The following is a 57671-nucleotide window of genomic DNA, read 5'->3' as shown; positions in this document are numbered from 1 at the left end:
TGAGGAGATGCACGCCGATTTACTGCGCGCCGACTACTGGCGAGGGTTACAGGAACGCATCCGGCAGGGACATGTGGAAGATGTTTATGCCTACCGTAAGCGTCAACGCTTCAGCATACGTTTCGGCGCTGGCACCTTACGGCAAGCGGGCTGAACGTTAAGTGGGCGTGCAGGTTGAATTGCTACGCGCTATAAGCGGCATAGCGGAAGAATAGCTGGAGATGATCTCCCCTATGAGTTGAGATGATGCCTGTCACAGGGGAGATAAATAAGTTGCAGCGTTTATTCAGTGGATAAAGAGATAATAGTGAAGGTAATTAACGCATTCCTCCGTAGGCCTGCGTCACCTCTTTTGCGCCGCGAATGACCATTGCGCCCAGTTCGGTCACGCGGTCATCTGTCATACGCGATATTGGCCCGGAGATAGAGATCGCCGCGAATGGCTCGCCGTGTTCATCATAAATACAAGCGGCAACGCAGCGTAGACCCAGCGCATGTTCTTCATCGTCAAAAGAGTAGCCGCGCTTACGCGTCTGGGCGAGATCCTCTTTCAGATGCACTGGCGAAACCAGCGTCGCGTGGGTATAGGCGTGCAGCCCCTGGCGGTGCAGCAGATTACCGACCTGCTCATCATCCAGCCGTGCTAAAAAGGCCTTACCTGCGCCGGAGGCGTGCATTGGCAGCTTGCCGCCAATGGGCGCGGACATTCGCATTAACTGGGTACACTGCACCTGATCGATAATAATTGCCTGATGATCGCTTTTATCCAGCACGGCAAGATTAACCGTCTCACCTGACTCTTCCATCAGTTTACGCAGAATGGGATGCACAATCGCCATCAGGTTGCGGCTTTGCAGAAAGCTGCTGCCGACAATAAAAGCATGTGCGCCTACCGCCCAGTGACCCAACTCGCCAACCTGACGGACAAAGCCCAGTTGCTGCATGGTAGTAAGCAGTCGATGGGTGGTGGAATTGGGCAAACCGGCCTGTTGCGCCAGTTCCGTTAGCGCAATGCTGCCGTGGGATTCTGCGATCCATTCCAGCAGTTTCAGGCCACGGGTTAATGACTGGACTTGTCCGCCGGCCGGAGCGGCTGGCGCGGTGGCTTTTCTGCCACGTTTTGCGGGAACGGAAGCGACCATCGGCTGGCTCCTTTTTCTGTATCGTGGAAATCATTTTCGTTTTAACAGAGTATAACGTAACTCCGTGGCATACTGATCGGATGAGTGAAGCTGAACATCTCTCATGTTAACTCACTGCCGCTTTTCCGTTCTGCCACTTTGTGCCAGTATGTTTTGCTGGCCTTTTGGCCTGATTGAGCCTTGTCGGGAGCACGTGTGAGCAGCAAAGTTGAACAACTACAACAGCAATTAAATGAACGCATTCTGGTTCTGGACGGTGGTATGGGTACCATGATCCAGAGCTATCGTCTGAGCGAGCAGGATTTTCGCGGCGAGCGCTTTGCCGACTGGCCATGCGATCTGAAAGGAAACAACGACTTGCTGGTGCTCAGCAAGCCGGATGTAATCACCGCCATTCATGACGCCTATTTTGCTGCGGGCGCGGATATCATCGAAACCAACACTTTTAACTCGACGACCATCGCCATGGCGGATTACCAGATGGAATCCCTGTCGGCGGAAATCAACTTTGCCGCAGCGAAACTGGCCCGCGCCTGCGCCGATAAATGGACAGCACAAACGCCGGAGAAACCACGCTATGTGGCTGGAGTGCTTGGCCCGACTAACCGCACTGCCTCCATTTCCCCGAATGTCAACGATCCGGCGTTTCGTAATATCTCCTTCGATCAACTGGTGGAGGCCTACCGCGAATCAACCAAAGCGCTGGTGGAAGGCGGTGCCGACCTGATCCTAATCGAAACGGTGTTCGATACGCTTAACGCCAAAGCGGCGATCTTTGCTGTTAAAGAAGAATTTGATGCGTTGGGTATTGAACTGCCGATCATGATTTCCGGCACTATTACCGATGCGTCCGGTCGTACGCTCTCCGGCCAGACGACAGAGGCATTTTACAACTCGCTGCGCCATGCCGATGCGCTTACTTTCGGCCTTAACTGCGCGCTGGGGCCAGACGAACTGCGCCAGTACGTGCAGGAATTGTCGCGCATTGCTGAATGTTACGTTACCGCGCACCCGAACGCCGGTCTGCCGAATGCCTTTGGCGAGTACGATCTGGATGCCGCTACCATGGCGACGCAGATCCGCGAGTGGGCGGAGGCCGGGTTCCTGAATATCGTCGGTGGTTGCTGCGGCACCACGCCGGAACATATCGCTGCCATGAGCAACGCTGTTGCCGGGCTGTCACCGCGTAAACTGCCGGAAATCCCGGTGGCTTGCCGCCTTTCCGGGCTTGAGCCGTTGAATATCGGCGACGACAGCCTGTTTGTAAACGTCGGCGAACGAACTAACGTTACCGGCTCGGCCAAATTCAAGCGTCTGATCAAAGAAGAAAAATACAACGAAGCGCTCGACGTGGCGCGCCAGCAGGTGGAAAGCGGCGCGCAGATCATCGATATCAACATGGATGAGGGGATGCTTGATGCCGAAGCGGCGATGGTGCGCTTCCTCAATCTGATCGCTGGTGAACCGGACATCGCCCGTGTGCCGATCATGATCGACTCCTCGAAGTGGGAGGTGATTGAAAAAGGACTGAAATGCATCCAGGGCAAAGGCATTGTTAACTCCATCTCTATGAAAGAAGGGGTTGAGCCGTTTATCCATCACGCGAAACGCGTGCGCCGTTACGGCGCGGCGGTGGTGGTGATGGCCTTTGATGAAGTGGGTCAGGCGGATACCCGCGCGCGCAAAATCGACATTTGCCGCCGCGCCTATAAAATCCTCACCGAAGAGGTAGGATTCCCGCCGGAAGACATTATCTTCGACCCAAATATCTTCGCGGTGGCGACCGGGATTGAAGAGCACAACAACTATGCGCAGGACTTTATCGGCGCCTGTGAAGATATCAAACGCGAGCTGCCGCATGCGCTGATCTCCGGCGGTGTATCGAACGTCTCCTTCTCCTTCCGCGGTAACGATCCGGTGCGTGAAGCGATTCACGCCGTCTTCCTTTATTACGCTATTCGCAACGGTATGGACATGGGGATCGTAAACGCCGGTCAGTTGGCGATTTATGACGATCTACCCGCCGAGCTGCGCGATGGCGTTGAGGATGTGATTCTTAACCGTCGTGACGATGCCACTGAGCGCATGCTTGATCTGGCCGAAAAATATCGCGGCAGTAAAGGTGCGGATAATGGCGCACAGGCGCAACTGGCCGAGTGGCGTAGCTGGGATGTGAAAAAGCGCCTCGAATATTCGTTGGTGAAAGGTATTACCGAATTTATTGAGCAGGATACCGAAGAAGCCCGTCAGCAAGCCGCTCGCCCGATCGAGGTGATCGAAGGGCCGCTGATGGACGGTATGAACGTAGTCGGCGATCTGTTCGGCGAAGGTAAGATGTTCCTGCCGCAGGTAGTTAAATCCGCCCGCGTGATGAAGCAGGCGGTAGCTTACCTGGAGCCGTATATCGAAGCCAGCAAAGAGCAGGGCAAAAGCAACGGCAAGATGGTGATCGCCACAGTGAAAGGCGATGTGCATGATATCGGCAAAAACATCGTCGGCGTGGTGTTGCAGTGCAATAACTACGAAATCGTCGATCTTGGTGTAATGGTGCCGGCCGACAAAATCCTGAAAACCGCCCGCGAAGTGAACGCTGACCTGATTGGCCTTTCCGGGCTGATTACGCCGTCGCTCGATGAGATGGTCAACGTGGCTAAAGAGATGGAACGCCAGGGGTTCACCATTCCGCTGCTGATTGGCGGCGCGACCACCTCGAAAGCGCACACGGCAGTTAAAATCGAGCAAAACTACAGCGGGCCGACGATCTATGTGCAGAACGCCTCACGCACAGTGGGTGTCGTGTCGTCACTGCTGTCGGACACCCAGCGCGATGAGTTTGTCGCCCGCACACGAAAAGAGTATGAAACGGTGCGCATTCAGCACGCGCGCAAAAAACCGCGTACACCGCCGGTAACCTTGCAGGCTGCACGGGAAAACGATCTGGCTTTCGACTGGACGAGTTATACACCGCCGGTGGCGCATCGCCCCGGCGTGCATGAGGTCGCGGCCAGCATCGAGACGCTGCGCAACTATATCGACTGGACGCCGTTCTTTATGACTTGGTCGCTGGCGGGCAAGTATCCGCGCATTCTGGAAGATGAGGTGGTGGGCGAAGAGGCGAAGCGTCTGTTTAAGGATGCGAACGAGATGCTCGATATGCTGAGTGCGGAAAAGCGGCTTAACCCGCGCGGTGTGGTCGGGTTGTTTCCGGCAAACCGCGTCGGTGATGACATAGAAATCTACCGTGATGAAACCCGCACGCAGGTGCTGACGGTCGGTTGCCATCTGCGTCAGCAGACCGAAAAAACCGGTTTCGCCAACTACTGCCTGGCCGATTTTGTTGCGCCGAAACTGAGCGGAAAAGCAGACTACATCGGCGCTTTTGCTGTGACCGGCGGGCTGGAAGAAGACGCGCTGGCAGAGGCTTATGATGCCGCACATGATGATTACAATAAAATTATGGTGAAAGCGGTGGCCGATCGCCTTGCAGAGGCGTTTGCCGAATACCTGCATGAGCGGGTGCGTAAAGTGTACTGGGGTTATGCGCTAAATGAAAACCTCAACAATGAAGAGCTAATCCGCGAGAACTACCAGGGGATTCGCCCCGCACCGGGCTACCCTGCATGCCCGGAACATACCGAAAAAGGCACCATCTGGCAGTTACTGGATGTGGAAAAACATACCGGTATGAAGCTGACAGAATCTTATGCCATGTGGCCGGGCGCCTCGGTTTCCGGCTGGTATTTTAGCCATCCGGAGAGCAAGTATTTCGCCGTCGCGCAAATTCAGCGCGATCAGGTGGAGGATTATGCGCGGCGTAAAGGCATGTCAGTGTCAGAGGTTGAGCGTTGGCTGTCCGCAAATTTAGGCTACGATGCCGACTAACCGCAATACATTGCATAGCGACGGGGCATTATTTAATGCCCCGTTTTTTTTCATCACTTTTCATAAAAACTTCACTAAGCAAACATAATACAAATTGAAACTAAGAACTTTCTTAAAGTTGGATGATTCCTTAGACCACTGTTCTTCTTCATGCGTATGATGAGCGCTGGCCAACAGGCAAGATTACTTCCTTTTTTTGCAGTTCATTCGTTTGTCATAAATTTAACTTAGGTCTTATAAAATGAACGTTTATGATATAAGAAAAAGAAATTTATTGCCGAAAGATTATGAAAATATCCTCGCGCCGGACATTGCGAAAAATATTATCAGAAAGGAATATTTTATCGAAAGTAGTCCTAATAATGTCCTTGGGAGTATCGATGGTTATAGCATTAAAAAACACCATGGTTTTAAATATGGTTTACCGCACGACCCCTTAGGCCATCAAAAAGAGAAATATATTGATAGTCTGGTGGATAGAGGCGTGGTGGTGGTGGTACGGCCAAATGTCAGCGCCCGCAACCGCTTCTACTATCCGTTTTTTATTGCGGAAAACGGCGCGCTGTTTTGCGTACAGGAAGTGTCGTTTAATGCTGTCTATATCAGGGCCATACTGAACGGTTTTAAAGACAGCGTAGCGATTCACGGCACGCCTTCACCAACCCGTAGCAGCTTTGTGCCTGTAACGGCGGAGTACGGCCCCGGATACTGGAAAACCAACGAGACGGACTTTCATGGCGTTAAAAACGCGGCGGTGATGTTACTCAACCGCGCGACCAGTATGGGCGAGCAGGGGCGTGTATTTGGCTCGGATGGCAAAGATTATATGAATACCTCGCGGGATAAAATCCAGTTGTGGACGCCCATTCCGGACAGTGTAGTATCAGATACCCGGGAAATTCTCTATAATCGTTCGGTAATCAGGCGCTATGGCGACAAGCGATCGATAAGTCAAAAATATCTCGAAGGAGATTATGCCTGGACGCAATCGGGTAAATCATGGCAATGGATTCCAGGGGTAAGGGATGAAGATTATGAGTTTAAAAAATAAGATATACCTGTTCTGGGGGGTTATGGATGCACTGGCATTAGCCGGATATTTATTTTTTTCGATACAGGGTGGTGGCGTTCCTTTTTATTCCGACATCCATGGGTTTTATACCAACTACACGCAATTAGGTGTAGGCGGTTTAAGCGGTGGTTTGATCCAGTTGCTGTTCTTTATTAATATTGCGTTGATTGTTTCATTAGCATTTTCTGGCTGGTGGATGATCGCCAAAAAGGATATCAATGGTATATTTTTAATCGTACAGGAAATTGGTCGGGTATTTTCGTTGAAATGCTCCATTGCGTTTATCCCACTGATTATACATTTCTCCGATGTGCGCTCTCCGTGGATCGCCATCCTGTTGTTTGTCTTGTCAGAGGTGGTCAAACTTGGCTCTATTATGTGGATTAAACGAAATGATGAGTCGCAGGCCATGGATGCCGCCAGCCGTTAAGCGCTGAGCCTCTATCATTGTCACAAAACCGTCATTTTTCCTTACAACTCGTAGGATGCTTAAGCAGTGTTCTGCGTTATTCCTGGCTTTAACACCTTATACTTAAACCATAATGTTGTGGCTATTTGCAGATAGTCTGCAACGCATAACAATAAGGGGGATCCCACTCAGTGCTGACTTTGCTTCATCTGTTATCTGCTGTTGCCTTGCTGGTATGGGGCACCCATATTGTCCGTACCGGCGTGATGCGCGTTTTTGGCTCCCGTTTACGGACGGTGCTCAGCCGCAGTGTAGAGAAAAAACCGCTCGCCTTCTGCGCGGGTATCGGCGTGACCGCGCTGGTGCAGAGCAGCAACGCGACAACCATGCTGGTGACATCCTTCGTGGCGCAGGATTTAGTGGCGCTGACCCCGGCACTGGTGATCGTGCTTGGTGCCGATGTCGGGACTGCGCTGATGGCGCGCGTGCTGACTTTCGATCTTTCCTGGCTGTCGCCGCTGCTGATCTTTATAGGCGTGATTTTTTTCCTCGGCCGCAAACAAACCCGTGAAGGACAACTTGGCCGCGTCAGTATTGGTCTTGGGCTGATCCTACTGGCGCTGGAACTCATCGTGCAGGCGGTTACGCCAATCACCCAGGCAAGCGGGGTACAGGTGATTTTTGCCTCGCTAACGGGGGATATCCTGTTGGATGCGCTGATTGGTGCAATCTTTGCGATAATCAGTTATTCAAGCCTGGCCGCCGTACTGCTGACGGCAACGCTGGCCGCCGCCAGTATTATCTCGTTTCCGGTGGCGCTATGCCTGGTGATTGGCGCCAACCTTGGTTCCGGTTTGCTGGCGATGCTGAACAACAGTGCTGCTAATGCTGCTGCCCGCCGGGTGGCGCTCGGTAGCTTGCTGTTTAAGCTGGTAGGCAGCCTGATTATTCTGCCGTTTGTCCATGTGCTCGCCAGTTCGATGCAAAAACTGCCGCTGCCGGAAGCGGAACTGGTGATTTACTTCCACGTTTTCTACAACTTGATCCGCTGTCTGGCGATGGTGCCGTTTGCCGGGCCGATGGCAAAATTTTGCAAACGCATCATTAGTGATGAACAAGAATTGGATGCACGTCTGAAACCCAAACATCTCGACAGTTCTGCGCTGGATACGCCGACGCTGGCGCTGGCGAATGCCGCGCGCGAAACGTTGCGCATAGGCGATGCAATGGAGCTGATGCTGGAAGGGTTGCATAAAGTGATGCACGGCGAACCGCGGCAGGAGAAAGAGCTGCGCAAGCTGGCAGATGACGTCAACGTACTCTATACCGCTATCAAGCTCTATCTGGCGCGTATGCCGAAAGAGGAGCTGGCGGAAGAGGAGTCAAAGCGCTGGGCGGAAATTATCGAGATGTCGCTTAACCTGGAACAGGCTTCCGATATTGTCGAGCGGATGGGCAGTGAAATTGCCGACAAATCGTTAGCCGCACGACGCGCTTTTTCAGGGGAAGGGCTGAAAGAGCTGGATGCGCTGCATGAACGGCTGGTGGGAAATCTGAAACTGGCGATGTCAGTGTTTTTCTCCAGCGATGTCACCAGCGCCCGCCGACTGCGTCGCAGCAAGCACCGCTTCCGTATTATGAACCGGCGCTATGCGCATGCGCATGTTGATCGACTGCATCAGCAAAACGTTCAGAGCATTGAAACCAGTTCGTTGCACCTTGCTCTGTTGGGGGACATGAAACGACTCAACTCCCTGTTTTGCTCGGTGGCCTATGGCGTTCTGGAACAACCCGATGAAGATGATGATCGCGACGATAATTAACCCCGCCGTGCCAGTGGGCACGGCTTTTAAAACCTCTGGTTTTATCGGGTTAGCGCACAAATTAATTTACGCACGATAAAAATCCATTTTTTCTCCTCTTAAAGACAGTTATATTCCGCTTTTACAGGAGAGTTTATGCTGCCAACCCAATCAACACGTTTAAACAAATATATCAGCGAAAGCGGTATCTGCTCGCGTCGTGAGGCCGATCGTTACATTGAGCAGGGCAATGTCTTTATCAACGGCAAGCGCGCCGGGATTGGCGATCAAGTTGCTGCCGGAGACGTTGTCAAAGTGAACGGTCAACTTATCGAGCCGCGAAATGCAGAAGATCTGGTATTTATCGCGCTGAATAAACCGGTTGGCATTGTCAGTACCACCGAAGACGGCGAAAAAGACAATATTGTTGATTTTGTTAATCATAGTAGCCGTATCTTCCCTATTGGTCGTCTGGACAAAGATTCGCAAGGGTTGATTTTTCTCACTAATCACGGCGACTTAGTGAATAAAATCCTGCGCGCAGGTAACGACCACGAAAAAGAGTATCTGGTGACCGTCAACAAACCGGTGACCGATGAGTTTATTCGGGGCATGGGCGCGGGCGTGCCAATCCTCGGCACGGTAACCAAAAAGTGCAAGGTTAAGAAAGAGGCGCCTTTTACCTTCCGCATCACGCTGGTGCAGGGGCTGAACCGCCAGATCCGCCGCATGTGCGAACATTTCGGCTATGAAGTCACAAAACTGGAACGCACGCGTATTATGAATGTCAGCCTCACCGGGCTGCCGCCGGGAGAGTGGCGCGATTTAACCGACGACGAACTGATCGCGCTGTTCAAACTGATCGAAAACTCATCTTCAGAAGCAAAGCCGAAAGCCAAAGCAAAACCGCAGGCTGCGAGAAAACCTGCCGTCAATATTGCGAAGCCCGAAGAGAAAAACCGGGGCAAACCGGCGGGTAAACGCTTTACCCAGCCGGGCAGGAAAAAGAAAGGGCGCTGATTAGCGTCTGCCGCGCGTTGAGGTATTCGCCGACCAGGAAAAGGTCGTGCTCTCATCCGGTTTATAAGCCTGCTGTTTTTTTGCTTTGCGGGCTTTCTTCACTTCCGTTTCACGCTGCTCCATCAGCTTATCGATGTACTCTTTTTTCACATGATTCGCTTCAGAATTGCTGAGCGGGCGTCCGTGCGCGATACGGGCGCGATCGAGCAGGGTTTTTAGCTCCCTCTGTTCGCTCTCCGTCATCTCTTTTTGCGTCAGTCTGGTCAGGGCCATGGATTCTCTCCTCGGGAAGTGCCACGAGTGTACGCGATACGGCCAGGTAAAGCATGCACGATGGGGCATAAACGCGGGAACGCGCTTCTCATATTTGCCAGAGCGTGGGTGACATTCTGATTTCGCAGGGTAGCGTGATTAAACCAAACATAATCCGGGCTCTGGCTGAACGATTTAATGTTTCAACCGATATTTATTGAGCCCGTTAGCCAGACTGCAGGTTAAGTGGAATGGCTGAGGCTCAACTATTCCACCGTTTTAACCCTCTTTTACCGCATTCGCGTTACGCCCGTCGACGGGTTTACCGGACCAGTAACCCGCCAGCAGTGAACCAGAGAGGTTATGCCAGACGGAGAACAATGCGCCAGGGAGTGCGGCGAGCGGGGAGAAATAGATTTTACCCAGCGCGGCGGCCAGACCGGAGTTTTGCATGCCGACTTCAATCGCCAGCGTGCGGCAGGTGGATTCATCAAAACCGAACAGGCGTCCGCCCCAGTAACCGCCCAGCAGACCGATGCTGTTGTGCAGGATCACCGCGAGAATCACCACCAGACCAACCGAGGCGATATACGCCGCAGAACCGGCCACTACCGCGCTGATAATCGCCAGGATACAAACCATCGAAAAGGCGGGCAGATACGGTTCGACCGCTTTCACCACGCGCGGGAACAGGTGATGCACAACCAACCCCAGCGCTATTGGGATCACCACAATTTGCATAATACTGATCAGCATACCCATCATATCCACCTGGATATGCGCATCGACGTACAGGCGCGTTAGCAGCGGCGTGGCGATCACACCGACCAGGGTTGAGACAGAAGAGATGGTGACTGACAGCGCGACGTCGCCTTTTGCCAGATAGATCATCACGTTCGACGCCGTACCGCTGGCGACGCTGCCGACCAGCACCATTCCGGCGGACAAATCCGGCGGCATCTTAAAGATCAACGCCAGTAACCATGCCGCCAGCGGCATCACCAGATAGTGCAGAAAAATTCCTGCGGCGACCGGTGCCGGGCGAGAGAGCACACGTTTAAAATCATCAAGTTTCAGATGCACGCCCATACCGAACATAATCAGCATCAGCAGCGTGGTCACCCACGGACCGATGGCGATGAACGTGGGCGGGAAGTAATAAGCGAGGACGGAAAGCAGCAGCGCCCATAATGGGAACAGCCGCGTCAGTGTTGCGAGCATGTGAGGAATTCCTTGCGATTGTTGTGTTTTTTTATAAAAAGGCCGGGTTCGTGCCCGGCCATCGTTATTGTTTATCGTGCTAAGGAATTTTATTCAAACAAATTATGATGCAACTTCTGTACAACCTGCTCTGCTTCGGCGCCTGGCACCAGGAAACAGAGGTTATGGCTGGATGCGCCGTAGCAGATCATTCGAATGTTGAACGGGTCGAGCACGCCAAACACCTCTTTTCCCACGCCGCAGGCTTTCGACAGTTCATTGCCGATCAGCGCCACCAGCGCAAGGTTCTCTTCCACTTCCACGCGGCACAGCGATGACAGTTCGGTCAGCAGCGACTGGGTCAGCAGCGTATCGCCGGTTGATGTTGAACCGGTGGTATCCAGTGTCAGCGCAACGCTCACTTCGGAGGTAGTGATCAGATCGACAGAGATATTATGTCGTGCGAGGATGCCGAACACTTCGGCCAGGAAGCCACGGGAGTGCAGCATGTTCAGGCTGTGCAGCGTCAGCAGCGTTTGTCTGCGGCGCAGCGCCAGTGCGCGGAACAGCGGCGGATTAGTGGTTTTGTTGCATACCAGCGTACCGCCTGCTTTCGGATCCTTGCTGGAGCCGACAAATACCGGAATGTCGCTGCGCACGGCGGGCAATAGGGTGGCCGGATGCAGTACTTTCGCGCCAAAAGTGGCCATTTCAGCCGCTTCTTCAAAGGCGATTTCATCAATGCGTTTTGCTGCCGGAACGACGCGTGGGTCGGTGGTATAGATGCCCGGAACATCTGTCCAGATATCCACACGCGAGGCGTGTAGCGCTTCACCCAGCAGGGCTGCCGTATAGTCGCTGCCGCCACGGCCCAGCGTGGTGGTACGGCCTTTGGCTTCGCTACCGATAAAGCCCTGGGTAATGATTAACCCTTCGCTGAGGCGCGGTGCGAGCTGCTGGGCGGAAAGCTCAGCCAGCGTGGCGACATCTGGCTCAGCACGGCCAAAGCGATCGCTGGTACGCATGACTTTACGCACGTCAAACCACTGAGCCTGGACATTACGTTCACGTAGTATTTCAACAAACAGCAGGGTCGACATTAATTCGCCATGGCTCACCAGCTCGTCGGTCAGGGCAGTAGAGGTCGCGAGCGATGCGGCTTCCGCCAGGGTGGTGATATTTTCCAGCAGGCGTTCGATCTCTTCACGAATCACGGAAGGATTCGCCATACGTTCCAGGATATCGAACTGAATTTTGCGGATAGCGTCTAGTTTTACGAAGCGCTCGCTGGCTTCAAGCCCTTCAGACAGGGCAACCAGCAGATTGGTCACGCCCGCAGAGGCGGAGAGAACAACCAGGCGGACACTGGCATCGGCAAGCACCACGTCCGCACTGCGGTTCATGGCATCGTAATCGGCAACACTGGTGCCGCCAAATTTGGCGACAACTAAACTCGTCATAACAACCTCGTGTCAGGGGATCCAATATTCAGCCTTGGCACAAGGGAAGAGCGAAAAACAGGGGTGGCGCAGATAACAAAACAACTACGTTCTCCCCAGAAGCGCTCCACCTTGCGAAACGCCCGACTGCGAACGTTTCTGGTGACAACCCAGAGGATTCAGCCTCTGTAGCCGATAACGCACGCTGCCAGGCGCTTTGTTATCTCGGCGTTGCTCCCCCTCAGGTGTTTTCTTTAGTCTGGCACTTCGTACACCGTGTACCTGGGCAACGCGCCTCTTCTGGCTATTACCTTCGCCTTTCGCGCCGTGGCGGTGTTGGCTGCCTTCACTTACCCCGGTCACTTACTGGTGTAAGCTCCCGGCGATGCGTTCAGTTGCCGCCTGGCCACAACGCGAAATGCTTTGGTAATACTTACCTTCGTTTGTCGCGCCGTGGTGGTGTTGGCTGCCTTCACTTACCCCGGTCACTTACTGGTGTAAGCTCCCGGCGATGCGTTCAGTTGCCGCCTGGCCACAACGCGAAATGCTTTGGTAATACTTACCTTCGTTTGTCGCACTGAAGCGGCGTTGACTCAGGTAACTTTAAACTGCTCGCTGGCGATATACGTGTCGGTCCTACAGAGTGTATAGACCGGATAAACGCAATGCCATCCGATAATCTTCTTCTACGTGCACGCGCAAGAAGTGTGGTTATAAATAAAGGGTTAGCGGGGGCGCTGTCAACGCCGGGATTATGCGGATTTTTCATGCGGCTTTTGCAATCAGTAAAATGACTTATGTTATGTGGATAATCGGCCGTTTTCGCCATGTTTGAGCCGCGGAACAGAGGGTCGGGTACAAAAACCATCACAATTTTCCCCGGCAGGCGCTACAATCGACCGCAGTCACAATTCTCAAAATCAGAAGAGTATTGCTATGAAAAACATCAACCCAACGCAGACCTCTGCCTGGCAGGCATTACAGAAACACTACGCTGACATGAAGAACGTCACTATCGCGGATCTGTTCGCGAAAGACGGCGACCGTTTTAGTAAGTTTTCCGCAACCTTCGATGACCTGATGCTGGTGGATTTCTCCAAAAACCGCATCACGCAAGAGACTCTGGATAAGTTGCTGGCGCTCGCCAAAGAGACCGACCTGGCAGCGGCCATTAAGTCCATGTTCTCCGGGGAAAAGATTAACCGCACCGAAGATCGCGCCGTCCTGCACGTTGCGCTGCGTAATCGTAGTAATACCCCGATTCTGGTTGATGGCAAAGACGTGATGCCGGAAGTGAATGCTGTGCTGGAGAAGATGAAAACCTTCTCTGAAGCGATCATTTCAGGCGCATGGAAAGGCTATACCGGCAAACCGATCACTGATGTGGTGAACATCGGTATTGGTGGCTCTGACCTCGGTCCGTTTATGGTCACCGAAGCGCTGCGCCCTTACAAAAATCACCTGAACATGCATTTCGTCTCTAACGTCGATGGCACGCATATTGCCGAAGTGCTGAAAAAAGTGAACCCGGAAACCACGCTATTCCTCGTGGCCTCTAAAACCTTCACAACCCAGGAAACCATGACCAACGCCCACAGCGCGCGCGACTGGTTCCTGAAAACAGCCGGTGACGAAAAACACGTTGCGAAACACTTCGCCGCACTCTCCACCAACGGCAAAGCGGTTGGTGAGTTTGGTATCGACACCGCGAACATGTTTGAGTTCTGGGATTGGGTGGGCGGCCGCTACTCACTGTGGTCAGCCATTGGCCTGTCGATCATCCTCTCCGTGGGTTTCGACAACTTTGTTGAGCTGCTCTCCGGCGCTCACGCGATGGACAAACACTTCTCCACCACTGAGTTGCCGAAAAACCTGCCAGTACTGCTGGCGCTGATCGGCATCTGGTACAACAACTTCTTTGGTGCTGAAACTGAAGCTATCCTGCCATATGACCAGTACATGCACCGCTTTGCTGCCTATTTCCAGCAGGGCAACATGGAATCTAACGGTAAATACGTTGACCGTAACGGCAACGCCGTGGATTACCAGACTGGCCCGATTATCTGGGGTGAACCGGGGACTAACGGTCAGCACGCGTTCTATCAGCTAATTCATCAGGGAACCAAGATGGTGCCGTGCGACTTCATCGCGCCGGCTATTACCCACAACGCGCTTTCTGATCACCACCAGAAATTGCTGTCTAACTTCTTCGCACAGACCGAAGCGCTGGCTTTTGGTAAATCCCGTGAAGTGGTTGAACAGGAATACCGGGACCAGGGTAAAGATCCGGCCACGCTGGAACACGTTGTGCCGTTCAAAGTGTTTGAAGGCAACCGTCCGACCAACTCCATCCTGCTGCGTGAAATCACGCCGTTTAGCCTCGGTGCATTAATTGCGCTCTACGAGCACAAGATCTTCACTCAGGGCGCTATCCTTAATATCTTCACCTTTGACCAGTGGGGCGTGGAGCTGGGTAAACAGTTGGCGAACCGCATTCTGCCTGAACTGGGCGATGATAAAGCCATCTCCAGCCATGACAGTTCAACCAACGGTCTGATTAACCGCTATAAATCCTGGCGCGGATAATCGAGCTACAGATAGAGCGTCGCTTCGGCGGCGCTTTTTTTCGCCTGCTGAATATATTAATCCCCTGTGCATATAGGGCTCTGTTTGGGAAACGGAAGATATTGTATGTTAAGATGATTTTTTGTACTGGCTGATACCAACTGGCAGCAAAGAACGATACTTCCCTTCAACAAGTTTTTTATTGTTTCGCCAGATATAGTCCCCCGTCAGATTAATGTGCTCCCAGCCCAGTGGAGACAAGTGTGACAGCAACTGATTATTGATATGTAGCCCTTTCTTTTTCAGTAAGTTAATGGCGTTTTCTATATACACGGTATTCCACAATGTGATCGCGGCGGTGAACAGCGTAAGCCCACTGGCGCGGTAACTCTGGTTTTCCTGGCCACGATCCCTTATTTCGCCCAGACGATGCATGAAAACGGCTCTGGCAAGGGCATTCCGGGCTTCCCCTTTGTTCAGTCCAGCCTGAACTCTGCGACGTAGTGAAGGATCGCGGAACCAGTCCAGCATAAACAGTGTTCGTTCAATGCGACCGATTTCCCCTCAGTGCCTTAGCAAGCCCATTCTGTTTCGGATAGCTGGCCAGTGTTTTCAGCATCAGAGAAGCAGTCACCGTTCCCTGCTTTATTGATGTCGCCAGCCTCAAAATTTCATTCCAGTGTATTTCTATCTCTTTGATATTCAGTGGAGTTGTGGAAATAATTGACTGTAGCGCAGGATATTTATCAACCTTCCCCTGAATAAACAACCGCTTGTCGTGAAGATCCCGGATCCTTGGTGCAAAAGCGAACCCCAACAGATGCATCAGCGCGAAAACATGTTCCGTGAAGCCTGCCGTATCGGTGTAATGCTCCGTTATTTCAAGATCACTTTCGTGATACAGCATCAGAAAGTCCTGTACTACCGGCAGGTCAAGAAACTGAGTATCAGGGAAACAGCGGATGCAACGGGATACAGCCCTTCCCGGATATGTCGCATCCAGGCGTTGTACCGGCAATCAGAATCGGGAAATTTTTGTTAAGTTACGCCTGGAGTATGATGGGCCGTTATTTAACCCGATAAACAAAAAGGATTTGCTATGTCGAAGCCGGAAAACGGCCAGCAGCTCCCGGCCATCCGCTGGCCGGTGCCGAAAAATAACCGGGGCGGGGAGTTCAGTAACCTGGAGGAGATGCTGGCGCATCTTGAAGGGGAAGCCACCGGGCACTGGCTGATTGGCCGTAATGGTATGTGGCACGGTGGTATTCACATTACCGACACCACCACACCGTGGTGTGCGCTCAGCGGCCAGGCGATGAATGAGGCCGTGGATTTCCCTGTGCCGTTTAAGGGGGAGCAGGCCGTGCGGTGCATGGCAGACGGTGAGGTGGTGGCGTACCGGATTAACCGTGATTATCTCAGCGTGCCGTGGTACTGGGGGGATTTGCGCTACTCCGGCTCTTTTGTGCTTATTCGCCACCGTGTTCAGCCAGGGGAAACGGCAGAGAGCGGGCTGATCTTTTACACCCTGTATATGCATCTCGCGCCATGGCTGGCCTATCCGGAGCAGGACAGTACTGCGTTTAAAGTTGCTGACGACCAGCACCTGAATGCGTATGTGGACGCGTCACGGCAGTGGGTGGCGGCAGAGCTGCCGCCCGGTACACGGGTGACATGGGACAAAGCGGTCAGCGATGACACGATGACCGGGAGCAACGGGCGGCAGTATGCGCACGTCACGCTGGCGGAGCCGGTCACTGGCAGTATGAGCCTGAACGCCGGGGACCGGGTGTGGACGGTGTGCGACAAAGGAAATCTGGTTCCGGCCTGCGACAGCGTCACCCGTCCGGTGTGGTGGTCGCCGCTCCTGCCGCCGTCACGCGAAACCATGCAGTTTGATACGGTGGTGTGTCCGACCCCTTATCCGATTAAGGCCGGTGATCCGGTGGGCCATCTGGGCTGGTTTCAGTTCCCCACGGAGGACGGGCATGAAAAACGCTATCAGGTGCATATCGAATGCCTGACGACGGACGATCTGCCGCGCTTCCTGAGCAATCCGGAAGGTGTGGGGCGCGAGATACCTGTTTTTGCCCGCTGTCCGAAGGGTATACCGGTGTACCTGAAAGTCACCAGCGGGGAAATACAAAAGGATCTGATAACCACACAGACCGAAACGGTGATGGCGCTGTCCGGGCAGGCTGTGACGGACAAAGAGGGTAAGCGCTACTGGCCGGGCGGTTCGTCGCGCGGGCTGCTGGCAGAGTCCGATGTGCAGCTGCTGTCCCGGTACGATCTGGCCAGCCGTGGTTTTGAGGCCACGGAGGACAGCCCGGTGAGTTTTGACCATCTCGACGGGAAGACGCAGCTGAAAGGGCTGGTGAAGACGATTTTTGAGCGGTTTTTCAGCGTGGCGGACAATGGTGGGCAGCCCTGGAGCAAGGGGGATGCGTTCAACTACCGGCAGTTGCTGAACCAGATTGATGACACGAAATCTCCCCGGTATAACCCGGAACAGTACCGGCGTGCGGTGCAGAACCCATCAATGCGCGATCACCTGTACCGCCTGTGCGTGAAGCACCCCAGCGACTGGTACTACTCGTCGGAAACTCCGGTGTGGAAAACGTTCTTTACGCCGCAGCTGAAAAGAGACGTGCCGGAGTGGTACGCCTACAGCATGAAGTTCCTGACGGATATCCGCTGGATGCACCGTGTGGCGGGGATGGTGGAAAATCCGTGGCATCTGCATCCACTAGTTTTTCTGGATGCGATAAATATTAAGCTAAACTCGAAAAAACCAATCGATAAAGAGTTTGTTAAATTCGTCTTTGATGAGGCCAGGAAAGATGAATTAACATCACATGTTCCGGCTGCAATAACTACAGCGCAAGCCATTCTAGAAACAGGATATGGAAAATCTGTTCCTGTCGATATTTATAGTGGCGAGTATAGTAATAATTTATTCGGTATTAAGGCTCACGGCAACCCAAGTTTTGTTTGTGTTAATACACATGAGTTTATAAACGGTGTTAAAAAACCAATGGTTGATAAATTCATGAAATATGATTCGTATGAAGAAAGTGTTTCAGGCAGATCTGCTTTCTTTGCTAAAAACAAAAGATATCATTTTTTATTCGATTATACAGACCCTTGTGATTGGGCCAGAGGACTTCAACGTGCCGGATATGCAACAGATCCTAACTACGCAGATAAGCTAATAAAAATAATGAAGAGAGAGAATTTGCTATGAAAGTTATACCTGGGTTGGTTCTTCTGCTTTCTCCATTTTTATCTTGGGGAGGGTGCGATGAAATTAATTCAGTAGCTGAACGATATCAAGATCTGACTCAGTCATCAGATTCAGGATATGTGGTAACTGATACACATAGGGTATATTTTTATAGTGCACCAGATGAGACATGTAAAATAAAAGATTTATTTATAATTAATAGTGATCAGGTTAATTTATATGCAGAGTATAAGGGGTTTTCATCTGTTATCTTTTTTGACAAGGATGGTGATCCAGTGAGTGGATGGATTCATTCCAAATCAATTAAACCCACAGGTACGGGCATTGGCCCTGAGTCAAAGTAGAGTCTGAGGCCTAACCGTATTGAGATGCATATTGTGTGCGTCTTTTGTCCAAAGACTGGATGACAAAGGATCACTGGATGATCCATAAGTAATGCCTTATAGAAAGCAGTTTCTTCACACCTTAGTGGTTAAAAAACAGCCTTAACGAACAATATTTCCGTTTCCCAAACGGAGCCCATATATATTGATTCCGGGTTTCCACAATATATATAAGCGATTTCGATAATGATATTACCCCCTTTGCTAAATTACGGGCGCGCGTTGATTCTTTGCGGCAGATATCGGGGCTCAGGTTTATCTGAAAAAGCTGCCATCATTTCCAGTCATTGCTATGCATTTTAGGAGTAGCCTTATTGTTTTAATCCCCTGTGATTATTTAATTATTTGAATTAAATGAGATTTTTTTGTAATTGTTTTCTCGTGTGTACCTTATTTTCCAATCCTCCGAAAATATTCTCTGCTATTTCCCGTTACGTAATTGATCTGCTTTAGTTGTGTATACTCGATATCGCCTGAGTTTTTTCAGGCAAATCTCCATTCATTCAATGAAGGGAAATTGATATGAAAAAAGTCCTGTATGGCATTCTTGCCATATCCGCGCTTGCGGCGACGTCTGCTTTTGCTGCACCGGTACAAATCGGTGAAGCGGCAGGGTCGGCAGCGACCTCTGTGTCGGCAGGTAGTTCTGCTGCGACGAGCGTCAGCACCGTAGGGTCTGCGGTGGGTGTCGCGCTGGCGGCAACCGGTGGCGGTGATGGCTCCAACACTGGAACCACGACCACCACGACCACAAGTACTCAGTAATCACGAGTACATTAACTCTAACCACACTTCGGTGTGGTTATTTCCGCCCCTCTCGGAGAAGAGTCGTGAAGCGACCTGGTATTATTTTAATTTGCCTGCTGCTTCAGGCATGTTCTGGCCAAATCAAAGGCCTGGGAAATTCACTGTGGGATAGCGTTTTTGGCGTGCCAGGCGTGCAACTGACAGATGAAGAAATTCTCAACATGCCCTATGCCAGCCAATACATGCAGCTTAACAACGGCCCGCAATTGTTTGTGGTGCTCGCTTTCGACGAAAACGGTCAGCAGAAATGGGTAACGCAGGATCAGGCGACCATCGTGACGCAGAATTATCGCATCGTAAAAACACAGCTCGGCGGCGATAACCTGATTGAAGTGAATAACCTGGCGTCCGATCCACTGGCAAAACCGAATCAAATCATTGATGGTGCAAGCTGGACGCGCACTATAGGTTGGACGGAGCACAAACAGGTGCGCTATGCCACTGCGCGCTCCGTCTTCCACTGGAACGGCACTGACACCGTCAAGCTGGCGAATGATGTCACTGCGGTGCGTATTCTCGACGAGGATGTTACCACGGACAATAAAAGCTGGCGCAACCGCTTCTGGGTGGATAACGCCGGGGTAATCAGGCAGTCGGAGCAGTATCTGGGCGCAGACTGGTTCCCGGTGAAGACCACACTGATTAAGGCGGCTAAACAATGACGATGCGCACTTTTCTTCTGTTATTAGCCAGCCTCGCTTCTCCGCTCGCGCTGGCCGACGGGACAGTGAATATCTACGTAGCTGGCGACGGCAAACCGAAAACGTTATCCCACGCCACGCATTTGAGCGATTTGGTCGGTCAACCTCTGCTTGCACAGAGCTGGTGGCCTGGGGCCGTAGTCAGTGAACGTCACGCTACGCAGGCGGAGCAGGCTCGGCATCAGGTGTTGTTAACGCGCCTGAGCACGCTTGCTGCTGACGAAAGCGGTGACACTGCTGCCGCGATCAATTCACTGCGCCAGCAGTTGCAGGCGGTGAAGGTGACTGGCAGGCAGATAATCAATCTGGATCCGGATTACGTTCGTACGCATCGGCTGGCGAATCGTCCGCTGGAGGGTGAATACTCGCTATGGGTGGGGCCACCACCGGCCACGATTACCGTGGTGGGGCTGGTTAGCAGCCCAGGGAAAAAACCGTTTACACCTGGCAGGGATGTGGTGAGTTACCTGGATGAGATGAGCCTGCTCCGCGGCGCGGAACGCAGCTATGCGTGGGTGATTTATCCCACCGGTCAGACACAAAAAGTGCCGGTTGCTTACTGGAACCGCCGCCACGTAGAGCCGATGCCCGGCAGCGTGATTTTCGTTGGCTTCGCACCGGGATTGTGGAGCAACGAATATGACGAACTGAATGCCGACATCCTTCAGTCCCTGACGCATCGGATACCGGAATAATAATGAAAAAATCGTTTGTAATAAGCCTGTTGGCGCTGGGAATTAGCGCGGCCTGTCACGCAGAATCTTATCCTGATCCGATAGGGCCATCCCAGTCGGACTTTGGCGGCGTGGGATTGCTGCAAACACCGACCGCACGCATGTCGCGTGAAGGCGAACTGAGTTTTAACTACCGCGATAACGATCAGTACCGTTTCTATTCTGGCTCGATACAGCTTTTCCCGTGGCTGGAAACGACGCTACGTTATACCGACGTGCGCACACGCAAATATAGCTCGGTGGAGTCTTTCTCCGGCAATCAGACCTACAAAGATAAAGCCTTCGATGTGAAACTGCGCCTGTGGCAGGAAGGTTACTGGCTACCGGAAGTCTCTCTTGGCGCGCGGGATATTGGCGGTACAGGGTTGTTTGACGGCGAATATCTGGTCGCCAGTAAAGCCTGGGGGCCGTTCGATTTCTCCCTCGGTATTGGTTGGGGGTATTTGGGCACCAGCGGCAATATCAAAAACCCACTTTGCTCTTATGACGAGAAATATTGTACGCGCGATACCAGCTATAAACAGGCGGGCTCTACCGATACCAGCCAGATGTTCCGCGGCCCGACAGCGCTGTTTGGCGGCGTTGAATATCAGACTCCCTGGAACCCGCTGCGTTTAAAACTGGAGTATGAAGGTAACAACTATCAGCAGGATTATGCCGGGAAACTGCCGCAGCGCAGCAAGGTGAACGTTGGCGCGATTTACCGCATTACCGACTGGGCCGACATCAACCTGAGCTATGAGCGCGGCAATACCTGGATGTTTGGTTTTACCCTGCGCAACAATTTCAACGAGTTACGTCCCGCATACAGCGATGCGCCGCGGCCGAAGTATCAACCGCAGCCGCAGGACGCGATCCTGCAACATGCGGTGGTGGCTAATCAGCTTACCCTGTTGAAATATAACGCTGGTTTTGCCGACCCGCAGATCCAGGTGAAAGGCGATACACTCTACGTGACCGGGCAGCAGGTGAAATACCGTAACACCCAGGAAGGGATTGAGCGGGCAAACCGTATCATTATGAATGACTTGCCGGATGGCATTCGTACTATTCGCGTGACGGAAAATAGCCTTAATATGCCAATCGTCACCACCGAAACGGATGTTGCCAGCCTGAAGCGCCATCTAGAAGGGGAACCGCTGGGGCAGGATACAGAGCTGGTGCAGAAACGAGTCACGCCGATTGTGCCGGACAGCACCGAGCAGGGCTGGTATATCGATAAATCGTCATTCGATTTCCATATCGATCCGGTGTTGAACCAGTCTTTCGGCGGCCCGGAAAGCTTCTACATGTATCAGCTTGGTGTGATGGCAACCGCCGACTGGTGGTGGACCGATCATTTACTGACCACCGGCAGCCTGTTCGCCAACGTGGCCAACAACTACGATAAATTCAGCTATACCTCCAGTGATTCAGCATTACCGCGTGTGCGTACCCGCGTGCGTGAATATGTGCAAAATGACTACTACGTCAACAACCTGCAAGCGAACTACCTGCACTACCTGGGGAATAATTTCTATGGTCAGGTGTATGCCGGTTATCTGGAAACCATGTTTGGCGGCGCGGGTGCAGAAGTGCTGTGGCGCCCGGTCGACAGCCACTGGGCGTTCGGTATTGATGGCAACTACGTGAAACAGCGCGACTGGCGTAGCCCGCAGGACATGATGAAGTTCACCAATTACAGCGTGAAAACCGGCCACTTCACCGCATACTGGACGCCGTGGTTCGCCGACGATGTGCTGATTAAAGCGAGCGTCGGGCAGTATCTGGCAGGGGATAAAGGCGTCACGCTGGATATCTCGAAACACTTTGATAGCGGCGTTGTCATTGGCGCGTATGCCACGAAGACCAACGTTTCGGCGGCGCAGTACGGGGAAGGGCAATTCACCAAAGGGGTGTATGTCTCTGTACCGTTGGATCTGTTCACGACCAGCCCGACCCGCAGCCGTGCAGCCGTTGGCTGGACACCGTTGACGCGTGATGGCGGCCAGAAACTGGGCCGTAAGTTTGAGCTTTATGATATGACCAACGATAAGACGATCAACTTCCAGTAATCCTTCGCCCTCTCTCCGCCGGAGAGAGGGCTTCTCACAGCCGCCGCAGCAGCCGCGCCGGATTTCCCGCATAAACCCCTTTCTCGTGCAACGATTTTGTCACCACGCTACCCGCGCCGATAACGCAACCATCGCAAATGGTGACGGCCAGGATTGTGGCACCGCTACCGACAGAAACATCATTGCCAATCACAATGTGTCCCCAACTTTCGCGATCGGGGTTGGGCTTGCCGTCGCGGAACATGTCGTTAGCGAACATCACGCCGTGGCCGATAAAACAACGCTCACCGAGAGTCACATATTCGCAGATGAAACTGTGCGACTCAATTTTGCTGCCCTGGCCAATTCGCGTATGCCCCTGAATTTCCACAAATGGGCCAACAAATACATTGTCACTGAGAATGCAGTCATACAGATTACTGGGTTCATAAATCACCACGTTCTCTCCGCAGGTCACGTTGCGGATGGCGGACTGGCGTACGGTAGCGGTAGACATGCTGACTCCTTTAGAGCGGTTTACAGAGAATATGCAGCGTACTTTGCTGAGAAGGAGTACTAAATAAGGTCTCTTTCAGGTGTGTGAATCCCTGGCGTCGATAAAAGCGATGGGCGTTGGGATTCGCATCAAGTACCTCCAGCCAGAGCACGGTTTCGCCACGGCTTTTCGCTACGCGTGCGATCTCCGTAAGCAGTGTTTCACCGTAGCCAAGGCCAGTCTTGCCCGGCAGAAAATAGAGTTTATGCAGCAGTGTTCCCACCGGACCATGATCATCGACGGCACGATGCCAGGAGACTTTGGCAAAACCAACCGGCGAGGGATCGCTGGCGATGAACCAGCAACTTCTCTCATCCTGTAAACTCTGTTGCAGCGTTGGCACGGCATACTCTTGTCGAAGGAAATCCTGTAATTCGCTCTGCTCGCGCCACAGATGAGCAAAGTGGTGCATATAGCTGGCAAATCCCATTTCGCTGATTAACGCCGCGTCGTCCACAGAGGCTTTACGCATTGTAAGCATGCTCTTTTTTCCTCTTGCATGAAAACAGCTAACCAGACATGTCACCACGCGGTGTCACAAAAGATAAGTAAATAATGTAGATCCAGATCACATTTTTACGTTATATAGGAGTTTCCCCACAGAAAATGAGGTGATGTTATGGCGTCGCTAACTCGTCCACGCGCTGAGTTTGTTGCTACTATTTTGCAGACCGTACTGAACCTGGGTCTGCTGAGCCTGGGGCTGATCCTGATTGTTTTTCTGGGCAAAGAGACACTGCATCTGGCAGATGTGCTGTTTTCGCCGGAACAGACCAGCAAGTATGAGCTGGTGGAAGGGCTGGTTGTCTACTTCCTTTACTTTGAATTTATCGCACTGATTGTGAAGTACTTTCAGTCCGGTTTCCATTTCCCGTTGCGCTACTTTATCTATATCGGCATCACCGCGATCGTGCGGTTGATTATCATCGATCATCAGTCACCGATGGATGTTCTGATCTACTCTGCGGCGATCCTGCTGTTGGTGATCACCCTGTGGTTATGTAACTCCAACCGGCTAAAGCGTGAATAAAAAAAGGCGGCCTTTTGGGCCGCCAACGACTTCACAAGTAAAGTTGAGGGTGCAGTGGCAACGCCCGTCATCTTGCGGGTGATAGCTGTGTTGGCTTCCTTTACTCACCCCAGTCACTTACTTCAGTAAGCTCCTGGGGATTCGTGCAGTCGCCGCCTTGCTCTAACCCGAAATACTTAGGGCACAATAACAACGATGAAAGTTAACCTTTTACTCCGCCTGCGGTCAGGCCGTTTACCAGCCAGCGCTGCGCCAGCAGGAACACCAGTGTAATAGGAATGGCGGAGAGCACCGCCGCAGCGGCAAAATCGCCCCACAGATAGTTTTGTGGGTTGAGGTATTGCTGCATGCCGACCGCCAGTGTGTAGCTGTTGACATCGCGCAGCAGCAGCGACGCCACCGGAACTTCGGTGATGGCCGCAATAAACGACAGAATAAAGACTACCGCCAGGATTGGCACTGACAGCGGCAACAGCACCAGGCGAAACGCCTGCCACGGTGTGGCCCCATCCAGCGCAGCGGCTTCTTCCAGCGAGCTATCGATGGTTTCGAAATAGCCCTTGATCGTCCACACATGTAGCGCAATCCCGCCAAGGTAAGCAAAGATCACCCCACCGTGTGTGTTCAGACCGATAAACGGCACGTACTGTCCCAGACGATCAAACAACGCATATAGCGCAACCAGCGACAACACCGCCGGGAACATCTGGAAAATTAACATCCCTTTCAGCAGCGTCGCTTTACCGGGAAAGCGCATACGGGCAAATGCGTATGCGCAGGTGGTGGAGAGCGCGACAATGCCCGCGGCAGTGATGGCGGCGATTTTCACCGAGTTCCACAGCCACAACAGCACCGGGAACGGCGGCGGAGTGATGCGTCCGTCAGCGTGCTCGACACTAAAGCCCAGCGCCAGCCGCCAGTGTTCCCAGGAGATGTTATCCGGGATCAGACTGCCGGTGGCGAAGTTACCCTCACGCAGCGAAATGGCGACCACCATCAGCAGCGGGAACATGATGGCGGCAATAAATACCAGCAGTAACGCATGGGTGATAAACAGCCGCAGCTTCTGCGATTTTGCCTGCACCATAGCCATAATGTTGTCCTCCTTAATCAAATTTCATGCGCGTGGCTTTCAGGTTGATGATAGCCAGCGCGCCTACCAGCAGGAAAATCAGCGTGGCAATAGCGGCTGCAAGCCCAAAGTCCTGACCGCCGCCGCCTTCAAAGGCGATGCGGTAGGTGTAGCTCACCAGCAGGTCGGTATAACCCGCCGGGGTGGTGGTGCCGATGCGATCCGGCCCGCCGTTGGTCAGTAACTGGATCAGCACGAAGTTATTAAAGTTAAAGGCAAAGCTGGCGATCATCAGCGGTGTCAGCGGTTTGATCAGCAGCGGGAAAGTGATGCGGAAAAAGTTCTGCAACGGTCCGGCGCCATCCATTGCCGAGGCTTCATACAGATCGTCCGGGATCGCTTTCAGCAGACCCATGCAAAGGATCATCATGTAGGGATAGCCAAGCCAGGTGTTAACGATCACGATCATCGTGCGGGCAGTAGTCGGATCGCTGAACCAGGCCGGTTTAATGCCGAACAGCGCGCTCAGCATCATATTGATCTCACCGAAGCTCTGGTTAAACAGCCCTTTGAAGATCAGGATCGAGATAAACGACGGCACCGCGTAAGGCAGAATCAGCAGCACGCGGTAAATCGCTTTGCCTTTCAGCGACTCCCACTGTACGACGCAGGCCAGCACCATGCCGACGGCGACGGTAAGTACGACGGTCAGCACGGAGAAGATCACCGTCCAGATAAAGATCTCGATAAACGGTTTCTGGATACCTTCATCGGTAAAGACGCGGGTGAAGTTATCCCAGCCGATGGTCACTGTATAGCCCGGGCTGAGTTTTTCGCTGCCCCAGCTACCGTCAGTATTAATCACCTGGTAGAAACCGATGCCATTATTTGGCCGATACTTAGCACCGCTCTGATTGTTGGTCAGCGTACCATCCTGCGCGAGCTGGTAGAGCGGGCGCGTGCCGGAGAACTGGCGCAGCGAGCTCATGACCACTTTGCTTTCATCCGGCAGTATAGCGGTTAGCTGGTTTAACGCCTGACGATGTTGCGTAATGATGCGCAGGTTGGCGCGCTCGCCAGCGGGCAATGTGTCCGCTTCTTTTAATTTCAGTTGCTGTTCGCCGCCGGGTTTAAAGGCATCGGAAACGTAATTTTTACCGCTGTCGCCATCGGTGAGCGCCAGCCGCCACTCGTCACCCGCCGGATAAAGCCCGAAATTATATGCTTTTCCCGCCTGGAAGGAGCGATCGAGCAGCACCTGCTGCGCGCGTTCCTGTGTTAACTGGTTGGTACTGCTGTAGTTAGTAAAGGCGATGGCGATCGTACAAATCAGCGGGAACAGGACGAACAGCCCCATCCCGGCCATACCCGGATAGACATAGCGCCAGGCGTAGGTTTTACGGTTGGCGAAAATATAAAGGCCCGCCGAACTGAGCACGAGCGTGGTAATGGCGAAAAGGTATTCCCCCTGGGCATACATCATAACGACAAGGTATGCCACCAGCAGCCCGATCAGGGCAATGACGGTCCAGGCAAGCTGTGGGCTTTGCCACCAATGGCGCTTCTTTACAACATCCATGGGGATTTCCTCTCTACGCAGCACTCTTCACGCTGCCTCTTCGTTGGCTGCGGTTGCGCACCCCAGCCACTTACTTTTGTAAGCGACTGGGGGATACAACCTTGCCGCCGCGATGCCGCGCGAATAATGCCGTGTATACAACTGTCCAGATTGCCTTATCCTTTTCCGGGGATAAGGCATTCACATTTTTACTTGGTAATACGGCTCTGCGCGTCTTTCAGTGCAGCATCAACCGTCTGACGATCACTCACGGCATTGATAACGGCAGTGCGGGTGGCGTACCAGAAGGCGGCCATCTGCGGGATGTTCGGCATGATTTCACCGGTTTTTGCGTTAGCCATGGTGGCAGCAATGCGCGGATCTTTCGCTAACTCATCCTGGTACGATTTCAGTGCTACAGCACCCAGCGGTTTGTCCTTGTTAACGTCTGCCAGACCGGCATCGGTCAGCAGGTAGTTTTCCAGGAACTCTTTCGCCAGTTCTTTGTTCGGGCTGGCAGCGTTAATGCCTGCGCTCAACACGCCAACGAACGGTTTGGATGGCTTACCGTGGAAAGTTGGCAGTGGTGCTACGCCGTAATTGATCTTGCTCTTATCGATGTTGGCCCATGCCCATGGACCATTGATGGTCAGCGCAGTTTCGCCTTTGTTGAACGCCGCTTCAGCGATGGAGTAATCTGTGTCGGCATTCATGTGTTTATCTTTAATCAGCTTGACCAGGAAGCCGAGGCCCGCTTTCGCGCCTGCATTGTCAACGCCGACATCTTTCACATCATATTTGCCGTTTTCATACTTGAACGCGTAACCACCGTCGGCAGCGATCAGCGGCCAGGTGAAGTACGGTTCTTGCAGGTTAAACATCAGCGCGCTTTTACCTTTCGCTTTCAGTTGTCTATCCAGCGCCGGGATCTCTTCCCAGGTTTTCGGCGGGTTCGGTACGAGGTCTTTGTTATAAATCAGTGACAACGATTCAACGGCAATCGGGTAAGCGATTAACTTGCCGTTGTAGCGCACCGCGTCCCAGGTGAAGGGGAACAGCTTGTCCTGGAAGGCCTTGTCCGGGGTGACTTCTGCCAGCAGGCCAGATTGCGCGTAGCCGCCAAAGCGGTCGTGCGCCCAGAAGATAATGTCCGGGCCATCGCCGGTCGCGGCAACCTGCGGGAATTTCTCTTCCAGTTTGTCCGGATGTTCAACCGTCACTTTGATGCCGGTGTCTTTCTCGAATTTCTTACCCACTTCGGCAAGGCCGTTATAGCCTTTATCGCCATTGATCCAGATAACCAGCTTACCTTCTTCAATTTTAGCGAGGGCAGAGGCGGAGAACATCATCGTCGCCAGTGCGGACAATGCGAGGATGCGTGCGCCCGTTTTGATTTTCATATATCCCGTCCTATTTGGTGATGTGCTCGTGGATACGTTCAAGGTGGTCTGACGGGAATAGTCTCCTTTTTTGACAAGTGCTTCTCATCCTCCTTATCCCTACGCCCCTGGGGCGATTTGTGTGATCTGTATTGCATAGATTTTTATTATGTGTGTCAGCGCACATAAAAAAGAGCCAATTTTTGCAGGTTGCCTCACGAAAATGCCTGTCACCCTGCGATACGGGGTGCAGAGCAAACCTTCTCATCCTCCCGCCTCCTCCCCCATAAAAAACCGAAGGGTGGAGGATTCGCCCGCTGTACCGATGCCTCATAGTCAGCCCACTTTGAATGTTTCTGTTAGTGACAGGTTGTAACGAAGGGAGAAGGGCATGGCGAGCGTACAGCTTCGTAACATAACGAAAGCCTGGGGCGATGTAGTGGTCTCAAAAGAGATCAATCTCGACATTCATGAAGGCGAATTTGTGGTGTTTGTCGGCCCGTCAGGCTGTGGTAAATCGACGCTGCTGCGTATGATTGCCGGGCTGGAAACCATTACCAGCGGGGAGTTGTTTATCGGCGATACCCGCATGAATGATGTTCCCCCCGCCGAACGCGGCGTCGGGATGGTGTTTCAGTCTTATGCGCTTTATCCGCACCTGTCGGTCGCGGAAAACATGTCCTTCGGCCTGAAGTTAGCGGGTGCGAAAAAAGAGCTCATTAAATCGCGCGTCACCCAGGTGGCGGAGGTGTTGCAACTGGCGCACTTGCTGGAACGCAAACCGAAAGCGCTCTCTGGCGGTCAGCGCCAGCGCGTGGCGATTGGCCGTACGCTGGTGGCAGAACCCAGCGTTTTCTTACTTGATGAACCCCTTTCCAACCTTGATGCCGCGCTGCGCGTGCAGATGCGTATTGAGATCTCCCGTCTGCATAAACGCCTTGGCCGCACGATGATTTATGTCACCCACGATCAGGTCGAAGCGATGACGCTGGCCGACAAAATTGTGGTGCTTGACGCCGGTCGCGTGGCGCAGGTCGGGAAACCGCTGGAACTCTATCACTACCCGGCAGACCGCTTTGTTGCGGGCTTTATTGGCTCGCCAAAAATGAATTTCCTGCCAGTAAAAGTGACGGCCACTGCCATTGAACAGGTGCAGGTTGAGCTGCCTAACCGCCAGCAGGTTTGGCTACCGGTGGACAGCGCCAATGTGCAGGTCGGCGCGAATATGTCTTTGGGCATTCGCCCGGAGCATCTGCTTCCAAGCGACATCGCCGATGTCACGCTGGAAGGGGAAGTGCAGGTCGTAGAACAGCTTGGTCACGAAACACAAATTCATATCCAGATCCCCGCAATACGCCAGAACCTGGTCTACCGCCAGACTGACGTCGTGCTGGTAGAAGAGGGTGCCACATTCGCTATCGGTTTGCCGCCGGAGCGCTGCCATCTGTTCCGTGAAGATGGTACCGCCTGCCGCCGGTTACACAAAGAGCCAGGCGTTTAAGCGTACCCCAAAAAAACTTACACCGACCCTCCCTGGGCCAGGTGTAAACAGAAAAGCAATGATCTCAGGAGATAGAATGATGATTACTCTGCGCAAACTACCCCTGGCTCTCGCCATTACCGCAGGCATTTTGTCTGCGCAGGCGGGCGCCGTCGACTTCAAAGGTTATGCGCGTTCCGGCATCGGCTGGACCGGCAGCGGCGGCGAGCAGCAATGCTTCCAGGTGACGGGTGCAGGTTCCAAATACCGTCTCGGTAACGAATGTGAAACCTATGCAGAACTGAAACTCGGTCAGGAAGTGTGGAAAGAGGGCGATAAGAGCTTCTATTTCGACACGAACGTGGCTTACTCCGTGGCTCAGCAAAATGACTGGGAAGCCACCAACCCGGCTTTCCGTGAAGCCAACGTACAGGGTAAAAACCTGATTGATGCGCTACCTGGCGCCAACATTTGGGCCGGTAAACGTTTCTATCAACGTCATGACGTACACATGATCGACTTCTATTACTGGGATATCTCCGGTCCGGGTGCTGGTCTGGAAAACGTCGATCTCGGCTTTGGTAAACTCTCTCTGGCCGCGACCCGTTCGACAGAAGCAGGCGGCTCTGCTTCCTTCGCTAGCAACAGTATTTACGATTACACCGAAAAAACTGCTAACGATGTTTTTGATATGCGTCTGGCACAGATGGCAGTCAACCCAGGCGGTACATTAGAGTTCGGGGTCGACTATGGCCGCGCCAATACTCGTGATGGTTACCATTTATATGATAATACCGAAACGAAAGACGGCTGGATGTTCACCGCTGAACACGTTCAGAGCATGCTGAAAGGCTATAACAAATTTGTCGTGCAGTACGCGACCGATGCACTGACATCACAGGGTAAAGGGTTGTCACAAGGCTCCGGTATCGGCATCGATAGCAACAGTAAACTGCCTTATAGCGCCAACAACAATGGTTCCCTGCTGCGTATCCTCGACCACGGTGCAATTTCTCTGGGTGAGAAATGGGATCTGATGTACGTCGGTATGTATCAGGACATTGACTGGGATAACCATAACGGCACCAAATGGTGGACCGTCGGTGTACGTCCAATGTACAAATGGACACCAATCATGAGTACCTTGCTGGAAGTTGGTTACGACAACGTCAAATCCCAGCGCACTAACGACACCAACAATCAGTACAAAATCACCCTCGCACAACAGTGGCAGGCAGGCGACAGCATCTGGTCTCGTCCGGCAATCCGCGTATTCGCAACTTATGCGAAATGGAATGAAAAATGGGGGTACAACACCAGCGGTAATCCGGGCACTAATGCCAACTATGGTCTGGCAACCCGCAATGGTACTGACGGCTCAAGCTTCGGTCGTGGCAAAAGCGACGAGTGGACTTTCGGCGCACAGATGGAAATCTGGTGGTAATCCACGCTTAACCTGACGTAATGACCAAAAGAGGGGCGTAAGCCCCTCTACTCCTGATAAACAGCGCGCTATTGCCTGGCCACCGCTGTTTTGCATCCTGAAGGTGATAACAATGAAAATGAAAAATAGTCTCATCGCCCTGTGTCTATCCGCGGGTTTGCTGGCGGGTGCTCCGGGTATCAGCTTTGCTGATGTGAATATCGTCCCACAGAACACTGCAGCAGCGCCGTCAATTCCGAATTCTGTACTCCAGCAACTCACATGGACTCCTGTCGATACGTCTAAAAGCCAGACGGTTCGGCTTGCAACAGGTGGGCAGCACCTGAATGTTGCGGGCATAACCGGTCCTGTTGCGGCGTTTAGCGTGCCAGCCAACATTGGTGAGCTCACACTGACGCTTTCTAGTGATGTCAATAAAAGTACAGGCGTTTTTGCGCCAAACGTGCTGGTATTTGATCAGAATATGGCGCCTGCGGCTTATTTCCCCAGTAGCTATTTTACCTACCAGGAGCCAGGGGTGTTAAATGCTGACCGACTGGAAGGGGTTATGCGCCTGACACCTGCGTTGGGCCAGCAGAAGCTTTATATCCTTGTATTCACGACCGAAAGTGATTTGCAGAAAACCACCACGCTGCTCGATCCGGCCAAAGCCTACGCTAAAGGCGTAGGTAATGCGATCCCTGATATTCCTGATCCTATTGCCCGCCATATTACCGACGGAGTTGTAAACCTGAAAGTGAAAAACAGCAGCGGTTCCAGCGTGCTGGTTGGCCCGCTGTTTGGTTCCTCTGGCCCTGGCCCGGTCACCGTGGGTAACACTGCGGCGCCGGTCTACAGCGCACAACCTGCGCCGGTAGCGGCTCCGGCTGCTGCTCCTGCGCCAGCCGCGAAAAGAGAACCAATGCTCAACGATACGGAGAGCTATTTTAACCAAGCCATCAAACAAGCTGTTGCTAAAGGTGATGTTGATAAAGCATTGAAATTATTGGATGAAGCTGAACGTCTTGGATCGAAAACCGCCCGTGCCACTTTTATCAGTAGTGTAAAAGGCAAGGGGTAAGCCATCCCCGCACTGCCGATATTTTGCAGTAACTGGTGCGTCGCCCGACGCACCCTTTTTCCGGCGCAGATGCGCGCTGTTGCGCATCTGTTGCGCTGATGAAAACCGTTTGAAGTTTCCCCGCACGAGCCTGCCTGTTCTGCGATACACTAATGCTACGTTATGTACCGGAGAGTAAGGCATGTCACACCCTGCGCTTACGCAATTGCGTGCGCTGCGCTATCTAGACGCAATACCCGAACTGGAACCGCAACTGCTGGACTGGCTGTTGCTGGAAGATTCCATGACCAAACGTTTTGAGCAACAAGGTAAAAAAGTCAGCGTCACATTGATTCAGGAAGGCTTTGTCACGGCGGACGAGATTGCGCCCGAACGCGCGCATTTACCGGAAGAAGAACGTTACTGGTTGCGGGAGATTATCCTTTGTGCAGATGGTGAACCCTGGCTTGCCGGGCGCACTGTCGTGCCAGAATCGACCCTGAGCGGCCCGGAAATGGCGCTGCAACGGCTGGGCAATACACCGCTTGGGCGATATCTCTTTACCTCTTCAACGCTTACGCGTGATTTTATTGATATTGGCCGCCACGAGCAGCTGTGGGGACGGCGTTCCCGCCTGCGTCTGGGGGGGAAACCCTTGATGCTGACAGAACTTTTTTTGCCTGCGTCGCCGCTGTACTAAGAGGAAAATAGAATGGAGTGGAGTCTCACGCAGACTAAGTTGTTAGCCTTTCACAGGCTTATGCGTACGGACAAACCGATTGGCGCATTGTTGCTGTTGTGGCCAACATTGTGGGCTTTATGGGTAGCAACGCCTGGTGTGCCGCCGTTGTGGATCTTACTGGTATTTGTTGCGGGTGTCTGGCTGATGCGCGCGGCGGGCTGCGTGGTGAATGATTACGCGGATCGCAAATTCGACGGGCATGTAAAACGCACGGCGAACCGACCACTACCCAGCGGTGCGGTCACGGAAAATGAAGCTCGGATGTTGTTTGTTGTTCTGGTGCTGCTGGCCTTTGCGCTGGTACTGACGCTGAATATGATGACCATCCTGCTTTCGGTGGCGGCGCTGGCGCTGGCGTGGGTCTATCCATTTATGAAGCGTTATACGCATCTGCCGCAGGTGGTGCTCGGCGCGGCGTTTGGTTGGTCAATTCCGATGGCGTTTGCCGCTGTAAGCGAATCTGTACCACTAAGCTGCTGGATCATGTTCTTCGCCAATATCCTGTGGGCGGTGGCCTACGATACCCAGTACGCCATGGTTGACCGTGATGATGATGTGAAGATTGGCATCAAGTCGACCGCGATTTTGTTTGGTCGCTACGACAAGCTGATTATCGGTATTTTGCAGGTTGCCGTGCTGGCACTGATGGTGTCCATTGGCTGGCTGAATGGTCTGGGTTGGGCATATTACGCTGCGGTACTGGCGGCGGGCGTGCTGTTTGTTTATCAACAGATATTGATTGCGGGGCGTGAACGCGACGCCTGTTTTAAAGCGTTTATGAACAACAATTATGTGGGGCTGGTGCTGTTTTTAGGGCTGGCTTTTAGTTACCTGCGCTGAATCTAAAAACTGCCGGATGGCGGCTGCACGTTATCCGGCCTGCGAGGTTATTCCATCCCACAGGCCGGTTAAGCGCAAACGACATCCGGCGGATACTTCCCGGCTTACCCTTCCGCTTGCGTCGCGCTTTCAATCGTCAGACGCACATCCGACGTTATCAAGTCTGCCAGCATCTGGTAAACGCCCAGCGTTCGCGTTGGGTCTGCATCGCCGCTGTCGCTGATATACCCTTCGTCACGCAGCGTTAACACCAGCGTGCTGAATACCGCTTTGTCGAAGAATTCCGGCGCGTTAATACCGTGCAATACTGACAGACGTTGCGCCAGCGTGCGGCTCTCTTTTTCCAGCGTGCTGCGGTTCATTGACGGCGTGTTGCCAAGCAGCCAGAAGGTGATGGCATAGCGCTGTAACGTCTCGCGTGCGCCAGCGGCCAGCAGTTGCAACGTCCGTGAGTGGGCCGGGTTGATGCTCAGGAGATCGTCTTTGACGGTGATTAAGCCCTGGCGCAGCAGCTCTTGCGTCAGCTTTTCCAGCACTTCCGCCAGCTCTGCTTTTTCCCAGCGCAGGAACAGCTCAGCTTTCAATAGCGGATAGAGCAGCTCAACGTGGTGCAGAATATTACTACGGGAGATGGCACGATGTTGGGTCACGATCGCTGCCATCAGCGACGGCAGCATCAGCATATGGGCGATGTTGTTGCGGTAATAAGTCATCAATACCGCCTGCTCGCGCGGCAGAATAATGATATCGCCGATGGTGTCTTTCTCGACTTCAAACTTATTCATCTGCAACGCATGGTCGATAAGCGCGTCCGCGCTGGCGGCAGGTGTTGTTGAGTCCGGTGAGTAAGGCACATTGCGCATCAGTTCGAGGTAACAACTGATTTGTTCGGTTAACTGCTCGCGCGTCAACGAACGCTGGCGCGATGCCAGCAGCGCCGTACAGCACAGGTTCATGGCGTTGGCCGCACCAGCATTATTAATGCGAACCATCAAATCGGCGGCGATATTATTCACCGTCGGCGTCAGCCATGCCGGACGAATCGCTTCAATCGGATCGATAGACTCGCGCCACTCCGGAACGTGGTGGTTCAGGTAGTTCATCAGTGGAATGGGTTCACCGAAGTTCACATAACCTTGCCCCAGATTACGCAGCTTGCTCAGCCCGCGCACCATCTGCACCAGGCTCTCTTTCTCTTTGGTTGCGCCGCGCAGCTCTTTCGCATAGGTACCGACCTCCATCACATGCTCATAACCGATATAAATCGGCACCAGCGTGATGGGGCGCGTGCCGCCGCGCAGCATCGCCTGGATGGTCATCGACAGCGTACCGGTTTTCGGATCCAGCAAACGCCCGGTACGTGAACGACCGCCCTCAACGAAATACTCGACTGAATAACCGCGGCTGAAAAGTTCGCCCAGATATTCGCGGAACACGGTGGAGTAGAGTTTGTTGCCTTTAAAAGTACGGCGAATAAAGAAGGCACCCAAGCGGCGGAAAATCGGCCCGGCGGGCCAGAAATTCAGGTTGATACCCGCGGCAATATGCGGCGGCACCAGCCCCTGGTGATAGAGCACATACGAGAGCAGCAGATAGTCCATATGGCTGCGGTGGCAGGGCACATAGACAATCTCGTGGCCGTCGTGCGCAAGCTGGCGCACACGTTCGGCGTTGTGTACGTTGATTCCCTGATAGAGACGGTTCCAGGTAAAGCCGAGGATACGGTCGGTCAGACGGATCATCTCGTACGAGAAGTTGGCGGCAATCTCTTCCATCAGCGAGATAGCGTTTTGCTGCGCTTTGTCGTGAGAGATTTTTTTGCTGCGCGCTTCGTCTTCGACCGCACGAGCTATCGCTTTAGAAGAGAGCAGCTTATTGAACAGATCCTGACGCGCCGGCAGACGCGGCCCAACGGCGGCCAGACGTTGCCGCGCGAAGTGCATACGCGCCACGCGCGCCAGTTTCTGCGCGATAATTTTATCCGTACCGTGCTCGGTCGCCATACGGCGCAGGGAGACTGGCGGCGAGAAGCGCACAAAGCTATCGCGGCCAAGCCAGGAGATAGCGAAGAATTTCTGGATGCCATTCAGCATGCGCAGTGGGGGATTAATCTCGCCTTTCTCCCGCCCAGGAGAGCGGCCAAACATCACCGATACCGGCACCATTTGCACATCCAGATCCGGATGGCTGCGGTGTAAATCCAGGTAGTCGTGGAACAGTTTGATGGACTCTTCTTTCGGCGTGTAATAGGTAAACACGCGCGGACCGCCATGAATAAACACGAAACGCGGCAACAATACGCCGTCGATTTCTATGGGGTCCAGGGGATCGGGTAGTTCGTGCGCCAGACACTGAGCGCGCAACGTCATCAAATCTGCCTTCGAGTTATAGGGCAGCACGTACATAATAGGACGTGAAGTATCGAGACCCAGTTCCTGTGCGGGTTCTGCAGGTATCGATTTACTTTTTACCAGTAAACTTAATGGTAAGTTCAGTAATTTGTAGTAAATTCGTGGCCAACCGGACATAAAAGATGAAAAGCCTCTGGTTAATAATAGTGCCATTGCGCCGCAAGAATATCAGAAAGCGCACGTAATTTCTGTTGTACCTCAGTACGCGGATGTAGACATTGACGTTTATTACACAAAAAGGTTCTTTTCATGGCCAATAATACCACCGGGATTACCCGAATCATTAAAGCAGCAGGTTACTCATGGAAGGGTGTTCGCGCTGCATGGATCAATGAAGCCGCGTTCCGTCAGGAGCTGGTAGCCGTTGTTTTAGCTATCATTATTGCTTGTTGGCTGGACATTGACACGGTCACACGGGTATTGCTGATTAGCTCGGTGTCGCTAGTAATGATTGTTGAAATCCTGAATAGTGCAATTGAAGCTGTCGTAGACCGAATTGGTTCCGAATTTCATGAACTTTCCGGTCGGGCGAAGGATATGGGATCGGCGGCAGTGCTAATGTCGATCCTGCTGGCGCTGTTTATCTGGATGTCACTTCTCTGGTCGCATTTTCGATAACACTTCCCAAAATCGATAACGCCCTGGTTTTTTGATTAAATTTGGTTCCAAAATCGCCTTTGACTGTATATACTCACAGCATAACTGTATATACACCCAGGGGGCGGGATGAAAGCATTAACGGCCAGGCAGCAAGAGGTGTTCGATCTTATCCGTGATCGTATCACCCAAACCGGTATGCCACCAACGCGTGCGGAAATCGCACAGCAATTGGGGTTCCGTTCCCCAAATGCGGCTGAAGAACACCTGAAAGCGCTTGCGCGCAAAGGGGTTATCGAAATCGTCTCCGGCGCATCGCGTGGTCTGCGTCTGCTGCTGGAAGAAGAAGAGGATATCGGTTTACCGCTGATTGGTCGCGTTGCTGCGGGTGAACCGCTGCTGGCGCAACAGCATATCGAAGGTCACTACCAGGTCGATCCCGATCTCTTTAAACCTCACGCGGATTTCCTGCTGCGCGTCAGTGGTATGTCGATGAAAGACATCGGTATTATGGACGGCGATCTGCTCGCAGTGCATAAAACACAGGACGTGCGTAACGGGCAGGTGGTCGTCGCACGTATTGATGATGAAGTTACCGTGAAGCGTCTGAAAAAACAGGGTAACACGGTCGAACTGCTGCCGGAAAACAGCGAGTTTTCTCCGATCGTCGTCGATCTGCGCGATCAAAACTTCACCATTGAAGGGCTGGCGGTTGGCGTCATCCGTAATGGTACATGGCTATAACGCCTGTTCTTTTCGCAGCGGCACAGAGCAACGTGGCGCTGCGTAATACGCTTTTCTCCCGTTGATTCGACACTGCCATGCCGTTGCTGAACGCAACTGACAGAGCACTGTGGCGGCTTGCGCTGCCCATGATCTTCTCCAATATCACTGTTCCGTTACTGGGGCTGGTGGATACCGCTGTGGTTGGGCACCTGGATAGTCCTGTTTACCTCGGCGGTGTGGCGATCGGCGCGACGGCAACCAGCTTTTTGTTTATGCTGCTGCTGTTTTTGCGGATGAGCACAACCGGTCTTACGGCGCAGGCGTATGGCGCGAAAAATTCACCTGCACTGGCGCGCGCGTTAGTACAACCGCTTTTACTGGCACTGTCGGCAGGGGTGTTAATTATGCTGCTGCGTACGCCACTCATCGATCTGGCGCTGCACGTTACCGGCGGGAGCGAAGCTGTGCTGGAGCAGGCGCGGCGCTTTCTCAGTATCCGTTGGCTGAGTGCGCCAGCATCTTTGGGAAATCTGGTATTGCTCGGCTGGTTGCTGGGCGTGCAGTATGCCCGTGCTCCGGTGATCCTGCTGGTGGTGGGGAATCTCCTCAACATTATGCTCGACCTGTGGCTGGTGATGGGCCTGCATATGAATGTGCAAGGGGCAGCGCTCGCCACCGTTGTGGCTGAGTATGCGACTTTCGTCCTTGGCCTGTTGATGGCGCGCCGTGTGTTGGTGGTGCGCGGTATCACCTTGCCAACGCTGAAAAATGCCTGGCGAGGCGGTATGCGGCGCTTATTAGCACTTAACCGCGATATCATGCTGCGCTCGCTACTTTTGCAGCTCTGCTTTGGCTCAATCACCGTGCTGGGCGCGCGTCTCGGCGGTGAGACGGTCGCTGCCAACGCGGTGCTGATGATGTTTCTCACATTTACAGCGTATGCGCTAGATGGTTTTGCTTACGCGGTCGAAGCGCACTCCGGGCAGGCTTACGGCGCACGCGATGGTAGCCAATTGATGGACGTCTGGAGAGCGGCGTGCCGCCAGGCCGGGCTGGTGGCGCTGTTCTTTGCTGCGATTTATGCGCTGGCAGGTAACAACATTATTGCCTTGCTGACTTCGCTTCCTGCCCTGCAGACGCTCGCCGGGCATTACCTGTTCTGGCAGGTGATTCTGCCGCTGGTGGGGGTGTGGTGCTACTTGCTGGATGGTATGTTTGTCGGCGCCACACGTGCTACGGAGATGCGTAACAGTATGGCGATAGCCGCTGCCGGGTTCGCTGCCACACTGCTGACGGTTCCTGTGCTGGGCAATCACGGTTTATGGCTGTCGCTGACTGTCTTTCTCGCCCTGCGCGGGCTTACTCTTGCCTGGCTGTGGCGTCGTCACTGGCGTAACGGTAGCTGGTTTTCCGACGCGAATCCTTCCTGATGTTGCCCGGTTTTTTTTGTTGGTTTCCTCGTCTCGCTTATGCTCTTTTTAATCATCGTGACGGTTAAAGATTCCGAATAAAAATAGATTTCCGGAATCCCTGACTAAAATAATCATTAAGTTCAGCAGAACGAGTACATATTTAACCGAACGATAAGGAGTCAACGATGAATAAAGACGAAGTCGGCGGTAACTGGAAACAGTTCAAAGGCACTGTTAAAGAAAAATGGGGCAAACTGACCGATGATGATATGACCATCATCGAAGGTAAACGTGACCAACTCGTGGGTAAAATCCAGGAACGTTACGGTTATGCCAAAGATCAGGCGGAGAAAGAAGTTACAGATTGGGAAACACGTAACGACTACCGCTGGTAGCCTGCACATCCCCTCAATGTGCTAACCCTTTACAGGCTACCCTGCCCGAAGGTACAAGGATGTACCATCCTCCAGCTGTTTTATCTACCGTCTCGCTAAAACAAAACCGATTAACGTGGCTTTTTCTTCACCTGAACGGTGTGGTCATGGTGGCAATGGTCGTGATGACGGCAGGATTCCACTTCGACACAGTCTGCACATAAACCGTGAGCTTCAATCACATTATGCCGCAGGGCAAAGCCCATCTTTGCCGCTAACGCATGCATAATATCTTCCACGCCTTCCGCCTGCTCTTCTTTTACCGAACCACAGCGATCGCAGATAAACATCGCAGAAGTGTGCGTAGGCTGATCAAAAAGGTGGCATAACACGTAGCTATTTGTTGATTCGACTTTATGTACGAACCCCTGTTCCAGTAGGAAATCAAGAGCGCGGTACACCGTTGGCGGCTTGGCCTGCGGTTCGCTTTCACGCAGCAGATCGAGCAGATCGTATGCGCTGATGGCGCTTTGTTGCAGGCTGAGTAATCTCAACACTTCAAGACGCTGGGGAGTCAGGCGCACGTTGCGCTGCACGCACAGCTTTTCAGCCTGCGCTAACATCTCTTGCGTAGTGGTCTTATCCATAGGCGCTCTCCGGTTGGGGAAATACAAGCCATACACTTTATCATGTCCTGTCGAAAAGGCCGAGATCGTGGCCAGTAATCTCCACTTACCCGGATCGCTTCCCGAAATGGATTCCGTCATCTATAAATAGTGAGGGTCATCACTTAAAACAATAATGTTCCGGTACTTACGGGTATTCCGGCAATTTAGCTCCATTTTCTTACGTTATTCACAGCAATAGTGCATTCCTGTTTGTGTGAATACTTACAGGCTCAAAACTCATCTGGCTACGAGACGCATACTGTGGATAAAAAACGTAAACTTTCGCTGGTCGCGATCGCTGTCTCCTTTTTTGTGGCGAATCAGGCAGGGGCAGCCAATACCTGGGCAGAAGCACGTAATGATGCAATGGGGGGAACGGGCGTTGCGTCCGCAAACTATGGCAGTGGGCCATTAATCAACCCGGCATTGTTAGCAAAAGCAAAACCCGAGGATGATGTTACCGTCATCCTGCCGAGTGTACAGGCACAAATTAGCGACAAAGATAACCTGCGTGACGAGATCGACAATATTAATAACAAAATCAATGGCTACAAAGACGTTGTCGATAACCTCACTGCTGCGGAAATTATTGCTAATCCGCTCGGTACGGTAAGGCAATTTCAGGGCGCTGCAGGCGATTTGGCGAACGAGCTGGAGTTTCTAAGAGGAAAAACAGCGCAGGCCAAAGCCGCCGCCGGTATCGCGGTAAGCATTCCCAACGATGTCCTTTCCGTGGCGTTTGTGACGAAAGCTTACGCTCGTGCGCGCGTTACGTCGGCAATCGATCAGCAGGACATTAATTACCTGCGCAGCATTGAGAACAGCACCGCCGTCGCCGCAGGTGAAGCGCTGAATGCGGTGATATCGCCGAATGGCAGCAACGAAATCACCAAAAACCTCAACTCAACCGCTTCAGGCCGAGCGGCTATCGTCTCTGATTACGGGATTGCAATGGCTCGCCAGTTTGATGTCGGCGGCGTACCGTTATCCATTGGCGTGACGCCAAAATTACAGAAAACCTGGGTCTACAACTACACGGCGTCGATTTATGACTATAAAAGTAGTGACTGGAACAGCAGCCGCTACCGTACCGACGATACCGGCTTCAACGTGGATGTCGGCCTGGCAGCGGATTTCGGCGAGAATGTGACGGTCGGTTTGACCGGTACCAACCTGATTTCCCGGGATATTGATACCAAAGACATTCGTATCCGTAACGGCAGAACGGGCGATGTGGTGAGTTACAAAGATACTTACCAGATTAGTCCGGTCGTGACGGCGGGTGCGGCATGGCATAACGACCTGCTGACGTTGAGCGCCGACGGTGATTTAACCGAGACTAAAGGCTTTAAGAGCGAGAAAAATTCCCAGTATGTCGGCGTGGGTGCGGAGGTTCGCCCATTGAGCTGGCTGGCGGTGCGTGCCGGTTACCGCGCGGATGTCAAAGGGAATGATAAAAACGTCTTTACCGGCGGTGTCGGATTTGCGCCGTTTAACCGCGTGCATATCGATCTGATGGGCCTGGTGGGTGAAAATGAAACCTGGGGCGCCGGGGCACAGCTTAGTGTGACTTTCTGATGAGTAACCGGAGGCATTGGCATTATGCCTCCGGTTTTATTTTGGCGCATATTTGCCGGTGGCGTTGCCGGCCTTAATAAAAGTTTCGTTATCCCAGGCGTTTATGTTACCCGGAAAGACAGTATAAGGTGCATCCGGAAACTGCGCATTTAAGTTCCGCTACCAGCGGGCCATTCGCTCCGCTTTCAAAAACTTGTGGTCAATATCGTGAGTAATTAAAAATAGTTGGCGAGATCGCTTAACGCCAGCACATCATTTTTATCAAGACGAACATACGGTTTAGACACAATTAACGCCCTGTTCCAGTTGACAATAGCGGCTGGCCATTGAGTTAAGTCTCTTTGTGGATTAGAAAAAAAGCAGGAAGGGAACCTCGTTTCAACAAGGTGAAAAATGCCCCCTCCAGCGCCTTACAGCGAATGTGATACAATAGGAAATCTTATTGTCTTATTGCTTTCGCTCACCGGCGGAATGGCGGTGAGAGCACCTCTTTTTCTGGAAATCAAAGCACGGTAATTCTGAAATGACTAACGCCAGCCAAACCAGCGTAATGCCTGTAAATTCTGACAATCACTGGTATGGGCGATTCAGCGTCGCTCCGATGCTCGACTGGACGGACAGACATTGCCGCTACTTCCTGCGTTTACTGTCGCGCCAGACGCTGCTCTACACCGAAATGGTGACGACGGGGGCCATTATTCACGGCAAAGGCGATTATCTGGCGTACAGCGAGGAAGAACATCCGCTGTCGCTGCAACTGGGTGGCAGCGATCCGGCACAGCTTGCGCACTGTGCGAAGCTTGCGCAAGCACGCGGTTACGATGAGATCAACCTTAATGTCGGTTGCCCGTCGGATCGCGTGCAGAACGGCCGTTTTGGTGCCTGCCTGATGGGCGAAGCACAACTGGTAGCGGATTGTGTTAAAGCAATGCGGGACGTAGTTTCTATTCCGGTGACGGTGAAAACCCGTATTGGCATCGACGATCAGGATAGCTACGAATTCCTCTGTGATTTTATTGGTACCGTTGCCGGTAAAGGCGAGTGTGAAAGCTTCACCATTCATGCCCGTAAAGCCTGGCTCTCTGGCCTGAGTCCAAAAGAGAACCGCGAAATCCCACCGCTGGATTACCCGCGTGTTTACCAGCTTAAACGCGATTTCCCGTACCTGAAGATGGCGATCAATGGCGGCATAAAATCGCTGGAAGAGGCCAGGGCCCATTTGCAGCATATGGATGGGGTTATGGTCGGGCGCGAAGCCTATCAGAATCCGGGAATTCTGGCCGCTGTTGATAGGGAGATTTACGGTGTCGATGTTGCGGATACCGATCCTGTCGCCGTGGTTCGCGCGATGTATCCCTATATTGAGCGCGAACTGAGCCACGGCGCTTATCTTGGTCATATCACGCGTCATATGCTCGGGTTATTCCAGGGCGTGCCGGGCGCGCGTCAGTGGCGTCGTTATCTGAGTGAAAATGCGCACAAAGCGGGCGCTGATATCGCGGTAGTGGAACATGCGCTAAATCTGGTGGCATCGAAGCGTTAAAGTTTCACCAAAAGATGGTCAAATTCACTAAACCCTACACAGCATTGTAGGGTTTTTTATTATTAAATCAGTAGGTTATTTTTGGCATGTTTCTTGTAATACAAAAAAGTATTACTGATTCCCAGGAGAAGATCATGCTGGAACTACTGTTTATTATTGGCTTTTTTGTCATGTTACTGGTGACCGGCATTTCACTGCTCGGCATTATCGCCGCGCTGCTGGTTGCCACCGCAGTTATGTTTTTAGGCGGGCTTTTTGCTTTGATGCTCAAACTGTTGCCCTGGCTGCTGCTGGCCGTGGCGGTAGTCTGGGTTATTCGTACCATCAAAGAGCCGAATGTTCCCCGTTACCAACGCAATAACCGCTGGCGTTACTAAAGTATTGAGTGGTGCATCACAACCCTGACACATTTCCAGTAGCATTGCTTAGAACCGAATAGGATTTAGATATTAAATCTGTCACTATCGTGGCGTTAACGAATTCATCGCGCTGTACCCTACAATGCAGCCGAACTAAAAAAAGAAAGGGCTTCCTGCGGGAAGCCCTAATTCTTTCAGCGGCTTACCTTACGGGATCAGCAAGCTTGAGCCTTGCGTTGCGCGGCTCTCCAGTGCTTCATGCGCCCGTTGCGCATCTTTCAGCGCGAACTTCTGGTTGTCGGCCACATCCACTTTAATCACTCCGCTGGCGATCAGCGAGAACAGCTCATTGCTGGCTTCCTTTAGCTCTTCACGGGTGGTGATATAGCCACTCAGAGAAGGGCGGGTCGCATAAAGGGAGCCTTTCTGGTTAAGAATGCCCAGGTTCACGCCCGTGACCGGCCCGGAGGAATTGCCGAAGCTGACCATCAACCCACGACGATGCAGGCAGTCGAGGGAAATTTCCCAGGTATCTTTACCCACCGAGTCATACACCACGCTGACCTTTTTACCATCAGTCAGCGCCTTAACGCGTTCAACCACATTCTCTTCGCTATAGTTGATCACCTGCCAGGCACCAGCTTGCAATGCACGCTGCGCTTTCTGCGTCGAACCTACGGTGCCGATAAGCTTCGCACCCAGCGCTTTTGCCCACTGGCAGGCAATCAGTCCGACGCCGCCAGCCGCAGCGTGGAATAAAAATACCTCGTTGGGTTTGATGTCATAGGTTTTACGCAGTAGATAGAACACCGTCAGCCCCTTCAGAAACGAGGCAGCGGCTTGTTCAAAGGAGATCGCGTTTGGCAGGACGGCCACTTTGTCTGCCAGAACGTTATGCACCGAACTGTAAGCGCCGAGCCCGGATTGCGCATATACCACGCGATCGCCGACCTTAATATGTGTGACTTTACTACCCACTTTACTTACCACGCCTGCGGCTTCAGTGCCCAGCCCGCTTGGCAGCGAGGGCGGCGGGTATAAGCCGCTACGAATGTAGGTATCGATATAGTTAATGCCAATGGCTTTATTTTCCACCTGCACCTCGTTTTCTGCCGGAGCTGCGGGGGTAAATTCCACCGCGCTGAGCACGTCGGGGCCGCCATGCTTGTGAAATTCTATTCGTGTCGCCATGCTTCCTCCTGATGTGATAATCTTTCGAACCATTCATAACCCGGATAGCTCCATTCACTATGGCAGGAAATAAACCCTTCAACAAACAGACTGAAACCCCTGACAGACAGGTCGAGGGGATGAAAGTGCCTCCACATTCCATCGAAGCGGAGCAGTCGGTGTTGGGCGGTTTAATGCTGGATAATGAGCGCTGGGACGACGTCGCCGAGCGCGTCGTGTCCGAAGACTTTTATACCCGTCCGCACCGCCATATTTTTACCGAGATGCATCGCTTGCAGGAGATGGGGAAACCTATCGACCTGATCACCCTGGCTGAGTCGCTGGAACTGCAAGGGCAACTGGATATTGTCGGCGGCTTTGCCTATCTGGCGGAGTTATCGAAAAATACGCCAAGTGCGGCAAATATCAGCGCTTACGCCGATATCGTGCGTGAACGTGCCGTCGTTCGCGAGATGATCGCAGTAGCTAATGAAATCGCCAATGCCGGTTTCGATCCGCAGGGGCGAACCAGCGAAGATCTGCTCGACCTGGCGGAATCGCGGGTATTTAAGATTGCCGAAAGCCGCGCCAATAAAGACGAAGGCCCCAAAAATATCGCCGATGTGCTTGAGGCAACTGTCTCGCGCATCGAGCAGCTTTTCCAGCAGCCGCATGATGGCGTCACGGGCGTGAACACCGGCTATGAAGATCTCAATAAAAAGACGGCAGGTTTGCAGCCGTCAGATCTGATTATTGTTGCGGCCCGTCCGTCGATGGGTAAAACAACATTTGCAATGAACCTCGTCGAAAATGCGGCGATGTTGCAGGATAAACCGGTTCTTATCTTCAGTCTGGAGATGCCATCAGAACAGATTATGATGCGTTCTCTGGCGTCGCTGTCGCGCGTGGACCAGACGCGCATTCGTACCGGCCAGCTTGACGATGAAGACTGGGCGCGCATTTCCGGCACCATGGGGATCCTGCTGGAAAAACGTAATATCTATATTGATGACTCCTCCGGCCTGACGCCGACAGAAGTGCGTTCGCGCTCGCGGCGTATTGCCCGCGAGCACGGTGGGATAGGTCTTATTATGATCGACTACCTTCAGTTGATGCGCGTGCCGTCGCTTTCCGACAACCGTACGCTGGAGATCGCCGAAATTTCCCGCTCGCTGAAAGCGCTGGCAAAAGAGTTGCAAGTGCCAGTGGTGGCGCTGTCGCAGCTTAACCGCTCTCTGGAGCAGCGCGCCGATAAACGCCCGGTCAACTCCGACCTGCGTGAATCCGGTTCTATCGAACAGGATGCCGACTTAATCATGTTTATCTATCGTGACGAGGTTTATCACGAAAACAGCGATTTAAAAGGCATTGCAGAAATCATTATTGGTAAGCAGCGTAACGGGCCGATCGGTACGGTACGTCTGACCTTTAACGGGCAGTGGTCACGTTTTGATAATTATGCAGGGCCACAATACGACGATGAATAAATTTTCGTCATCCTTCGCGCCGCAGGTGCGTTGACGGCGACTGCTTACCCCGGTCACTTTTACTAAGCCTCCGGGGTTGTCGCTCTCCTGCAAGGCGAATGATTCAGAAAATTGTTTTTTTGAGGAAAAACATGCAAGCGGCAACCGTAGTAGTTAACCGCCGCGCTCTGCGACACAATCTGCAACGTCTGCGCGAGCTGGTCCCTGCCAGCCGACTGGTTGCAGTCGTGAAAGCGAACGCCTATGGACACGGTCTCGTGGAGACCGCGCGAACGCTCCCCGATGCCGACGCTTTTGGCGTTGCCCGTCTCGACGAAGCCCTGCAATTACGCGCAGGGGGAATCACACAACCGATTCTGTTGCTGGAAGGTTTTTTCGCCGCCAGCGATCTGCCCGTGCTGGCAGAACACCAGTTTGAAACGGTGATCCATAGCCCCTGGCAACTGGATGCGCTGGAAACGGCCACGCTGCCTGCGCCGATAACAGTATGGATGAAACTGGATACCGGCATGCACCGTCTTGGCGTACATCTCCATGAAGCCGGGGCGTTTTACGCGCGTCTCTCCAACTGCAAAAACGTTCGCCAGCCAGTGAATTTTGCCAGCCATTTTGCCCGCGCCGATGAGCCGGAGTGTGGTGTAACGGAACGGCAACTGAATATTTTTACCACCTTTACCGACGACAAACCGGGACTGCGTTCGATTGCCGCGTCTGGCGGCACCTTGCTGTGGCCACAGTCGCACTTTGACGCCGTGCGCCCCGGAATCATTCTTTATGGTGTTTCGCCGCTGGAGAACAGACCGTGGGGCGCGGATTTCGGTTTTCAGCCAGTGATGACATTGACGTCCACGCTGATTGCTGTGCGCGACCACAAATCAGGAGACGCAGTCGGTTACGGCGGTACCTGGGAAAGCGCGCGCGACACCCGTCTGGGCGTGGTAGCGATAGGGTATGGCGACGGTTATCCGCGCGCTGCGCCTTCCGGAACGCCTGTGCTGGTCAACGGACGCGAAGTGCCGATCGTGGGCCGCGTGGCAATGGACATGATTTGTGTCGATCTCGGCCCGGATGCACGTGATCGCGTCGGCGATAGCGTCGTGCTGTGGGGTGATGGTTTGCCTGTCGAGCGTATCGCCGCCATCACAAAAGTGAGTGCTTACGAACTTATTACGCGCCTGACCGCCAGGGCGTCGCTGAAGTACCTCGACTAAACGTTTTGCGCTTTCCTGCACGGGAAAGCGCTGACTCTCTCGATCTTCCCCGGCTTCCGGTTTATTGTGTTGGTCTTGCCGACTGTAAACCTGGAGAATACACGCGTGTTTCAAAAAGTTGACGCCTACGCTGGCGACCCTATTCTCTCGCTCATGGAGCGTTTTAAAGAAGATCCCAGAAGCGACAAAGTTAACCTCAGCATTGGGTTGTATTACAACGAAGATGGCATTATTCCGCGCCTGCAAGCGGTGGCTGAAGCCGAAACGCGCCTCAATGCGCAACCGCACGGCGCATCGCTCTATTTGCCGATGGAAGGGTTGAACAGCTACCGTCACGCCATCGCGCCGCTGCTGTTTGGCGCCGATCATCCGGTGCTGGCACAAAACCGCGTGGCAACTATCCAGACGCTGGGTGGTTCCGGCGCGCTAAAAGTCGGCGCGGATTTCCTGAAACGCTACTTCCCCAACTCCGGTGTCTGGGTCAGCGATCCGACCTGGGAAAACCACATCGCCATTTTTGAAGGTGCAGGATTCGAAGTAAGTACTTACCCCTGGTACGATGTTGAAAACAACGGCGTGCGTTTCCCGGCACTGCTGGAAAAACTGAATACCCTGCCGGAACAAAGCATTGTATTACTGCATCCGTGCTGCCATAACCCGACTGGCGCGGATCTGACTAACACCCAGTGGGACGAGGTGATTGGTGTGCTGAAAGCGCGCAATTTGATCCCCTTCCTCGACATCGCTTACCAGGGTTTCGGCGCGGGTATGGAAGAAGACGCTTACGCTATCCGCGCTATTGCCAGCGCCGGGATGCCTGCGCTGGTCAGCAACTCGTTTTCCAAAATTTTCTCCCTGTATGGCGAGCGTGTCGGCGGCCTTTCCGTGGTGTGTGAAGACAGCGAAGCCGCAGGCCGCGTGCTGGGACAACTGAAAGCCACTGTTCGTCGCAACTACTCCAGCCCGCCCAATTTTGGCGCGCAACTGGTGGCAACCGTGCTTGGTGACGCGGCGTTACGGGCGCTCTGGCTGAAGGAAGTGGAAACGATGCGTACGCGCATTCTGGCAATGCGCCAGCAACTGGTGCAGGTGCTGCGCGAAACCGTGCCAGGCGGGAATTTCGACTATCTGCTTAAGCAGCGCGGTATGTTCAGCTACACCGGCCTGAGAGCGGCGCAGGTCGATCGTCTGCGCGAGGAGTTTGGCATTTACCTGATTGCCAGCGGTCGCATGTGTGTTGCCGGTCTGAATAGCCGCAACGTGCAACGCGTGGCGCAAGCATTCGCCGCAGTCATGTAAGCAAGCGCTCACATTTAGTTTTCCCCGACCTTCCACTCACGGGCGGAAGGTCATTATTCTCGCGTTTTTTCTCATTATCCGCGTAACTCGCAGAAAATCCTTTGTTTCATACGTCACTGAGGTTAAGGTCGGATAACATTTCGACCATTCGCACCATTTATGAATATAACGAACTGATAATTTAGGGATAAATATGCGAACGATCATTCGTCTTTTCGGTGCCGCCTGTTTATGGCTGGCGTCAGGTAGCCTTGCGGTTTACGCCTCCACACCCTCTCCGATTGTGGATGGCACTAACGTTATCAAACTGGCCGAGCAGGCACCTGTACACTGGGTTTCCGTGGCACAAATTGAACGCTCTCTGGTGGAGCGCCCGCCAATGGCTGTCGGGTTTGATATCGACGATACGGTACTTTTCTCCAGCCCCGGTTTCTGGCGCGGCAAGAAAACCTGGTCTCCGGACAGTGATGATTACCTGCACAACCCGGCGTTCTGGGAAAAAATGAATAATGGCTGGGATGCATTCAGCATTCCCAAAGAGGTGGCGCGTCAATTAATTGCCATGCATGTGAAACGCGGCGACAGCATCTTTTTCATTACTGGCCGTAGCCAGACAAAAACGGAAACCGTGACAAAAACGTTGCAGGAGGATTTTCTGATCCCGGCCGCGAACATGAACCCGGTGATTTTTGCCGGTGACCAGCCTGGGCAGAACACCAAAACGCAATGGCTGAAGGAGAAGCAGATCCGCATTTTCTACGGTGACTCGGACTGCGATATCGCCGCCGCGCGTGCGAGCGAAGCCCGGCCAGTCCGCATTCTGCGGGCTGCGAATTCTACCTATAAGCCATTGCCGCAGGCAGGCGCTATGGGTGAAGAGGTGATTGTCGACTCGGAGTTTTAAGCGCCGGATTTGCCCTTTTGCCAATTTGCAGCACACTTAAAAACGGCCTCTTTGCAGAAGGAATAGTCGATGTGGTATCAACAGACGCTTACGCTTGGCGCGAAATCGCGCGGATTTCACCTGGTCACCGATGAAGTGCTGGCGCAAGTTCGTGAGTTTCCCCGCGTGCAGGTGGGCTTATTGCACCTGTTGTTGATGCACACCTCAGCTTCCCTCACCCTGAATGAAAATTGTGATCCCACGGTGCGCGACGATATGGAGCGCCACTTTTTAAATACAGTGCCGGACAATGCACCGTATAAGCACGACTACGAGGGGCCGGATGATATGCCCTCGCATATCAAATCCTCAACACTGGGTGTTTCACTGCTGCTGCCGATCAGGAATGGGCGCGTGCAGTTAGGAACGTGGCAGGGGATCTGGCTGGGAGAGCATCGTATCCACGGCGGGTCGCGCACGATTGTCGCGACGCTACAAGGGGAATAAAGATGACAATTTCGGAATTACTGCAATATTGCATGTCCAGACCTGGTGCGGAACAGAGTGTGCACAGCGACTGGAAAGCCACGCAAATCAAGGTCTCAGATGTGCTGTTTGCGATGGTGAAAGAGGTGGACGGTCGCCCGGCGGCGTCATTGAAAACCAGTCCGGAGCTGGCTGAATTGCTGCGTCAGCAGCATAAAGATGTGCGCCCAAGCCGCCATCTTAATAAAGCGCACTGGAGCACGGTATACCTCGACGGTTCACTGCCGGATTCGCAGATTTACTATCTGGTGGATGCCTCCTGGAAGCTGGCGATGGAGCTGATACCGGAGAATATCCGGCACCAGCTTTATGAAGGATCACCCCGCTCGTAGCCGCTACTTCAGCATCGGTTTAAGGAATCGCGCCGTGTGCGAGGCTTCGCATTCGGCGACGGTTTCCGGCGTACCGGCAACGAGGATTTCACCGCCGCCACTGCCGCCCTCCGGGCCGAGATCGACAATCCAGTCTGCTGTTTTAATCACGTCCAGGTTGTGCTCAATCACCACGATGGTATTACCCTGATCACGCAGTTGATGCAGCACATCCAGCAACTGCTGGATATCGGCAAAGTGCAGGCCGGTCGTCGGCTCATCAAGGATATAGAGCGTTTGCCCGGTTCCGCGTTTCGACAGTTCACGCGCCAGTTTCACACGCTGCGCCTCGCCACCGGAGAGCGTGGTGGCCGACTGCCCCAGGCGAATATAGGTCAACCCGACATCCATCAGCGTTTGTAACTTACGTGCCAGCGCCGGAACGGCATCAAAGAATTCACGGGCTTCTTCGATGGTCATATCCAGCACTTCATGGATGGTTTTGCCCTTGTATTTGATCTCCAGCGTTTCGCGATTATAGCGTTTGCCTTTGCACTGATCGCACGGCACATAAATATCCGGCAGGAAGTGCATCTCCACTTTGATAACGCCGTCGCCCTGACAGGCTTCGCAGCGGCCGCCACGCACGTTAAAGCTGAACCGTCCCGGCGTATAACCGCGCGAGCGTGATTCCGGCACTCCGGCGAATAGCTCGCGCACTGGCGTAAAGACGCCTGTGTAGGTTGCCGGGTTGGATCGTGGTGTACGGCCAATCGGGCTCTGGTCAATGTCGATCACCTTATCGAAATGTTCCAGCCCCTGAATATCGCGATACGACGCGGGTTCCGCGATGGTGGCGCCGTTGAGTTGGCGTTGAGCAATTGGGAACAGCGTATCGTTGATCAGCGTCGATTTCCCGGAACCGGAAACACCGGTGATACAGGTAAACAAACCCACCGGCAGTGTCAGGGTGACGTTTTTCAGGTTGTTGCCACGAGCGCCGGTCAGTTTGAGCATTTTTTCCGGATCGGCGCTCACGCGCTGTTTTGGCAGCTCGATTTTACGCTTGCCGCTCATGTACTGGCCGGTCAGTGATTCCGGCACCGCCATAATATCTTTGAGCGTCCCTTCAGCGACGACCTGGCCGCCGTGTACGCCCGCACCAGGACCGATATCAATCACGTGGTCGGCTGCGCGGATGGCATCTTCGTCATGTTCGACGACAATCACCGTATTCCCCAGGTTACGCAGGTGAATCAGCGTACCGAGCAGGCGCTCGTTATCGCGCTGGTGCAGACCGATGGACGGCTCATCCAGCACGTACATGACGCCCACCAGACCGGCGCCAATCTGGCTCGCCAGACGAATACGTTGCGCTTCGCCGCCAGAGAGGGTTTCCGCCGAGCGGGAAAGCGTCAGGTAGTTCAGGCCGACGTTAACGAGAAACTTCAGGCGATCGCCAATCTCTTTCAGCACTTTTTCGGCAATTTTCGCCCGCTGACCGGAAAGCTTCAGGTTATTGAAGAAGTCCATCGCATGGCCAATGCTCATGTCGGAGATGGTCGGCAGCGGCGTATTCTCAACGAACACATGGCGCGCTTCGCGACGCAGACGCGTTCCTTCACAGGAGGCGCACGGACGGTTGCTGATAAATTTCGCCAGCTCTTCGCGCACCGCGCTGGATTCCGTCTCTTTGTAGCGGCGCTCCATATTATGCAGCACACCTTCGAACGGATGACGACGCACGGAGGTGTCGCCACGATCGTTCATATATTTGAATTCAATGGATTCTTTACCGGAGCCGAACAGCACCACTTTTCGCACGCTATCGCTCAGGCTTTCCCATGGTGATTCCACATCGAATTTGTAGTGATCCGCCAGCGATTTCAGCATCTGGAAGTAGTAGAAATTACGGCGATCCCAGCCGCGGATTGCACCGCCAGCCAGCGACAGCTCCGGGTTCTGGATCACTCGGTCCGGGTCAAAATATTGTTGTACGCCGAGGCCGTCGCAGGTCGGGCATGCGCCTGCCGGGTTATTGAATGAGAACAGGCGTGGTTCCAGTTCGCGCATGCTGTAGCCGCAAATCGGGCAGGCAAAGTTAGCGGAGAACAGTAGCTCTTCCGCGTTGGTATCGTCCATATCGGCGACCACTGCTGTACCACCAGAGAGTTCCAGCGCGGTTTCAAATGATTCAGCCAGGCGCTGCGCCAGATCGCTGCGCACTTTAAAGCGGTCAATCACCACTTCAATGGTGTGTTTCTTTTGCAATTCCAGATTCGGCGGATCGGAAAGGTCACACACTTCGCCGTCGATACGCGCGCGGATATAACCCTGGCTTGCCAGATTTTCCAACGTTTTGGTGTGCTCGCCTTTACGCTCTTTAATCACCGGTGCCAGCAGCATCAGGCGCTTGCCTTCCGGCTGCGACAGTACGTTATCCACCATCTGGCTGACGGTTTGCGCCGCCAGCGGCACATCGTGATCCGGGCAGCGCGGCTCGCCGACGCGGGCGTAAAGCAGACGCAAATAGTCGTGGATCTCGGTAATTGTCCCGACGGTGGAACGCGGGTTGTGCGAGGTTGATTTCTGCTCAATCGAGATCGCCGGTGACAGACCTTCAATATGATCAACGTCCGGTTTTTCCATCAGCGATAAAAACTGACGGGCATAGGCGGAAAGCGATTCAACGTAGCGGCGCTGTCCTTCGGCATAAAGTGTGTCGAAAGCCAGTGAGGACTTACCAGAACCCGACAGCCCGGTAACGACAATCAGTTTGTCGCGCGGGATGACGAGGTTGATGTTTTTGAGATTATGGGTGCGGGCGCCCCGTACTTCTATCTTATCCAATCCATTCACCTTTTACCCGGAGGAACACGTTTTGCCCGGTGTGTTTGAAGGACAACCGGCGATCACAAACGGCTAATTATGACACAATTCGACCTGTTTGAATATACAGTATTGGAATGCAAATCATGATTCGGTGTGCAACAATGTGCGATTCGCGCGAAATCTTTGGAACATACTTCGACGCTATCAAAAGCCAACTTGGAAATGGTACACTCGCACGTTTACACTACTAAGAAACGTATTAACGTATCAGGAGACTTGAACATGGCCAGCAGAGGCGTAAACAAGGTGATTCTCGTCGGTAATCTGGGCCAGGACCCGGAAGTACGCTATATGCCGAGTGGTGGCGCAGTTGCCAACATTACGCTGGCTACTTCCGAATCCTGGCGTGACAAGCAGACCGGCGAAATGAAAGAGCAGACAGAATGGCATCGCGTTGTGCTGTTCGGCAAGCTGGCGGAAGTTGCTGGTGAGTATCTGCGTAAAGGCTCTCAGGTTTATATTGAAGGCCAGTTGCGCACCCGCAAATGGACCGATCAGTCCGGTCAGGAAAAATACACTACGGAAGTGGTGGTGAACGTAGGCGGCACCATGCAGATGCTGGGTGGCCGTCAGGGCGGCGGTGCACCGGCAGGTGGTGGCCAGCAGCAGGGCGGTTGGGGCCAGCCTCAGCAGCCGCAGGGCGGCAACCAGTTCAGCGGCGGCGCGCAGTCTCGTCCGCAGCAGTCTTCCGCTCCGGCACCGTCTAACGAACCGCCGATGGATTTCGACGACGACATCCCATTCTGAGTGCGCTTTTAGCGCGCGTTAATCAGAGCGGAAAAACCCTGTTTCGGCAGGGTTTTTTTACTTAATCTTTCAACGAAATCCCTTTTATTGTTTCCCAGATCTTATTCTTATCCTGCTCATGTAAATTCTTCTGCTGCACGGCGTGCATAAACGCCTTCCGGTCCTGTTCCGTCAGTGGTTGCCCAGACTTTAAGCGTGCTGCCACACTTTGCAGAATACGAGCGCTAAGTTGGCCGATTTGCGTCCGCACATCCTGAAGCGGGCGAGGTTGCCAGTCAGTTTCCGGTGCGGCCAGCCAGTCAGCGCGATAGCGGTACTGAATCGCCTTGGCGGCATCCATCTGCGCCTGAATAAATGGCCTAACGCTCTCGCCTTTTAATCCCAGCGAGTCAGCATCAGTAATGGTACTCTCCAGCACCTTATTCTCTTGCTGTAGATCTTCAATTGCCTGGTGATGCTGTGCTTTATAGCCAGCAACATCTTTCATCCAGGACAACCGTTCATTGATTAAATTGCCAATCGAAGGGCTTGAAACAGAAGTTGCCGTAGCAGAGAACGTTGCGGCAGCGAGAAGTAACACGACTGTATAGAGCTTGTACGGCATCATAAATCTCCGACGTCGATAAACAGGAAGCTTCTGGTGGCGTTTCTGTCCAGTTGACGAAACATTTCGCAGAAAGAGTAGTCGGCTCATTTTACAGCCATGTGATTATAAAAAAACCGTAAACCCGAGCCGGGATTACGGTTCTCTTTTACCGCTGGGTTAAAAAATTACTTCGACACGTCAGCACCAAAGTATTTCTGGGAAATACGTTCGTAGGTGCCGTCGGTCTTGATCTCTTCCAGCGCTTTATCAATCGCTGCTTTCAACTGCGGGTTGTTTTTGCGCAGCAGTACGCCGGATTTCTCCGCGTTGTCTTCCGTCGCAATGATTTTCACCGGCGCAGACGGCTTATGTTTTTTGAAGTCGAGGAACGACAGGTTATCGTTGATGGTAGCCTCTGCACGGCCCTGCGCCACCAGGTCGATAGACTGGTTAAAGCCGTCAGTCGGCACAATTTCCGCACCGTATTTACGCGCCATCTGTGCGTAGTTACTGGTCAGTGATTGGGCTGATTTTTTGCCTTTCAGATCCTCAAAACTTTTAATGCTGCCATTTTTGTCATTGACGATCAGTACCGCTTTAGACGCAATATACGGCTCGGAGAAGTCGAATTTCTTCTGACGTTCCGGCGTAATACCTACCTGGTTGATCACCACGTCATAACGGTTCGCGTCGATACCGGCTATCAGACCGTCCCATTTACCTTCAACGAACTGCGGGTTCACTTTCAGGCGTTTGGCGATTTCACGGCCAATTTCTACGTCAAAACCTTCCAGCGTGCCGGAAGCATTATGGAAAGTGAACGGCGGATAGGTGCCTTCAGTACCAATTTTCAGTACGCCAGCGGACTGAATCTTTGCCAAATCATCCTGCGCCAGCGCTGCGTGGGCAAAACCAAGCTGCATAATCCCGGCTACGACTAATGTTGCGAGTGCTTTCATCTGCATTACCCTATGTTGTTTTAATTAACTCGCCCCGGCTTCCGGGAGCGCTGTGCTTAGAGAGGCGATAAACTCCGCAGTACGGGGTTTCTTCGCATGTAAAAACAAATCGTTTGCTGAGCCGGACTCGACAATCTCCCCGGCCTCCAGAAACACCACCTGGCTGGCAATATTCGCCGCCAGACGCAAATCATGGGTCGCCATGATCATCGTGGTGCCTTCCAGCGCTAGCTGGCGCAGCACGGCCACCACTTCGCCGGAAAGCTCAGGATCGAGTGCGGAAGTGGGTTCATCGCACAGCAGAACCGCCGGTGAGGGGGCCAGCGCACGGGCAATCGCCACGCGCTGCTGTTGGCCGCCAGAGAGCGTATTCGGCAGGGCATCGCGTTTGTGCAGCATGCCGACTTTATTCAGCAGCTCTTCACCACGGCGGCGGGCGCGTTCGCGATCCCATTTATGCACTGTAATCAGCCCTTCGGTAATGTTGTCGAGGGCGGTCATATGCGGAAACAGGGCGAAGTTCTGAAACACCATGCCGGTCTGGCGGCTGATGCGGCGAATATCTTGCCCTTTGATCCGCGCGTCCGGCGTGAACGTGATGCGCTCTTTGCCGATGGTCAGTTCCCCTGACTGGGGAATTTCCAGCAAATTAATGCAGCGCAATAAGGTGCTTTTCCCGCTGCCTGAAGGGCCAATCAGCGTGGTTACCGTGCCTTCTTCAATCGTTAAATTGATGTTCTTCAGTACCCGGTTGCCGTCGAAACTTTTTTCAATTCTGGAGAGCGTTATCATTGACCTGGCCTTTTACTGTCGTACCCGCTAATTTCCGCTCCAGCTTCTCTTGCAAATGCGATAACACAGAACTGAAGAACAGATAAATAATCGCCGCTTCGCTGTACAGAATCAGCGGTTCATAGGTCACCGCCGCAATTTGCTGCGCGGCAAGAAACATCTCCGGTACGGTGATTACCGACGCCAGCGACGTGTCTTTTACCAGTGAAATAAAGGTGTTAGAGAGCGGCGGCACGGCGATGCGCGCGGCCTGCGGCAGAATAATACGACGCAGCGACTGCGCCCAGGTCATGCTGATGGAATGGGCGGCTTCCCATTGCCCTTTCGGCACGGCCAGCAGCGTTGCCCTGATCACTTCGGAGGTATACGCGCCAATATTGACGGTAAAGCCAATTACCGCCGCAGGGAAGGCATCAATAGTGATCCCGGCGCTCGGCAATGCGTAGAAAATCAAAAATAGCTGCACCAGCAGCGGCGTGCCGCGAATCAGCCAGACGTAAAACCGCACCACCGGCTTTAAAAAAGCCGGGCCGTACAGACGCAAAAGCGCAACCACAAATCCGAGCGACAACCCGAGAATAAAAGAGATCAGCGTTAAGGGAATGGTGAATTTCAGCCCTGCGGAAAGCATCGGCCAGAAAGAATCAATCGCTAAGGGTAACCATGTTGGCACTGCACACCTTCCGAACGGAGCATCTTGCCAGAAATTGCTGGCGGAAAATTTATTAGCCCGGCTTAATTATTTGTGGGCTGGATTAGTGCGAATTATATTCTTTGCGCCGTGTGCGAAAACAAATATATACGAATAACGTTATACGAAAAAAAGCTAAGCCATTCCTTTTTGATACAAGCCCGCTATTGGTACCTGTCGTTTTATTGCACCATTTGCGTGAAATTTTGCCATCCGCCTATGCTTCGGGTACCGGTAGCGGCTGGGATATGGCCCGGGACAACGTTGCCAGGTAATGGTATTACGCCCCCGATTGTCGGGGGCTAATGAGATGGTCACCCCCACCCTGTGAGCGGTACGCTGGCAGGGTGTTTTTCTTTCAGGAGAGGCCATCATGGAAAACGTTGCGCTTATTGGTATCGATCTCGGTAAACACTCTTTTCATATTCACTGCCAGGATAAGTCTGGCAAGGCGCTTTTGCGTAAGAAATTTACTCGCACGAAGTTAATGCAGTTTCTGGCAACATGTCCATCCGCAGTTGTTGTTATGGAAGCCTGTGCCGGTGCGCATTTTATGGCACGGCGTATCAGCGATATTGGTCATGAAGCGAAACTTATCTCT

Annotated in this window: 50 protein-coding genes, 4 pseudogenes and 1 riboswitch (1 of these 55 running past the window's edge); of the genes and pseudogenes, 35 read left to right on the top strand and 19 right to left on the bottom strand. The window is 53.2% G+C overall.

Annotated features, from left to right (window positions below):
• Nucleotides 1-154, top strand: the end of a protein-coding gene (gene aceK / locus GA0061070_RS14665) for a bifunctional isocitrate dehydrogenase kinase/phosphatase (RefSeq protein WP_090136813.1). It extends 1595 nt beyond the left edge of the window; the window shows 154 of its 1749 coding nt (coding positions 1596-1749); its start codon lies off the left edge, out of view; the stop codon is at nt 152-154.
• 163 nt (nt 155-317) lie between these two features.
• Here the strand turns inward: aceK and iclR are convergent, their stop codons facing one another.
• Nucleotides 318-1142: a glyoxylate bypass operon transcriptional repressor IclR gene (iclR, locus tag GA0061070_RS14660; RefSeq protein WP_090136812.1), complete on the bottom strand. Its 825-nt coding sequence runs from the start codon at nt 1140-1142 to the stop codon at nt 318-320.
• A 195-nt stretch (nt 1143-1337) separates the two neighbouring features.
• On the opposite strand from iclR, the gene metH reads away from it, so the two are divergent.
• The 5 genes from metH to rluF all read left to right on the top strand — a co-directional run bounded on the left by metH (nt 1338) and on the right by rluF (nt 9327).
• The gene (gene metH, locus GA0061070_RS14655) at nt 1338-5024 is read left to right on the top strand and encodes a methionine synthase (protein WP_090136811.1); all 3687 of its coding nucleotides are present in this window, start codon (nt 1338-1340) and stop codon (nt 5022-5024) included.
• Between the two features lie 241 nt (nt 5025-5265).
• Nucleotides 5266-6075 carry a DUF8093 domain-containing protein gene (locus GA0061070_RS14650; protein WP_244153137.1) on the top strand — a complete coding sequence of 270 codons (810 nt, stop codon included), beginning with the start codon at nt 5266-5268 and terminating at the stop codon, nt 6073-6075.
• Complete coding sequence (locus tag GA0061070_RS14645) at nt 6050-6526, top strand: hypothetical protein (RefSeq protein WP_244153135.1); 477 nt, start codon at nt 6050-6052, stop codon at nt 6524-6526. Before GA0061070_RS14650 ends, GA0061070_RS14645 begins: the two co-directional genes overlap by 26 nt.
• Nucleotides 6527-6696: 170 nt before the next feature.
• Entirely contained in the window at nt 6697-8328 is a 1632-nt protein-coding gene (locus GA0061070_RS14640; protein ID WP_090136809.1) for a Na/Pi cotransporter family protein, read from the top strand.
• A 135-nt stretch (nt 8329-8463) separates the two neighbouring features.
• A complete protein-coding gene (rluF, locus tag GA0061070_RS14635; RefSeq protein WP_090136808.1) occupies nt 8464-9327 on the top strand; it encodes a 23S rRNA pseudouridine(2604) synthase RluF in 864 nt (287 codons plus the stop codon).
• On the opposite strand, the gene GA0061070_RS14630 is transcribed toward rluF, so the two are convergent.
• The 3 genes from GA0061070_RS14630 to lysC all read right to left on the bottom strand — a co-directional run bounded on the left by GA0061070_RS14630 (nt 9328) and on the right by lysC (nt 12239).
• Entirely contained in the window at nt 9328-9600 is a 273-nt protein-coding gene (locus GA0061070_RS14630) for a YjbD family protein (protein WP_090136807.1), read from the bottom strand. It abuts the gene before it with no gap.
• A 258-nt stretch (nt 9601-9858) separates the two neighbouring features.
• Entirely contained in the window at nt 9859-10800 is a 942-nt protein-coding gene (gene panS / locus GA0061070_RS14625; protein WP_090136806.1) for a ketopantoate/pantoate/pantothenate transporter PanS, read from the bottom strand.
• Nucleotides 10801-10889: 89 nt separating this feature from the next.
• The gene (lysC, locus tag GA0061070_RS14620) at nt 10890-12239 is read right to left on the bottom strand and encodes a lysine-sensitive aspartokinase 3 (RefSeq protein WP_090136805.1); all 1350 of its coding nucleotides are present in this window, start codon (nt 12237-12239) and stop codon (nt 10890-10892) included.
• 91 nt (nt 12240-12330) lie between these two features.
• A riboswitch (Lysine riboswitch) is annotated at nt 12331-12526 on the bottom strand.
• 628 nt (nt 12527-13154) lie between these two features.
• Here lysC and pgi point away from each other — a divergent pair.
• On the top strand, nt 13155-14804 hold the full coding sequence (gene pgi / locus GA0061070_RS14615) for a glucose-6-phosphate isomerase (protein WP_090136804.1): 1650 nt from the start codon (nt 13155-13157) through the stop codon (nt 14802-14804).
• Between the two features lie 108 nt (nt 14805-14912).
• Here the strand turns inward: pgi and GA0061070_RS14610 are convergent.
• Nucleotides 14913-15690 (bottom strand): annotated as a pseudogene (locus GA0061070_RS14610) (Tn3 family transposase); the annotation flags it as partial.
• Between GA0061070_RS14610 and GA0061070_RS25535 the strand changes: the two are divergent.
• The 7 genes and pseudogenes from GA0061070_RS25535 to GA0061070_RS14580 all read left to right on the top strand — a co-directional run.
• Nucleotides 15685-15825: pseudogene (locus GA0061070_RS25535) on the top strand (recombinase family protein); the annotation flags it as partial. The pseudogenes GA0061070_RS14610 and GA0061070_RS25535 overlap by 6 nt on opposite strands.
• Before the next feature lie 57 nt (nt 15826-15882).
• Entirely contained in the window at nt 15883-18030 is a 2148-nt protein-coding gene (locus tag GA0061070_RS14600) for a glycoside hydrolase family 73 protein (protein WP_090136803.1), read from the top strand.
• Nucleotides 18027-18374: a hypothetical protein gene (locus tag GA0061070_RS24795; RefSeq protein ID WP_139109772.1), complete on the top strand. Its 348-nt coding sequence runs from the start codon at nt 18027-18029 to the stop codon at nt 18372-18374. The genes GA0061070_RS14600 and GA0061070_RS24795 overlap by 4 nt, the downstream gene beginning before the upstream one ends.
• Nucleotides 18375-18935: 561 nt before the next feature.
• Nucleotides 18936-19178: an exopolysaccharide production protein YjbE gene (gene yjbE, locus GA0061070_RS14595; RefSeq protein WP_090136802.1), complete on the top strand. Its 243-nt coding sequence runs from the start codon at nt 18936-18938 to the stop codon at nt 19176-19178.
• A 65-nt stretch (nt 19179-19243) separates the two neighbouring features.
• Nucleotides 19244-19882 (top strand): YjbF family lipoprotein, encoded by a 639-nt coding sequence (locus tag GA0061070_RS14590; RefSeq protein WP_090136801.1) that lies wholly within the window; start codon nt 19244-19246, stop codon nt 19880-19882.
• Nucleotides 19879-20616 (top strand): capsule biosynthesis GfcC family protein, encoded by a 738-nt coding sequence (locus tag GA0061070_RS14585; RefSeq protein ID WP_090136800.1) that lies wholly within the window; start codon nt 19879-19881, stop codon nt 20614-20616. Before GA0061070_RS14590 ends, GA0061070_RS14585 begins: the two co-directional genes overlap by 4 nt.
• Before the next feature lie 2 nt (nt 20617-20618).
• On the top strand, nt 20619-22709 hold the full coding sequence (locus tag GA0061070_RS14580; protein ID WP_090136799.1) for a YjbH domain-containing protein: 2091 nt from the start codon (nt 20619-20621) through the stop codon (nt 22707-22709).
• Nucleotides 22710-22743: 34 nt separating this feature from the next.
• On the opposite strand, the gene GA0061070_RS14575 is transcribed toward GA0061070_RS14580, so the two are convergent.
• Both GA0061070_RS14575 and GA0061070_RS14570 read right to left on the bottom strand, forming a co-directional pair.
• Nucleotides 22744-23205: an acyltransferase gene (locus tag GA0061070_RS14575; protein ID WP_090136798.1), complete on the bottom strand. Its 462-nt coding sequence runs from the start codon at nt 23203-23205 to the stop codon at nt 22744-22746.
• Nucleotides 23206-23215: 10 nt separating this feature from the next.
• Entirely contained in the window at nt 23216-23725 is a 510-nt protein-coding gene (locus GA0061070_RS14570; protein WP_090136797.1) for a GNAT family N-acetyltransferase, read from the bottom strand.
• Between the two features lie 138 nt (nt 23726-23863).
• Between GA0061070_RS14570 and psiE the strand changes: the two genes are divergently transcribed.
• Nucleotides 23864-24274: a phosphate-starvation-inducible protein PsiE gene (gene psiE, locus GA0061070_RS14565; protein WP_090136796.1), complete on the top strand. Its 411-nt coding sequence runs from the start codon at nt 23864-23866 to the stop codon at nt 24272-24274.
• Nucleotides 24275-24476: 202 nt separating this feature from the next.
• Here psiE and malG read toward each other — a convergent pair whose 3' ends face one another.
• The 3 genes from malG to malE all read right to left on the bottom strand — a co-directional run bounded on the left by malG (nt 24477) and on the right by malE (nt 28304).
• On the bottom strand, nt 24477-25367 hold the full coding sequence (gene malG / locus GA0061070_RS14560) for a maltose ABC transporter permease MalG (protein WP_090136795.1): 891 nt from the start codon (nt 25365-25367) through the stop codon (nt 24477-24479).
• A 13-nt stretch (nt 25368-25380) separates the two neighbouring features.
• Nucleotides 25381-26925, bottom strand: coding sequence for a maltose ABC transporter permease MalF (gene malF, locus GA0061070_RS14555; protein ID WP_090136794.1), 1545 nt, complete (start codon nt 26923-26925; stop codon nt 25381-25383).
• Between the two features lie 188 nt (nt 26926-27113).
• Complete coding sequence (gene malE / locus GA0061070_RS14550; RefSeq protein ID WP_090136793.1) at nt 27114-28304, bottom strand: maltose/maltodextrin ABC transporter substrate-binding protein MalE; 1191 nt, start codon at nt 28302-28304, stop codon at nt 27114-27116.
• Nucleotides 28305-28674: 370 nt separating this feature from the next.
• Between malE and malK the strand changes: the two genes are divergently transcribed.
• The 5 genes from malK to ubiA all read left to right on the top strand — a co-directional run bounded on the left by malK (nt 28675) and on the right by ubiA (nt 33828).
• Complete coding sequence (gene malK / locus GA0061070_RS14540; protein ID WP_090136791.1) at nt 28675-29784, top strand: maltose/maltodextrin ABC transporter ATP-binding protein MalK; 1110 nt, start codon at nt 28675-28677, stop codon at nt 29782-29784.
• A 76-nt stretch (nt 29785-29860) separates the two neighbouring features.
• A complete protein-coding gene (locus GA0061070_RS14535; protein ID WP_090136790.1) occupies nt 29861-31207 on the top strand; it encodes a maltoporin in 1347 nt (448 codons plus the stop codon).
• A 112-nt stretch (nt 31208-31319) separates the two neighbouring features.
• Nucleotides 31320-32267, top strand: a complete 948-nt coding sequence (gene malM, locus GA0061070_RS14530; protein WP_090136789.1) for a maltose operon protein MalM — start codon at nt 31320-31322, stop codon at nt 32265-32267.
• 181 nt (nt 32268-32448) lie between these two features.
• Entirely contained in the window at nt 32449-32946 is a 498-nt protein-coding gene (gene ubiC, locus GA0061070_RS14525; RefSeq protein WP_090136788.1) for a chorismate lyase, read from the top strand.
• A 12-nt stretch (nt 32947-32958) separates the two neighbouring features.
• Nucleotides 32959-33828 (top strand): 4-hydroxybenzoate octaprenyltransferase, encoded by an 870-nt coding sequence (ubiA, locus tag GA0061070_RS14520; protein WP_090136787.1) that lies wholly within the window; start codon nt 32959-32961, stop codon nt 33826-33828.
• Between the two features lie 104 nt (nt 33829-33932).
• Here ubiA and plsB read toward each other — a convergent pair whose 3' ends face one another.
• Nucleotides 33933-36356 carry a glycerol-3-phosphate 1-O-acyltransferase PlsB gene (gene plsB / locus GA0061070_RS14515; protein ID WP_090136786.1) on the bottom strand — a complete coding sequence of 808 codons (2424 nt, stop codon included), beginning with the start codon at nt 36354-36356 and terminating at the stop codon, nt 33933-33935.
• A gap of 132 nt (nt 36357-36488) precedes the next feature.
• Here plsB and GA0061070_RS14510 point away from each other — a divergent pair, with 132 nt between their 5' ends.
• From GA0061070_RS14510 to GA0061070_RS14495, 4 genes are all read left to right on the top strand, one after another.
• Nucleotides 36489-36857, top strand: a complete 369-nt coding sequence (locus GA0061070_RS14510) for a diacylglycerol kinase (RefSeq protein WP_090121813.1) — start codon at nt 36489-36491, stop codon at nt 36855-36857.
• A gap of 108 nt (nt 36858-36965) precedes the next feature.
• Complete coding sequence (gene lexA / locus GA0061070_RS14505; protein WP_007372425.1) at nt 36966-37580, top strand: transcriptional repressor LexA; 615 nt, start codon at nt 36966-36968, stop codon at nt 37578-37580.
• Between the two features lie 77 nt (nt 37581-37657).
• Nucleotides 37658-38992, top strand: coding sequence for an MATE family efflux transporter DinF (dinF, locus tag GA0061070_RS14500; RefSeq protein WP_090136785.1), 1335 nt, complete (start codon nt 37658-37660; stop codon nt 38990-38992).
• Nucleotides 38993-39159: 167 nt separating this feature from the next.
• Complete coding sequence (locus GA0061070_RS14495; RefSeq protein WP_007372427.1) at nt 39160-39369, top strand: CsbD family protein; 210 nt, start codon at nt 39160-39162, stop codon at nt 39367-39369.
• A 110-nt stretch (nt 39370-39479) separates the two neighbouring features.
• Here the strand turns inward: GA0061070_RS14495 and zur are convergent, their stop codons facing one another.
• Nucleotides 39480-39995 carry a zinc uptake transcriptional repressor Zur gene (gene zur, locus GA0061070_RS14490; protein WP_090136784.1) on the bottom strand — a complete coding sequence of 172 codons (516 nt, stop codon included), beginning with the start codon at nt 39993-39995 and terminating at the stop codon, nt 39480-39482.
• A 282-nt stretch (nt 39996-40277) separates the two neighbouring features.
• Between zur and GA0061070_RS14485 the strand changes: the two genes are divergently transcribed.
• Nucleotides 40278-41594, top strand: coding sequence for a conjugal transfer protein TraF (locus tag GA0061070_RS14485; RefSeq protein ID WP_090136783.1), 1317 nt, complete (start codon nt 40278-40280; stop codon nt 41592-41594).
• Nucleotides 41595-41645: 51 nt separating this feature from the next.
• Here GA0061070_RS14485 and GA0061070_RS14480 read toward each other — a convergent pair.
• Nucleotides 41646-41881, bottom strand: a pseudogene (locus GA0061070_RS14480) (cysteine hydrolase family protein); the annotation flags it as partial.
• A gap of 236 nt (nt 41882-42117) precedes the next feature.
• On the opposite strand from GA0061070_RS14480, the gene dusA reads away from it, so the two are divergent.
• Nucleotides 42118-43137 carry a tRNA dihydrouridine(20/20a) synthase DusA gene (gene dusA / locus GA0061070_RS14475; protein ID WP_090136782.1) on the top strand — a complete coding sequence of 340 codons (1020 nt, stop codon included), beginning with the start codon at nt 42118-42120 and terminating at the stop codon, nt 43135-43137.
• Nucleotides 43138-43271: 134 nt separating this feature from the next.
• The gene (pspG, locus tag GA0061070_RS14470; RefSeq protein ID WP_090136781.1) at nt 43272-43514 is read left to right on the top strand and encodes an envelope stress response protein PspG; all 243 of its coding nucleotides are present in this window, start codon (nt 43272-43274) and stop codon (nt 43512-43514) included.
• A 189-nt stretch (nt 43515-43703) separates the two neighbouring features.
• Here pspG and GA0061070_RS14465 read toward each other — a convergent pair whose 3' ends face one another.
• Nucleotides 43704-44687 (bottom strand): quinone oxidoreductase, encoded by a 984-nt coding sequence (locus GA0061070_RS14465; RefSeq protein ID WP_090136780.1) that lies wholly within the window; start codon nt 44685-44687, stop codon nt 43704-43706.
• 59 nt (nt 44688-44746) lie between these two features.
• On the opposite strand from GA0061070_RS14465, the gene dnaB reads away from it, so the two are divergent.
• From dnaB to GA0061070_RS14435, 6 genes are all read left to right on the top strand, one after another.
• Nucleotides 44747-46153 carry a replicative DNA helicase gene (gene dnaB, locus GA0061070_RS14460; RefSeq protein ID WP_090136779.1) on the top strand — a complete coding sequence of 469 codons (1407 nt, stop codon included), beginning with the start codon at nt 44747-44749 and terminating at the stop codon, nt 46151-46153.
• 131 nt (nt 46154-46284) lie between these two features.
• Nucleotides 46285-47364 (top strand): alanine racemase, encoded by a 1080-nt coding sequence (alr, locus tag GA0061070_RS14455; protein WP_090136778.1) that lies wholly within the window; start codon nt 46285-46287, stop codon nt 47362-47364.
• A 105-nt stretch (nt 47365-47469) separates the two neighbouring features.
• Complete coding sequence (gene tyrB, locus GA0061070_RS14450) at nt 47470-48663, top strand: aromatic amino acid transaminase (protein ID WP_090136777.1); 1194 nt, start codon at nt 47470-47472, stop codon at nt 48661-48663.
• Nucleotides 48664-48856: 193 nt separating this feature from the next.
• Complete coding sequence (gene aphA / locus GA0061070_RS14445) at nt 48857-49567, top strand: acid phosphatase AphA (protein ID WP_090136776.1); 711 nt, start codon at nt 48857-48859, stop codon at nt 49565-49567.
• Nucleotides 49568-49636: 69 nt separating this feature from the next.
• Nucleotides 49637-50053 carry a secondary thiamine-phosphate synthase enzyme YjbQ gene (locus GA0061070_RS14440; protein ID WP_090136775.1) on the top strand — a complete coding sequence of 139 codons (417 nt, stop codon included), beginning with the start codon at nt 49637-49639 and terminating at the stop codon, nt 50051-50053.
• Nucleotides 50054-50055: 2 nt separating this feature from the next.
• Nucleotides 50056-50424 carry an MmcQ/YjbR family DNA-binding protein gene (locus GA0061070_RS14435; protein ID WP_090136774.1) on the top strand — a complete coding sequence of 123 codons (369 nt, stop codon included), beginning with the start codon at nt 50056-50058 and terminating at the stop codon, nt 50422-50424.
• Between the two features lie 3 nt (nt 50425-50427).
• Here the strand turns inward: GA0061070_RS14435 and uvrA are convergent, their stop codons facing one another.
• Nucleotides 50428-53253, bottom strand: a complete 2826-nt coding sequence (gene uvrA / locus GA0061070_RS14430) for an excinuclease ABC subunit UvrA (protein WP_090136773.1) — start codon at nt 53251-53253, stop codon at nt 50428-50430.
• A gap of 264 nt (nt 53254-53517) precedes the next feature.
• On the opposite strand from uvrA, the gene ssb1 reads away from it, so the two are divergent.
• Complete coding sequence (gene ssb1 / locus GA0061070_RS14425) at nt 53518-54042, top strand: single-stranded DNA-binding protein SSB1 (protein ID WP_043955685.1); 525 nt, start codon at nt 53518-53520, stop codon at nt 54040-54042.
• Between the two features lie 61 nt (nt 54043-54103).
• On the opposite strand, the gene GA0061070_RS14420 is transcribed toward ssb1, so the two are convergent.
• The 4 genes from GA0061070_RS14420 to GA0061070_RS14405 form a co-directional block, all read right to left on the bottom strand.
• Nucleotides 54104-54646: a chorismate mutase gene (locus tag GA0061070_RS14420; protein WP_090136819.1), complete on the bottom strand. Its 543-nt coding sequence runs from the start codon at nt 54644-54646 to the stop codon at nt 54104-54106.
• Between the two features lie 167 nt (nt 54647-54813).
• Nucleotides 54814-55587, bottom strand: coding sequence for an amino acid ABC transporter substrate-binding protein (locus GA0061070_RS14415; RefSeq protein WP_090136818.1), 774 nt, complete (start codon nt 55585-55587; stop codon nt 54814-54816).
• A gap of 24 nt (nt 55588-55611) precedes the next feature.
• Complete coding sequence (locus GA0061070_RS14410; RefSeq protein ID WP_090136772.1) at nt 55612-56379, bottom strand: amino acid ABC transporter ATP-binding protein; 768 nt, start codon at nt 56377-56379, stop codon at nt 55612-55614.
• A complete protein-coding gene (locus GA0061070_RS14405) occupies nt 56357-57052 on the bottom strand; it encodes an amino acid ABC transporter permease (protein ID WP_208598176.1) in 696 nt (231 codons plus the stop codon). The genes GA0061070_RS14410 and GA0061070_RS14405 overlap by 23 nt, the downstream gene beginning before the upstream one ends.
• A 391-nt stretch (nt 57053-57443) precedes the next feature.
• On the opposite strand from GA0061070_RS14405, the pseudogene GA0061070_RS14400 reads away from it, so the two are divergent.
• A pseudogene (locus GA0061070_RS14400) lies at nt 57444-57671 on the top strand (IS110 family transposase); the annotation flags it as partial.

It is taken from the genome of Kosakonia oryziphila (genome assembly GCF_900094795.1).
Lineage (GTDB): Bacteria > Pseudomonadota > Gammaproteobacteria > Enterobacterales > Enterobacteriaceae > Kosakonia > Kosakonia oryziphila.
Note: the sequence above shows the minus strand (reverse complement) of the source record. Positions and strands in the feature narration are given on the sequence as shown.

Excerpts from the sequence above, each read along its gene's own strand:
- GA0061070_RS14410 (WP_090136772.1), bottom strand. The coding sequence starts at position 56,379 with ATGATAACGCTCTCCAGAATTGAAAAAAGTTTCGACGGCAACCGGGTA.
- pspG (WP_090136781.1), top strand. The coding sequence starts at position 43,272 with ATGCTGGAACTACTGTTTATTATTGGCTTTTTTGTCATGTTACTGGTG.
- malM (WP_090136789.1), top strand. The coding sequence starts at position 31,320 with ATGAAAATGAAAAATAGTCTCATCGCCCTGTGTCTATCCGCGGGTTTG.
- GA0061070_RS14645 (WP_244153135.1), top strand. The coding sequence starts at position 6,050 with ATGAAGATTATGAGTTTAAAAAATAAGATATACCTGTTCTGGGGGGTT.
- GA0061070_RS24795 (WP_139109772.1), top strand. The coding sequence starts at position 18,027 with ATGAAAGTTATACCTGGGTTGGTTCTTCTGCTTTCTCCATTTTTATCT.
- GA0061070_RS14435 (WP_090136774.1), top strand. The coding sequence starts at position 50,056 with ATGACAATTTCGGAATTACTGCAATATTGCATGTCCAGACCTGGTGCG.
- GA0061070_RS14510 (WP_090121813.1), top strand. The coding sequence starts at position 36,489 with ATGGCCAATAATACCACCGGGATTACCCGAATCATTAAAGCAGCAGGT.
- dinF (WP_090136785.1), top strand. The coding sequence starts at position 37,658 with ATGCCGTTGCTGAACGCAACTGACAGAGCACTGTGGCGGCTTGCGCTG.
- ubiA (WP_090136787.1), top strand. The coding sequence starts at position 32,959 with ATGGAGTGGAGTCTCACGCAGACTAAGTTGTTAGCCTTTCACAGGCTT.
- GA0061070_RS14600 (WP_090136803.1), top strand. The coding sequence starts at position 15,883 with ATGTCGAAGCCGGAAAACGGCCAGCAGCTCCCGGCCATCCGCTGGCCG.
- malE (WP_090136793.1), bottom strand. The coding sequence starts at position 28,304 with ATGAAAATCAAAACGGGCGCACGCATCCTCGCATTGTCCGCACTGGCG.
- zur (WP_090136784.1), bottom strand. The coding sequence starts at position 39,995 with ATGGATAAGACCACTACGCAAGAGATGTTAGCGCAGGCTGAAAAGCTG.
- GA0061070_RS14465 (WP_090136780.1), bottom strand. The coding sequence starts at position 44,687 with ATGGCGACACGAATAGAATTTCACAAGCATGGCGGCCCCGACGTGCTC.
- GA0061070_RS14415 (WP_090136818.1), bottom strand. The coding sequence starts at position 55,587 with ATGAAAGCACTCGCAACATTAGTCGTAGCCGGGATTATGCAGCTTGGT.
- panS (WP_090136806.1), bottom strand. The coding sequence starts at position 10,800 with ATGCTCGCAACACTGACGCGGCTGTTCCCATTATGGGCGCTGCTGCTT.
- GA0061070_RS14630 (WP_090136807.1), bottom strand. The coding sequence starts at position 9,600 with ATGGCCCTGACCAGACTGACGCAAAAAGAGATGACGGAGAGCGAACAG.
- GA0061070_RS14575 (WP_090136798.1), bottom strand. The coding sequence starts at position 23,205 with ATGTCTACCGCTACCGTACGCCAGTCCGCCATCCGCAACGTGACCTGC.
- alr (WP_090136778.1), top strand. The coding sequence starts at position 46,285 with ATGCAAGCGGCAACCGTAGTAGTTAACCGCCGCGCTCTGCGACACAAT.
- ssb1 (WP_043955685.1), top strand. The coding sequence starts at position 53,518 with ATGGCCAGCAGAGGCGTAAACAAGGTGATTCTCGTCGGTAATCTGGGC.
- malF (WP_090136794.1), bottom strand. The coding sequence starts at position 26,925 with ATGGATGTTGTAAAGAAGCGCCATTGGTGGCAAAGCCCACAGCTTGCC.
- yjbE (WP_090136802.1), top strand. The coding sequence starts at position 18,936 with ATGAAAAAAGTCCTGTATGGCATTCTTGCCATATCCGCGCTTGCGGCG.
- GA0061070_RS14585 (WP_090136800.1), top strand. The coding sequence starts at position 19,879 with ATGACGATGCGCACTTTTCTTCTGTTATTAGCCAGCCTCGCTTCTCCG.
- GA0061070_RS14570 (WP_090136797.1), bottom strand. The coding sequence starts at position 23,725 with ATGCTTACAATGCGTAAAGCCTCTGTGGACGACGCGGCGTTAATCAGC.
- plsB (WP_090136786.1), bottom strand. The coding sequence starts at position 36,356 with ATGTCCGGTTGGCCACGAATTTACTACAAATTACTGAACTTACCATTA.
- malK (WP_090136791.1), top strand. The coding sequence starts at position 28,675 with ATGGCGAGCGTACAGCTTCGTAACATAACGAAAGCCTGGGGCGATGTA.
- dusA (WP_090136782.1), top strand. The coding sequence starts at position 42,118 with ATGACTAACGCCAGCCAAACCAGCGTAATGCCTGTAAATTCTGACAAT.
- GA0061070_RS14440 (WP_090136775.1), top strand. The coding sequence starts at position 49,637 with ATGTGGTATCAACAGACGCTTACGCTTGGCGCGAAATCGCGCGGATTT.
- GA0061070_RS14420 (WP_090136819.1), bottom strand. The coding sequence starts at position 54,646 with ATGCCGTACAAGCTCTATACAGTCGTGTTACTTCTCGCTGCCGCAACG.
- ubiC (WP_090136788.1), top strand. The coding sequence starts at position 32,449 with ATGTCACACCCTGCGCTTACGCAATTGCGTGCGCTGCGCTATCTAGAC.
- psiE (WP_090136796.1), top strand. The coding sequence starts at position 23,864 with ATGGCGTCGCTAACTCGTCCACGCGCTGAGTTTGTTGCTACTATTTTG.
- aphA (WP_090136776.1), top strand. The coding sequence starts at position 48,857 with ATGCGAACGATCATTCGTCTTTTCGGTGCCGCCTGTTTATGGCTGGCG.
- lexA (WP_007372425.1), top strand. The coding sequence starts at position 36,966 with ATGAAAGCATTAACGGCCAGGCAGCAAGAGGTGTTCGATCTTATCCGT.
- GA0061070_RS14650 (WP_244153137.1), top strand. The coding sequence starts at position 5,266 with ATGAACGTTTATGATATAAGAAAAAGAAATTTATTGCCGAAAGATTAT.
- rluF (WP_090136808.1), top strand. The coding sequence starts at position 8,464 with ATGCTGCCAACCCAATCAACACGTTTAAACAAATATATCAGCGAAAGC.
- iclR (WP_090136812.1), bottom strand. The coding sequence starts at position 1,142 with ATGGTCGCTTCCGTTCCCGCAAAACGTGGCAGAAAAGCCACCGCGCCA.
- GA0061070_RS14580 (WP_090136799.1), top strand. The coding sequence starts at position 20,619 with ATGAAAAAATCGTTTGTAATAAGCCTGTTGGCGCTGGGAATTAGCGCG.
- pgi (WP_090136804.1), top strand. The coding sequence starts at position 13,155 with ATGAAAAACATCAACCCAACGCAGACCTCTGCCTGGCAGGCATTACAG.
- GA0061070_RS14535 (WP_090136790.1), top strand. The coding sequence starts at position 29,861 with ATGATGATTACTCTGCGCAAACTACCCCTGGCTCTCGCCATTACCGCA.
- malG (WP_090136795.1), bottom strand. The coding sequence starts at position 25,367 with ATGGCTATGGTGCAGGCAAAATCGCAGAAGCTGCGGCTGTTTATCACC.
- dnaB (WP_090136779.1), top strand. The coding sequence starts at position 44,747 with ATGGCAGGAAATAAACCCTTCAACAAACAGACTGAAACCCCTGACAGA.
- lysC (WP_090136805.1), bottom strand. The coding sequence starts at position 12,239 with ATGACGAGTTTAGTTGTCGCCAAATTTGGCGGCACCAGTGTTGCCGAT.
- GA0061070_RS14495 (WP_007372427.1), top strand. The coding sequence starts at position 39,160 with ATGAATAAAGACGAAGTCGGCGGTAACTGGAAACAGTTCAAAGGCACT.